Genomic DNA, 57,671 nt, shown 5'->3' on the forward strand with positions numbered 1-57,671 from the left:
GTCCGCGCCGCGTAGTCGGCGACCTTCAGCAGCCACGGAAGGGCGCTGTCGCGGTCGAGAACCACCTGCGTCCGCTTCCGCCAGGCCAGGAGGAACACCGAGGAGGTGAGGTCCTCGGCGTCGCTCGCCGACGCCGTACGCCGGAACAGGAAGTTGTAGACCGCCCGGGCGTGCCGGTCGAACAGCAGCCCGAACGCCTCGGTGTCGCCCGCGCCGGCCAGGTCCCAGAGGTCGCGGTCGTTCAGCATCTCCGAACGGAGCGTCATGTGAGGTACATGTCCGTCCCCCCGCGTGTGGTTGCCGTCCAGCGTGCCGCGGGCATTCACCTGCTCAGTCCGTACGCCCGGATCACCGTCTGCCGCACGCTGGCACCGGCCGAGTCGCGCCCGGTCGCCCGCAGCGACACGAACGCGGCGCTCTGCGGGTGGGCGATGTCAGCCAGCCAGCGATCGGTGCCCGCGTCGGTCAGCTCGAGCGGTGTCCACGTCCTTCCGTCGTCGAAGGACGCCTCGAGCCGCACGTCGCTGACCGGAGTGTCGGGGTCGGCCCGCTGGGCCCGGACGTCCAGCCGGAACGGCTTTCCGGCGGGTGCCCGGTCGCGCAGGTTGAACGCGCCTCCCACCCGGATGCCGAGGACGCCCGGCCTGGCGAAGTTCTCGAACGGTCCGGCGGTGAACTTCCAGGTCGTGTTCACCCGGGTCGCGAGCGCCGACCAGTCGACGGTGCGAGTGGCTCTGCTCGTCACCGTGAACTCCGCGCGATCCGCCGGGATGTCGAATCGGCCGCCGTCAGGGCTGTCACTCGTCCCGACCACGGTGCCGTTGCGGCGTAGCGTCGTCTGCATGGCGATACCGCTGCCGTCGGAGAAGAACGCGTGCCCGTCCTCCGCCGGCGAGAACGGCGTGAGGTTCAGGAAGAGCCCGCTGCCGTAGAAGAACGGCGTGGCCACCGGCCCGATGGCCGCGACGTTCCAGTCTTCGCGGTACTTCGTTCCAGCCTGGTATTTACTGAGCGGTCCGGCGATCTCCCCACCGCCGTCGCCCTCCAGCGAACGATCCCACACCAGGTCGGGGCCGGTGGAGTAGAACGCGAGCCGTCTGCTGGGCATCGTGACGGGGTAGCGGTTGAGCCGACCGTCCCAGATGTCGGTGAACGGGATGCTGGCGAACGTCGCCTCCCGGGAGCCCGCCACCGCCTGGCTGTGGAGCCGCAGGTTCACCGCCGCGAGGTCGCCGTCGTGCACAGTGAACGTCGGCGGGTCCGGGATCTGCCCGGACATGTCCTCGAAGAGGTGGTAGTCGCGGGGTATCCCGTTCGCGCCGGATCCGCCGTCGTCGAGCGGCTCGCCGAGGGTGGCGAGATAGCCGAAGGTGTACGGATGGCCGGTCACCTTCGCGGTCGGTGTCGCGTACAGCGGGGTGTTGCCGACGTTGGGATCGTTGCCGCCCCAGACCCGGAAGCCCAGGATGCCGTTGTCGACCCAGGTCGCCTGGTAGCCCGTGGGCTTGGCGGCCGGGTTGTCCACGACGGCACGTACCCGACGCCCCTTCCGCGCGTCGAGGGTCACCGCGGTGTCCTTGTCCAGCACGAGGTCCGGCCGGGTCGCGAGCGTCGCCGGCGTCGGCTCGGCAGCCGCCCTTCCCGGTGCTGCCTTGGGTGGAGCGCCGTCGAAGATGGACGTTGCCAGGTCGTAACGCCCCTTCGGCAGGCGCAGTGTCACGGGCTCACCAGGCAGGTGGACGAGCCGTGGCGGGCCGGCCGCGACGTTGGTCAGGCCGGCTACCGTGTCCACCGGTTCACCGGACCGGTTCACCGCGTCGACGGTCAGGTCGTAGGACTCGACCTCCTTGGTGATCCCGATCGGTGTGCTGACGACGGTCTCGCCGCCGCGGGCGGTGACCCTGCCGGAGTAGTGCCCGTCGGGACCGCCCAGCGTGGTGTCACCCGTGACCGTCACCTGTGCGGAGCCCCTCGCCGGGAGGGTCACGGTTCTCGGCGTCACCGTGAACATGCCGTCGGGGGCGGGTTGGCCGTCCGGGCCGGTACCTGTCGCGGCGAGGTCGAGGGTCACGGCCGCGTCGCCGGTGTTGGCGTACGTCAGCGTCGTCGTGACCGGTTCGTCGCCGTCGTGGGGCCAGCGGGCGATCCCCATGCTGAGGGCCGCCGGGGTCGCCAGCACGTTCTGTCGTACGGCAGCCGCGACGTCGAGCCGGCCCGCACCTTGCGCGAAGACGCCCAACGTGGGGTGCGGCCCGGCCGTACCCATCAGGACCGAACGCAGTTCGTCGGCCTTCCAGCTGGGATGCTGCTGGGCGAGGATCGCCGCGGCGCCGGCGACGTGCGGCGCCGCCATCGACGTGCCGGACAGCGTGGTGTAGCGCTCGTCGACGACGTCGCCCAACTCGGTGCCCGCCGCGCGGGCGGCCACGATGTCCTGACCGGGCGCGGTGAGCTCCGGCTTGATCGCACCGTCGCCCGGCCGTGGGCCGACGTTGGAGAACCCGCTCAGCTCGTCCTGTTTCGTGACGCTGCCGACCGCCAACGCCGCGTCCGCGACGGCCGGCGCGGACACCACGTCCTCGGCCTCCGCACACGAGTTGCCGCTCGGGTGGTTGCCCGCCGCGATGGCGAACAGCGCGCCCGACTGTTCGGTCAGGGTGTTGACCGACTGCGACATCGGGTCGGACCCGTCGGTCGGGCAACCGCCAAGGCTCAGGTTGACGACCCGGGCGCCCTGCGCGACCGCCCACTCCATGCCCGCGATGATCGCGGAGTCGGTGCCGTAACCACCGTCGTCGAGGACCTTGCCGACGAGCAGGTCGGCGTCCGGTGCGACACCCGTGTACCTGTCGCCGGACGCCGTGCCGCTGCCGGTGATGATGGACGCCACGTGGGTGCCGTGGCCGTTGCCGTCGTGCGTACTCCCCGTCTCGGTGAAGTCCTCGGCCGCCACCACGGCGCCGGCGAGATCGGGGTGGTCGGCGTCGATGCCGGTGTCGAGGACGGCGACCTTCACGCCCTCGCCGGTGAAGCCGGCCTGCCACGCCGCGGGCGCGCCGACCTGCGGGACGCTCTCGTCCAGGGACGCCCTGACGCGGCCGTCCAGCCACACCTTCTCGATGCCGGGATCGAACGTCCGCGTCGCCGCCTGGCCACGGGTGAGTTCGGCCCAGAGCGCGCCCGTCTTCTCCGCCCGGACCGCGGTGCTCTGCACGCTGGGCAGCTCCCGGGTGACTGTGGCGTCGGCCGCGGCAAGAGCGGACCTCGTGTCGGCCTTGGAGCGCGCCGTGGTGCCGTGGGACACGATCAGGGGGAGGTCCTGGCGTACGCCGTCCGCGTAGCCGTGACTGATGAGGGTGTCGACATCGAACAACCTGGGGTCGAGCTTCCCGGACGCGATCAACGCCGCGGCGTCCGCGGGCACGACACTGAGGCCGCCGGCGGCCGACCTGCGTTCGACGAACGGCACACCCTCGCGGCCGGGAGCCGGCCGGATGTCCATGCCGCGCCGCCCGTCGCGGCTGGTGGAGACCACCACCTTGTCGCCGGTGACCAACGTGACGACGACCGTGCGTTCGCCCCTGGCCGGGCCCGCCGCGCTGCTCGCCGTTCCGGCAGAACCGGCGGCCGAAACTGCGGCCGGACCGGCCGCCAGACCCGTGACCGCGAGCACGAGCGCGAGCAGCAGTGCGTGCCATCGATGGCGTCGCATCGAGAGTCCCCCTTCGTCGGGCAGTACGCGCGTACACCTCTCATGTGTCCGCGGACATCCGACAGGTTCCCGCGTAAGTCACGGCAGGTGGGGTAGGCGCGAGGGCGGGGTCTCTCGAGGACCTCGACACGGTCCGGCACGGCGAGGGAAGGGGACGGGTATGGGTGGGCTGCTGCGGTCAGTTCTGCGGGGTGCCGCGGCGGGTGCGGCGGGTACGACCGCGCTCAACGCCGTCACCTATCTCGACATGGCCGCGCGCGGCAGGGCGGCGAGCCACACCCCGGAGGACACCGTGGAGATCCTGTCCATGAAGACGCATGTCCCGGTGCCCGGTCAGGGGGAACGACGGCACAACCGGGTCGCCGGGCTGGCCCCACTGACCGGCCTCGTCGCCGGTGTTGCGACGGGTGCGCTGCTCGGCGGGCTCCGCGGGCTCGGCTGGCGGCCCAGCCCGGTCGTGGGCGCGGTCGGCGCGATGGTCGTGGCGATGCTCGCCGGGAACGCCCCGATGGCCGCCCTCGGTGTCACCGACCCGCGAGGTTGGGCGGCCAGGGACTGGGCGGCGGACCTCATCCCGCATCTCGCCTACGGTGCGGTGACCTCGCAGGTGCTCGACGGCCTCGACCGCCCGACACAGGACCATCGGGGCGCGGCTCGGGTGCTCGACCTGCTGGACGGCAGGGTGCACCACCACCCGCTCACGCGGGATCTCGCTTCGCAGCGCACCCGCGTGCTGCGTTCATTGGTTCGCTCGTTCCCATCGCTCAGGCGTAGGGGTCGGTGATCCCGCCAGGGCACGTCAGCCGTTCGAGGTCCCACCCGGCGAGCCTGGCGCCGGCCTGGTAGACCGTCTCGTAGAAGTCGAGGACGTTGCCCATCGGATTGTCAGCGGTGCGTACGTCGTCATAGCGCAGCACGGCGAGTGGACTCCCACGCTGCTCCAGCCACTGCGCCGACGGCGGGCGGAGGGGTTGGTCGGCGAGGCCCTCGGGTGCCGGGGCGACGTAGGAATAGAACGCCGGCTCCGGAAACGCGTCGTCGCCGAACCAGAATCCCGCACTGATGACTTCGCGGGAGTACGCCTCACGGGTGACGGGATCGGTTTCCGGTGACTGTTCGACAACTCGGTCGGAGAATCTCGTCACGGCGATGTCGAACGTGTGCCAGAAATGATGGACTGGGCTGATCTTGCCCGAGAATCCCGAAGAGAACTTCTCGAGGAGAAGATTGACCTGACTCAGCACCTGCCAATAGCGGTTGACCCAGACCGGGTCGTACGTCGCGTGCGCGGTGTCGGAGCCGAAGGGGTGTCCATCGCCGGGAATGTCGAAGGGGTGCGGATGGTCGATCGTGACCTTCACCCCGATCGCGTCCAACGCCTCGAACGTGCGGTCGTAGAAGGACGCGACCGAATGGCCGAGCAGGGAGAAAGCCGCTGACCCGCCTTCGATCGACTGCGCAACCAGTCGGTGGTCGACAAAGTCGAAGTCGACGGTGAAGACCGGGTTTCCGTCGACCAGACCCATGGGCCGGGTGGTGATGCCCCGGCCGGTGAGATGGTAGGGGACATTCCACCAGTGGTTGCGCCTTACGCCGGCTGCGAGGCGAACCTTGCCGACGATCTGAGCGAACCGGTGCAACGTCTCTTTGCTGTCTTTCCAGTCCGCTAACGGGATCGAAGGGAAGAGTTGCATATGAATCACCGTGCCCCGTGGTCGACGCCTGCTGTTTTCGATCCTTACACCCGCACGGCACTGGTGCCCACTCCGCGAATGTCAAGGGACCAGAGGTCCATTCGGTCGCCGCATTTCGATCCAGATCGTTCCATGCGTTCGACGCAACTTCGACCCACGATTGTGTGCGGCGTAAATCTGTCCACCATTCCCGCCCGGCGTGGCCACGTTATGTGGACACTGGGGACTGAGATGTCTCCGGGCCGCCCGGCGTGATCGGCGATGTTTCCTTCGGGGTCAGGACTTCCGGAGGACGGCGATCGAGGTAGCTGGCACCCGGGGAATGTCACGACAAGGCCCGCGGAGCGGCCAACAGGACCTGCGGCCATCGCGGGTCGTTGATGGCCTCGTGCGGGCCCAGGGGGTGGATTGTGGCCGAGCGGCATGAAGATGACGCGCGGAAGCCGATCCTGACCGACCGGCGCAACTGGGTACGGTCGCTGGCGATGGCCGGCGTGGTCCTTGTCGGGCTGTCCGCGGTGACGGAGACGCTCACGCGGGGAGGTGCGCGCCCGCTGGTGGTCGTGCTGGGTGGCCTCGCGCTGCTGGCGCTCGCCGCCGCCGCCCTGGGGTGGATCTTCGGCGTGAGTGACACCTCCGCCGAAGCCGACGACGACCCCGATGACCTCTTCAACCCCACCCGGCCGCGGACGGACCAGTCCGACGAGGACGACGACGCCGAAGCCGAAGACGACGCCGATGCGGACGAGCCCGTTGCCGACGACACCGAAGCGCGCGAACGTAGGACCCGCCTGCGCGAGTCGCGCACCGAACTCCGGGCACGAGGTGACCAACGCGGGCAACGAGCGCAGCGCCCCGCGGCTCGCCGCGACGAAACGGTGGACCAGGCACCCGCCCGGCCGCTCGCCGAAGGCACCCTCGACGGCGACGCGCGCCGACTCTCCGAACTCCTGGACGCGGACCTCGGTCCGACACCGACCCGCTACACCTCACGCGGCCACGCGCCGTACGTACGACGCCCGGCCGCCGACGGTCGGCTGGCCTCGCTGCTGAACCCCGACCGTCCTCCGTACGCGTTCGTCGTGGTCGTCGGTCACGAGAAGGCGGGCAAGTCCCGCACCGTGGTGGAGGCGATCCGAAAGACGATGGGGACGAAGGACCCGATGGTGGTCATCCCGGAGAACGGCGAGGCCCTGGCCGAACTGCTCCGCCCGGAGCCGCCGGTGGCGCCCGAGCGCCAGCCGTGGGTGTTGTGGCTGGACGATCTCACCGCCGCGGACCTCGCCCACCTGTCCGCGGACACGATCGAAAAGGCCACCCGCAACGCCGTCCTGGTGGCCACGATGACGAAGGAACGCTGGGACCAGATCCACGCCGGACGCGGCGACGTCGCGGCGGTCGCCAGGTCGGCGCTGAGCAAGGCGACGAAGATCCCGTTGCAGTACCAGCTCACTCCTCCGGAGCGGGCCGAGGCCGCGCAGCTCTATCCGCAGGAGCGGATCACGGCGAGCATCGGCGAGGCGCTCGTCGGTGGTGAGCAACTGGTCGAGCGGTTCCGCTCGGGCCGGGAGACCGACCCGGCCGGCTACGCGATCGTCCAGGCGGCGATCGACGCACGGCGGGCCGGACTGAAGCGGCCCGTCACCGAATCGGAACTGCGGGGGCTCTACCCGCTCTACCTCCGGCGGATCCGGATCGACCTCGACCCCACCTCAGCACTGTTCGCGCAGGGCATGGCGTGGGCGACCGAACCCATCGCCTCGGAGGTGTCGCTGTTGCGGGCCGCCGAGCAGCCGGGCAGTTCGCCGGCTCCGGGTGTCGAGGGCGCGGGCCAGGGCGGCGGTGCCGGCCGACCCGCCGCGGGCCGGCAGTCGATGCCGGGCCGGTCAGGACGTACGCCGGCGGCAGCGGGATCCGCGGGCCGCTCGGGTCGTGCGGCACCTGCGCAACCGGCACGTACGGCATCCTCCCGAGCCCAGAGGAACGGCCTGGTCGGCTTCGAGGTGCTCGACTACCTGGTCGCGGTCGAGGAGGGCGCCAACGGGCACGAGGGCCGGCCGGTCTTCGACCCGATGTGGCAGGAACTCCTCGCGGCCGTCCCCACCGACGACGCGTTCGACATCGGCATCAACGCCAGCCTGCGGGGAAACCTCCAGGCGGCCGAACCGGCGTTCCGGAAGGTCCTTGACTCCGGCCATGCCGACCTCGCTCCGCGGGCGGCCAACGACCTCGGGTTGCTCCTGCGGGAGCAGGGCGACCTGTCTGGAGCGCGGTCGGCGTTCCAGCGGGCCGTGGACTCCGGTCACGCGGACGTGGTGCCGCGGGCGGCGAACAACCTGGGTTCGCTGATGCGGGACCAGGGCGACATGACGGGGGCGAAGGTCGCCTTCCAGCGGGCCGTGGACTCCGGCCACGCCGACGTGATGCCGCGGGCGGCGAACAACCTGGGCTCGTTGTTGCGGGACCAGGGTGACGTGATGGGCGCGCGGTCGGCGTTCGAGAAGGCGATCGACGCCGGCTCGGCCGACACCGCCGCCGTCGCCGCGGTCAACCTGGGTTCACTCCTGCGGGAGCAGGGCGACCTGGCCGGCGCGCGGTCGGCGTTCCAGCGGGCCGTCGACTCGGGTCAACCCGACGTGGTGCCGGTGGCGGCGGTCAACCTCGGTGTCCTGCTGAAGGACCAGGGGGACGTGTCGGGTGCGCGGTCCGCGTTCCAGCGGGCCGTCGACTCCGGGCATCCCGACGTGGTGCCGGTGGCGGCGGTCAACCTCGGTGTCCTCATGCGCGACCAGGGCGACGCGGCGGGTGCGCGGTCGGCGTTCCAGCGGGCCGTCGACTCGGAGCGCACCGACGTGGTCCCCGTTGCCGCCTTGAACCTCGGAGTCCTCCTCGCCGAGCAGGGCGACGTCGCCGGCGCCGAGATGGCGTACGAACTCGCCGTCAACTCCGGTCATGCCGACGTCGTACCGATGGCCGCGTTCTACCGCGGTTCACTGTTGAAGGAGCACGGCGACGCCGACGGTGCCCGGGCGGCGTACGAGGTGGCCGCCGACTCCGGTCACGCCGACGTCGCTCCGATGGCGGCGAACAACCTCGGTGCGCTGCTCGCCGCGCAGGACGACCTGACGGGTGCGCGAGCGGCCTACCAGCGCGCGGTCGACTCCGGCCACGCCGACGTCGCTCCGATGGCGGCGAACAACCTTGGCGCGCTGCTCGCCCAGCACGGGGACCTGGCCGCGGCGCAGGCGGCCTACCAGGTGGCCGCCGGGTCGGGGCACACGAGTGCCGCGCCTGTCGCGGCCGTCAACCTGGGCATGTTGCTGGAGGAACAGGGCGACGCCGTGGGAGCCCGGGAGGCCTACCAGCGGGCCGTGGACTCCGGCCACACCGATGTCGTGCAGTCGGCGGCGGTCAACCTCGGCGTCCTGCTCCGCGACCAGGGTGACCTGGCGGGAGCGCGCTCGGCATTCCACCTGGCGATCGAATCGGGTTATGTCGACCTCGCCCCGGTGGCGGCCGGCAGCCGGCGGGTCCTGCTCACCGAGCAGGGCGGCACCGTCAGTGCGCAGGCCGCGTACCAGCTCGCCGTCGACGTCGGGCACTCGCAGATCGCCGGCATCGACGGGGAAAGGCCAGGCAACGTGACGCGCTCACGCGCGCGTGTCCCTGAGCAGTCCGGCAACGGCTCACGCACCGGCGCCGGCTCGCGGCGCGCCCGACGTGACTGATCCAGTGGTGGTCCAGGCGCCCCCAGCGGGGCAGGCCGAATAGCACCCGACGGACTTCCTGGCGGCAGGCAAGGCGCGGCCATTGGTCCCGAACGATTCGTCCGACCCCGTGGAGAGACTGGAGGCAGCGGTCGGTCGTCCCGGTCGTCGAAAGGCGCCGGCGCGATGATCATTGTCGGTGTCTCCTGCGCGTTATCGGATATGTGCCGAGAATCTCGACTCGGACCAAGGAGGTGAGAGGCGTGACTGAGCCGATCAAGGACGATGTCGTGGACCTGCTCACCCGGCAACACAACGAGATCAGGAGCCTGTTCATCAAGGTCACCCAGGCGGGAGGCAAGGAGAAGCGCGAGTTCTTCGCAGATCTCGTCTGGCTGCTTGCCGTGCATGAGGCTACCGAGGGAGAGGTCGTCCACCCGATCGCGCGCAAGGAGATCGACGATGGGGACGAGGTGATCGAGCACCGCGTGGAGGAGGAGCAGGACGCCAAAGAGGCGCTCGCCGAGCTGCACGACCTCGGCGTCGACCATCCTGAGTTCAGGGCCAAGCTCCTGGCGCTGGCCGAGGCGATCGCCGCACACGCGAAGTACGAAGAGGACGAGGAGTTCCGCTTCCTCCGCGAGCGGGTGCCACCCGGCCTACTGCAGGAGATGGCCGGGGCCGTTGAGGCCGCCCAGGCCACGGTGCCGAACAGGGAGCGGGTTGAGGCCGACAATTCGACCGACGCCACACCGGCCGACGCACCGCTGGCGATCTTCGAGCACGTCCACGACGCCGTCCGCGAGTGGCGGCTCCGCGACCGATGACGACGTGGCCGGCGGGTCCCCACCAAGGGGGTTGAGGTCCCACTCAGTACCGCCCTGCCCGGGATCGACGGGACCTTGGGCACCCGACGGCCGTGGTCGTTCGCCCCTGCTGTCTGACATGAGGACGGCGTGTGCTGGCTGTCGAGAGATCCGCCTGAGAGGAGACGGTCATGAACGAGCGCATGTGGGAACGCATCGGAGCAGCCAGCGGGTTGTTGTCCGCGGCCCTGCTGGCGGCAGCGGTGCTGGTACTGCCGTCGACGGGTGGGGTCGGCTCGACCGCGGCGATGATCCGGTACTTCGCCGACTACAGCGTCCAGGTGCGGGTGTCGCTGCTGCTGGTCCTGCTGGCCATGGTCGTGTTCCTGTGGTTCGTCGGACACCTGCGGCACGTCCTGCAACGGGCAGAAGGTGGCGCGGAAGCGTTCTCGCCCGTGGTGCTGGGTGCTGGTGTCGCGCTGTCCGCCGTGGGACTGCTGAGTGTGGTGCCGGGCGGAGCGCTCGCCTATCTGGCGCAGGGGCCGCAGAGCATGATGGCTGGCGACGTTGCGCGCTCGCTGATCGGCGCGCGCATGTTCTCCGGCGCGGCGCTGGAGTTGCTGATCGCGCTCTTCACCGGAGCCGCAGGACTCGCCATGGTGCGCCGGGAGCTGGCAGGGAGGTGGCTCGGCTGGTTCGGCCTGGCCGTCGCCGTGATCGGGCTGATTGCCGGCGTGGCAACCGCGATGACGATCACCGTTTCGACCTTTGCCACGGTGATGAGCTTGCTCACCTTTGCGACTTTCGTTCTGTGGCTCGCTACGGCGTCCGTGGTCATGGTCGTCCGTCCCGAGGTCGAACGCACGCCGGCCGAGCGCTCCGTCTTCGCCCACTGACGAAACCGGATCAGCGGCGTCGGCGGGGCACGATTCGGCGCGGAAAGGCCGACTGAACCGGTCCCGGCGTGGAAAGGAACTCGGTGTGAAGGCTCTCGTTGCGGTGACTGCGTTGGCCATCGGTGCTGGGGTGACCGGTGCCGTCATCGTTCGGCGGCGGCGCCGCAGAAACCTGCAGCCGTCCCAGGTCGGATGAGGTCCCGAGGACGTCCCGGAAACGCCCGCGCAGCTGGATCGGACGGCGGTCTGCCGGGGGAGCGGCACGACACGGCGGCGTCGATCGCCGAGAGCCACTCCGCGGTGGTCGCGTTCATCGGGGATCGTGCGTACAAGGTCAAGAAGCCGGTGAACCTCGGCTTCCTCGACTACACCACCGTCGCCGCGCGGGAGGTGGCGTGTCGCCGGGAGCTGAATCTCAACCGGCGGCTGGCGCCCGATGTCTACCTCGACCTCTGGGAGGTCCAGGACAGTAGGGGCAGGACCCGCGACTGGGTCGTCGTGATGCGCCGCATGCCCGCGGATCGACGGCTCTCCACGCTGGTCCGTCAGGGAGAGGACGTGGAAACCGACCTCAGGACGTTGGCGCGGCTGCTCGCGGCGTTCCACGCCGGCGCCGAGACCGGACCGGCGGTGGCTGCCGCCGGTCTGCCAGGCGCACTACGAAAGCGTTGGAGCGACAACCTCACCGAGAGCGCTCTCTTCGCGGGGAGCGTCCTCGACAAGGAGCAGTTCGACGAGATCGGCGACCTTGCGCTCTCCTACGTCGACGGGCGGGCGCACCTGCTCGACGAACGGGCGAGTGCCGGGTACGTCGTCGACGGTCACGGCGACCTGCTGGCCGATGACATCTTCTGTCTTCCCGACGGGCCGCGTGTGCTCGACTGCCTGGAGTTCGACGACGCGCTCCGCAACGTCGACGGCATCGACGACGCCGCCTTCCTGGCAATGGATCTCGAACGACTGGGTGCCGCGGACCTCGCGCAGCGGTTCCTCGGGTGGTACGGCGAGTTCTCCGGAACGGTGGCGCCGCCTTCGCTGGTGCACCACTACATCGCGTACCGCGCGTTCGTCCGTGCCAAGGTCGCCTGCCTGCGGTATCGGCAGGGTGTGCCGGAGGAACGGGCGAACGCGCGGCAGTTGGCCGGCATGGCGTGGCAGCATCTGCGGACTGCGCGGGTCCGGCTCGTGCTGGTCGGCGGTCTGCCGGGCACCGGCAAGTCGACCGTGGCCGCCGGTCTCGCCGACCAGCTGGGGGCGACGTTGCTGCGGAGCGACGAGATCCGCCGGGAAGTACCCGGAGCCGCCGCGCTCGACCCGCACGCGGGTTACGGCCGCGGGTTGTACGAAAGTAAACACGTGCACGCCACCTATCGGCAGCTGCTGGCCCGCGCCCGGACGCTGGTCGAGCACGGCGAAACCGTCATCGTCGACGCCACCTGGAGCGACCCGGACGAACGCCGGGCGGCGCGGACGCTCGGGCGGGAAACGTCCACCACGCTCGTGGAGCTGCGATGTGTGGCGCCCGCCGAGGTCACCAGGCCGCGCATCGCTTCGCGGGTCGGTGACGCGTCGGACGCGACGATCGAGATTGCCGGGCAACTGGAGCAGAACTTCGCGGACTGGCCCGAATCCCTCCCGATCGACACCGCGCGGTCCGCCGACGACGCGGTGGCGGCGGCATGGGGAATCCTGAAGGAGTAGGTCGTCAGGAGGTGTCATGCAGTCCGGCCATCGCAGTGTCCCGCACACGGCCGACAGCCGGTTCGAGGCGTGGGCGCCGACGCGGGAGCTGTGCGTGGCCGAAGCCGTCACCGCGATGGTCGAGACGTTCGCCGACACCACGTCGGCGAGCCCGACCGACGTCGCCACCTTCGAGGTCGCCGAGGACGGCGACGAAGACCTCCTCGTCGAAGTGCTCAGTGAAGTCATCTACCTCATGGAGACCGCCGACGTCCTCCCCCTTCGGGCCACCGTCGAGCCAGCGGAAGAGGAGGGCTACGACGTGCGGTTCGCGGTCACCGGACTCGACCAGACCGAACTGGTCGGCGCCGTGCCGAAGGCGGTTTCCCTGCACGGGCTGCGATTCGACGAGAACGCCGACGGCTGGACGTGCGCCGTCACCCTCGACGTCTGAGCCGATCCGGTGAGGTGGCCGGTTCCTCCTTCGTCGTGACCGCGGCGGTGACCTCGACCTCCAGGACCGCTTCGGGACGGAAGAGCCGGCTCACCTCGACCGTCGTACTGGCCGGTGGTGGCGTGCCCGGGAAGAGCCGGCGGCGTACGGCACCGTAGGCGGGAAGGTCGTCCATGTCCGTCATGTACGTACGGATGTGCAGGACGTCGGCGAACGTCGCGCCGTGCGCGGCGAGGATCTCGCGGATGAGTTCGAAGATGCGTTCGGCCTGGGCAACGGGGTCGCCTGGCGCGACCACTTCGCCGGCGTCGTCGACGGCGACCTGCCCGGCCAGCATGAGCAACGCGCCCCCGTCGATGTCCAGCCGGGCGACATGCGCATAGGGGCCGACGGGTTCGGCGACGGTGGCGGGATTGTCGAGAGTGACCTGCACGGTGGGCTCCTTCAGTTGTTCGTACGGGCAGTCATTCGTACGCGCGGAGAACGGCCAGCTGAACCGCGCTCAGACGATGCTGGCGAGGTCGGCACTCCGGTCCCGTGCCCGTGAGCTGCCCCGTCGCTGCCGCGTCGGCACTGCCCACGGCATCGACGGCAGCCGCGTCGGCCAGCATGGTCAGAACGAGTGCCATGCCTTCCACAGTAGGCACGCCGTTCCCATGCGACCACCGAATGTCCTGCATGGCTGCCATCGCGACACCGCATGGCTTGCGCCTAGCATGAACGCCATGCAGATCGAGTCCCTCGAGGTGCTGCGTACCGTCGCCCGCCACGGTTCGATCACCTCCGCCGCCAGGGAACTGCGCTTCACCCAGTCCGCGGTCTCCCGGCAGATAGTCGTGCTCGAGCAGGAGTTCGGTGCCCAGGTCTTCGACCGGCTGCCGCGTGGCGTGGCACTCACCGAGGAGGGGGTGTGCCTGCTCGCTCATGCCGAGGCCGTCCTGGACCGGCTCGACGCCGCCCGGCGTGACCTGGAAGCGCTGCGTGGGTTGGGTTCCGGCCGGATCAGGGTCGGCGCGTTTCCCACCGCGGTCGCGGCACTCGTCCCGCGGGCGCTGGGGGCGTTCCGCGAGACCCATCCGAAGGTGTCACTGGCGCTCCTCGAAGGTCGGACGCCAGACCTGCTCGAACGACTGAGCGCCGGTGACGCGGACATCGCGGTGGTCAGCGCGGCACCCGACCAGCCACTCGACACGGGACGGTACGACCTGCGCCACCTGCTCGACGAGCACCTCCTGGTGGCCGTGAGTCGTACGCATCCGTTGGCGCATCGTCGGGTCGTACGCCTTGCGGAGTTGGCCGATGACTCCTTCATCCCAGGTTCGGCCACCGACGAGGACACCCTGCTGCGCGCGAGCCTGCCACCGGACTTCCACCCGCGTACCGGCATCGTCGCCGCCGACTGGACCGGCAAGCTGGGCTGCGTTGCCGCCGGCCTTGGCGTCGCGCTCATCCCCGCGCTCGCCCGCCGGGCGGTCCCCGCCGACATCGCGCTGCTCCGGCTGAAGAGTGCCGACTCGTCCGTACGCCGGGTGTTCGCCGCGACCGTCGCCGGCCGGGCGAAGTCTGCCGCGGCCACCGAGTTCCTCACTCACCTCGGACATGCCGCGAGTGACATCTGACCCGGAGCCTTCGTCAGGCCACGGCGTCAGGCCACGGCGTCAGGGGACGGCGTCAGGGGACGGCGGAGGGTCACCGACGGCTCCGGCGGTCATCCCTTGACGACGCCGATGGGGAGCAGGCGGGCGACCGGACGGGCGAGACCCGCGCCGGTCGCGGCCTCGATCACCGCGTCGATGTCCTTGTACGCCTCGGGTGTCTCCTCGGCGAGGCCGCGCCACGAGGCCCCGCGCACCGCGATGCCCTGCGCCTCCAGGCGGTGCCGCAGCTCCTCGCCGCGGATTCCCCTGGCGGCCTGGTGCCGGCTCAGCATCCGCCCCGCGCCGTGACACGTCGACGCGAACGCCGGGCCGCCCTCGACACCGGTCAGGACGTACGACGCCGTCCCCATCGACCCCGGAATCAACACCGGCTGCCCGGCGCCGCTGATGTCCCGCAGGTCCGCCGGGAGGTCGGGATGCCCTGGCGGCAGTGCCCTCGTCGCCCCCTTGCGGTGCACGCAGAGCCGGCGCGGTTCGCCCGCCACGTCGTGCGTCTCGATCTTCGCCAGGTTGTGCGAGATGTCGTAGACGAGATCGAGGCCGCAGCCGGTGATCCGGTCGAAGACCCGACGCGTCGCCTCACCCAGCAGTTGCCGGTTCGCCCTTGCGTAGTTGGCCGCGGCCGCCATCGCACCGAGGTACACCCGGCCTTCGGGCGACTCCACCGGTACGCATGCCAGCTGCCGGTCCGGCACCCGGATGCCGTAGCCCGGCATGGCCTTCTCCATCGTGCGGACATGATCGGAGCAGATCTGGTGCCCGAGTCCACGGGAACCGCAGTGGATCATCACGCAGACCTGGCCGGTACGAAGTCCGTAGGCCGTGGCGACCGGCTCGTCGAGCACCGCGTCGACGACCTGCACCTCGAGGAAGTGGTTACCCGAGCCGAGGCTGCCCACCTGGTGCAAGCCGCGATTGACAGCGCGTTCGCTCACCTGGGCAGGGTCCGCGTCATCCACCGCACCGCGGTCCTCGCAGCGGTCGAGGTCGCGGGCGACGCCATGCCCCTGCTCGACGGCATACCGGGAGCCACCCCGCATGACCTTCTCCAGCTGGTCCTTGCCGCCAAGCTTCCACACCGCTCCGCTGCCCATGCCGCGTGGAGTCGCATGCCCGAGACCGTCCATCACCGCGTCAAGGTGAGGTTGCAGCTCGGCGCGGTCGAGATCGGCGGCATAGAGGCGTACGCCGCAGGAGATGTCGAAACCGACGCCACCCGGCGACACGACGCCACCCCGGTCGATGTCCGTCGCGGCCACTCCGCCGATCGGAAATCCGTAACCCCAGTGCATGTCCGGCATGGCGTACGACGCCTCGACGATGCCCGGCAGCGTTGCCACATTGGCGACCTGCTGGAGCGCCTGGTCACCGCCGGCCTCTGGCAACAGGGCGCGGGACGCGTACACGATGCCCGGCACCCGCATGTCGTCGACGGGATCGATCCGGAACCGGAACGCCGTCTCCTCGACAAGCTTCATCGTCGTCGCTCTCCCTCGCTCTCCTCCGCCGCCGCCACATTCTGTTTGACCGCGAGGAAACTGTCGGGGGTGACGGAGATGGAATCGATGTCTGCGCGGACCAGGATCCGGGCGAACTCGGGGTCGTCACTGGGCCGCTGCCCGCACAGGCCGACCTTGCACTCCTGCCCGACCATCCGAGTACGCCGGTGCGCCACGGTGACGAGGTGCTGGATGCTGCGTACCACGGCGGGATTGCGTTCGTCGAAAAGTCCAGCCAGTTCGGCGGAATCCCGGTCGACACCGAGGGTGAGCTGGGTGAGGTCGTTGCTGCCGATCGAGAATCCGTCGAAGCGTTCGGCGAACTCCTCGGCGAGGATGATGTTGGACGGGATCTCCGCCATCACATAGACCCGCAGGCCATTGCGTCCGCGACGCAGGCCGTACTCCCTCATGGTCTTCAGCACGTGGTCGGCCTCGTCGGTCGTACGACAGAACGGGATCATGACGACGACGTTGGTGAGTCCGATCTGGTCACGCACCCTGGCGATGGCCCGGCACTCCAGTGCGAACCCTGCCTGGTATCCCTCGCTGTAGTAGCGGCTCGCACCCCGCCAGCCCAGCATGGGGTTCTCCTCGGCGGGCTCGAACCGTTGCCCACCGATGAGCCGGGCGTACTCGTTGGTCTTGAAGTCACTCATCCGGACGATCACCGGATCGGGCCAGCGGGACGCGGCGATGTGCGCGATGCCGGCCGAGAGGCGATCGACGAAGTACTCCGTCCGGTCGCGATAGCCTCGCGTCAGCTGGAGGATGCGCTCCCGGGACTTCTCGTCCACCTTGTCCGGGTGGACCAGTGCCATGGGGTGCACCTTGACGTGGTTGTTGACGATGAACTCCATCCGGGCGAGGCCCACTCCGTCGGCGGGAAGGCGCCACCAACGAAATGCCGCCGCCGGGTTGGCGAGGTTGAGCATCACCTTGGTGCGCGTCGCCGGGATGGCGGCGAGGTCGAGATCACGCGCCTCGTACGCACAGATCCCCGCATAGACGTAGCCCTGCTCGCCTTCCGCGCACGACACCGTGACGTCCCGGCCGTCGGCCAGCGTCCCGGTCGCGTCGCCTGCCCCCACGATCGCGGGGACGCCGAGCTCACGGCTGACGATCGCGGCGTGCGACGTACGCCCGCCGTGGTCGGTGACGATCGCGGCCGCCCGCTTCATGATGGGCTCCCAGTCCGGGTCGGTGAGGCCGGTGACCAGGACGGATCCGTCGACGAACCGGTCGATCTCCGCCGGGCTCGCGAGGTTGCAGACGCGGCCGGCAGCGATGGCGTCCCCGACCGCCAGGCCGGTGACCAGGCGTTCGGTGGTGCGGGTGAGGGTGTACGACCGCAGCAGTGCGGCCTCGCGACGGGCCTGGACCGTCTCGGGCCTGGCCTGGACGAGGAACAGCTCGCCGGTACGGCCGTCCTTGGCCCATTCCATGTCCATGGGTCCGCCGTAGTGCTTCTCGACCGCGGCGGCCCACCGGGCCAGGGTGAGGATCTCGTCGTCGTCGAGGACGAGACCGGACCGCTCCGTCTCACTGGTGTCGACGGACCGGGTGTGTACCGCCTGCCCGTCGTCGGCATAGACGACCTTGGTCTCCTTGCCGCCACATGTCCTGGACAGGATCGGACGGAGATCGGGCCGGTCGAGGAGCGGGGTGAACACCACGTACTCGTCCGGGTCCACCTGGCCGGCGACGACCGCCTCGCCGAGTCCCCACGAGGCGTTGATCAGCACGACCCTGGGGAATCCGGTTTCGGTGTCGAGGGAGAACATCACCCCCGCTCCCGCGAGATCCGAACGGACCATCGCCTGTACGCCGATCGACAGCGCCACGCTCAGGTGGTCGAAGCCGAAGTCTTCGCGATAGTGGATCGCCCGGTCGGTGAACAGCGAGGCGAAGCACCGCCGGCAGGCGGCGAGCAGGTCCCGCTCGCCGCTCACGTGGAGGAAACTCTCCTGCTGCCCGGCGAAGCTGGCCTCGGGGATGTCCTCGGCGGTGGCGCTGCTGCGCACGGCGACATCGGGCTCGGCGTGGCCGAGGTGTTCGGACAGCCTGCGGTAGGCGTCCCGGACGGCGTCGGTGAGATCCGCTGGAAGGTCGGTCTCGACGAACAACTCGCGGATGGCAGCACCGACCGTGGCGAGGTCCGCGCCCGCATGGAGAAGGTCGAGTTGCGCCGCCACCTGGTCCCGGAGACCCGTGGTGTCCACGAACTCCCAGTACGCCTGTGCGGTGGTCGCGAACCCCTCCGGTACCCGGACGCCGGCACCTGAGAGGTGACGCGTCAACTCGCCGAGTGAGGCGTTCTTCCCGCCCACGACGGCGAGGTCGCCGCGATCCACCTCGGCGAACCACGCGACGTGCCGATCGACGGACATGACCTGTCACCACCTTCCACCGCGCGGATCCCGGCACACCACGAGCCGCACCACCCCCGGTGTGCCCGCCAGGAGGATCGGCCGGAGCGCGTTACTCGGGCGTTCGCGCCGACGGCAGGAGCTGGTGTGCCCGGCGGGCGGCCTTCGCGGCGGTCTCGCCGGGTGGTTCAGGTGGCGGGACGTGTTCGAGACCGCTGGCAAGCGCACTGACGGCATCGGTGAGTGCCCGCACGTCGCGCTCCAACCGCTCCAACCGGTCGTCGGTCTGGCCGGCCGTCCGGACGTGCTCGGACCCGGCCTCGTCGCCAGCAGCGGACGCCTCCCCGCCACGTGCAGGTCTGACGCCACGTGCAGGTCTGACGCCACGTGCAGGTCTGAACAGTGTCGCGAGCTGATCCGGCATCTGGGCGAACGCCGTCTCGAGCAGGCCCGGCGAGAACATCTCACCCAGGCCGGAGGAGACGGTGGACGCCACGTCGGGTACCTCCGCGGTCGAGATCCTGGCCTCCTGCGCGAACCGGGCAGTGCACTCGCCGGCGGCGATCCTGATCGGGACCCTGCTCGGGGCCCACCCGTCGTAGAAGACGCCACGCAGCACCTCGGGGAGCTGTGCGGCCAGGTGCGCCGCCCCCTCCACGGGAAGCCGGTCCCGCACCGTGTGCAGCCAGGCCCGGACGACCCGAAATGTGAAGTCCAGGTCTTGGGTGCCGAGATGTCGGGCGATGGTCGCCAGCCATTCGTGGGCCGTGCGTTCCGCGTGTTCCAAGGCGTGTGGCCGCAACGTCATCGCCCCCTGGAGATCCCTGGTGTACGTACCGTCTCGTTTCAGCCGTCTCGTTTCAGCATCTGCAGGCGGTCCGCCCGGATCCAGGGCCGAACGACCCGAGCGAACGTCTCACGTCCGGCACTACACAACTGCCACGCGAATCGGTTCGCTGTGAGAGACCACGAGTACCGAGTCCACCTGGGGGCGATGACTGTGACAAGCATCATGCGGCGCGAACCCGGCCGCTTCGGAGATCTGTTCGACTGGTTCGGGGAGGAACTGCTTCCGACACCCCTGCTCGGCCCGTTGGCGGGGCGACACCTCATCCGGGTGGAGGAATACCTCGAGGCCGGAAAATATGTTCTCCGCGTCGAATTGCCCGGAATAGACCCGGACAAGGATGTCGAGATCACGGTCTCGGGCGGAATGCTCACCGTGCAGGCGGAACGGCGCGAGGAAAAGAAGGAGGCGCACCGGTCGGAATTCAGGTACGGCTCCTTCCGGCGCAGCGTGACACTGCCCGCCGGCGCCGACGAGGACGACGTTCAGGCCTCGTACGCCAACGGCATTCTCGAAGTCAGGGTCGGGGTGAAGGAGCCCGAGCGGGCCGAGGTGCGACGCATTCCGATCGCCCGGCAGGGCTGAGCCGACTGGCCGCCCGACACCGCTGACACCTCGACCACCTGTCCTGCGGGACGATCCACCACGCACGAAGGAGTCACGATGACCACCGCACGCGACATCATGCACGCCGGCGTCACCTGCGTCGGCGAGAACGAAACCCTGCAGCACGCCGCCCAGACGATGCGCGACCAGGACATCGGCGCACTGCCGATCTGCGGCGACGACGATCGGCTGCACGGAATCATCACCGATCGCGACATCGTGGTGAAATGCCTCGCGGCCGGCGGCGATCCGGCGACCATGACCGCCGGCGAGCTGGCACAGGGCACGCCGTACACGGTTGACGTGAGCGCCGACGTCGACCAGGTGCTGCAGACGATGGAGGAGCACCGGATCCATCGGGTTCCCGTCCTCGAGGAGCACCGCGTCGTCGGCATGATCGCAGAGGCCGACCTCGCCCGGCACCTGCCGGAGCAGCGGGTCGGTGAGTTCGTCGAACTGGTCTGCGCAGAGATGACCGGGCCCAGCCGAGCGAGCTGACGCGCCGTCCAGATCGCGGCGGCGCCTGGGCTGCCTTTACTCGGCGGCCGGTGCCGCCGCCCTCACCCTGCGTCCGCGGCGGCTCTCCCCGTGACCTCGTCCACGCTCTCGGCGGCATCAGGTGGGATCACGAAGACCGGACACTTCGCGTGACGTACGCAGTAGGTGCTGACGGAGCCGAGGAGGGCCGTGAGGACCGCGCCGCGGCCGTGGCTGCCGACGACCAGTGCGGACGCCCCGGCGGACAGGGCGCACAGTGCGCGGCCAGGCTCGCCGTGGATGACGGAGGTGCGGACCGCCACGCCATGGCTCCGCGGGTCGGCCTGCCGCAGCGCCTCCGCGATCATGTCGTGGTGTTCTTCGGCCACCAGGTCGACTTCCTCGCGTGGTGTCGGGACGGTGAGGAAGGGGGAAGGGGGAGCGACACTGCAGACCGCCACCGCGTGCACGGTGGCGCCGGCGCCGCTCGCGAACTGGACGGCCCAGGCGACCGCCAGCCGGGCGGCGGGCGAGCCGTCGACTCCTACGACGACCGTGGCGCCGTGCTCCTCAACCATGGTGACCAGGCCTTTCCTGAGGGGACCGCTCCGGTGCTGACATCGCACGTCGATCGGTCTGCGTGGTGGCGGTCTGCGTGGCGTCGGTCTGGGTAGCGTCGGACTGCTCGGCCAGCAAGGTGACGAGGTCGTCGGAGGTCAGGATCCCGACGATCTTCTCCTGCTCCGTCACGAGGACCGCGTCGCCGGTGCTGTAGGCGATCTCGACGGCTGCCTGCCGGACCGGTTGGTCCGCCGCGACCCGCGGGGGTGGTTTCCGGGCGACCGCAGCAGCCGAAGGGGGCCCGTCGAGGACCGGCCAGCCGGCCAGGTGCCACACGACGTCGGTTTCGTACAACAACCCCACGCACTGTCCGCTCTCCATCACCGGTGCGTGGTGGACGCCCGCACCCACCATCAGCTGCAGGGCGGCGTCGGCGCCCGACGCGGCGTCGATGCCGAGGACGTGCGGCCTCATCACGTCACCGACCAGCCGGTCGCCGACGCTGCCGTAGGCGGTCGACCGCGCCGCGGCGGCGGGCGGGACACCTGGTTCGGGAACGCTGGTGGGGAGGATGGCGACCGCACAGGCGGCGTGTCGCATGCACCGGGCCATCGTCGACGTGTGCAGCGGGTCGCGGCCATGGGTCCGGCCGAGTACCAGGAAGGCCGCCCGGCGTGACCGTTCCAGGAGGACGTCGGCCGGGTCGCCGGGCACCACCCACTGCGACACGCGCTCTCGCAGCCTGCGCCGGGTCGGAGGGAGCGCCACGTCCACCGCTGCTGCCAGGAGGACTGCCGGATCAGGCATCCCCTCACCCTGGTCCCGGATGGGCGTTGCCAGGACGGCCTCCACCTGCAGGTCGCGGCGCTCGGCTTCGGTCGCGGCCCACCGGAGTGCGCCGACGCTGGCCGCCGAACCGTCCACGCCGACGATGATCGGTTTGTGGTTCACTGTGCCTCTCCCTGTCTGTGCGCCACGACGATGACGGGGCACCTGGCGTGGTGCAGCAGCGCCTGGCTGGTGGAACCCAGCAGCATCCCGGTGAAGCCACCACGGCCGCGGGTGCCCACGACGACCAGGCTCGCCCGCTCGGAGAGGTCGACGAGCACGCCGGCGGGGTGGCCCGTGGCCACTCGTTCCTCGACGGGTAGGTCGGGGTACTCACGACGCCAGCCGGTGAGAGCCCGGCCCGTCAGCGTGAGATCGGCGGGTGTCCTGGCGAGCATCCTGCGCAGTCGCGCCGCCGGTCCGTGGCGGCTGACATGCACGACCATGAGCCGGCCGCCCCGCAGGGCTGCCTCCTTCGTACCGACCTCGACCGCGGCGGCGGACTGCGGCGATCCGTCCACGCCGACGACCACCAACCCCTCGGCGCGGTCCGGCGACGGCGTACCCCGTACGACCACCACGGGGGCGTGTGACTTGGCGACGAGTTCGACGGTGGGTGAACCGGCGACCGCGTCCGCGAGAGCGCCGACGCCGGACGTGCCGACGACGACGTACGCGGCGTGCCGACTTGCCGTCAGCAGCAGCGGCAACGCCATTTCCGTCACCACCTCCGTGCTGACGTCGAGGGCCGGTGCCACCGACCGGGCGACCTTCTCGGCCTCGGCGAGAACAAGTTCGGCATGGGCATGCATGGCCGCCTCCTGACCCTCCTGCCACAGGACGGTCGGAACGTTCAGCATCGGCCACGCGAAGGCGTGCACGATCCGTAGGGTCACATGGCGGAAGGCCGCTTCCCTGGCGGCCCAGGTGACGGCGTCCAGCGCCGCCTCGGACCCGTCCGCGCCCACCACGACGGGTCTCGAGTCAACCGTCACCATCGGTGGTCCCCTCGTCAGAGTCCGCGGCCTATGACAAACGCGGCGTTCCGGCACGAACTCGTTGCTCACCGCGGAGCCGACCTTCCGTGGGTTCCTACCCCAGGAGGACTTTGTGGATGTCTCGGATCGAGACCATTCCGACCACTGAGTCCTGCACCCGCAGGGGTATATGACGTACGTCGGCGTCACGCATGAGCTCGGCCACCCGCCGGATGGTGTCGGTCGGGCTCCCCCAGACGACGCTGATGCCGATCACGTCGGCGGCCCACACCTCGTCCGGGTCCCCGCCCGCGGCGAGGGCGTGCACGACGTCACGCTCGGAGATGACACCGAGCGGTGTCCGTCCGCTCATCACCACGAGGGCGCCGACCTCGGCGTCCGCCAGCGTCACCGCGGTGGTCCGCAGCGAGTCGTGTTCGTCCACGGTGGCCACCGGGGAGCTCATGATCTGTTCCACCGGGTCGCTGGGACCCGGGGCGGCCGGTGCCGCCTCCGGCTCCGGGAGCGGCCGCTCACGGGAGGTCTGCGCCGGGATGATGTGGGTGTCGGAACCGGGGTAGAGCAGGGACTCGTGCCCGTCGTCCCACCCCACCAGGAAGTGCTCGGCCTCCGCCCCGCTCAGGACTTCCCGCACGGTGCCGAGCCGCGGCGGCCGGTCCAGCGTGCCGGTCCGGACCTCGATGCGATCGCCTACCACTGCGTGCATGATCGACCTGCCCTCCTGGAGGATGTTGCCCCACCTTCACTGTCGGGTGCCCTCCGGAGGCAGCCGTAGGGCCGAAGGTCCTTCGGGCCGGCCGGACGTGCGAGGCTAGGTGCCGTGACAAGCGACCGGAATGTGCACGAGGGCGATCCGACCGCCGGCAGGGGCGAGCGGAATGTGCTCGGCGAGGCGCTGGAACCGTGCGGCACCGATCCGGTGACCGGGTTCTACCGGGACGGGACCTGCCGTACCGGACCGGACGATCTCGGCAGCCACACGGTGTGTGCCGTGATGACGGCGGAGTTCCTGAGCCATCAGCGCGCGGTCGGCAACGACCTGACCACGCCGCGGCCGGCATTCGCCTTTCCCGGGCTCGTCCCCGGTGACCGATGGTGCGTGGTGGCGGCCCGCTGGCTGCAGGCGTACGAGGATGGCGTCGCCGCGCCCGTGGTCCTTGCCGCCACGCACGAGCGGGCCACTGACATCGTGCCGCTGGACACCCTCCGGGCGCACGCGGTCGACGTACCGGCCGATCCGAGCTCACTCACCTGAGTCCGTGGCCGGCGCCGGGGTCGGCGTCGGCGTCGACTGGCCGAGCAAGCCCTCGTAGATGTCGGCGACCACCTCGTCGATGGACTCGCGGTGGGTCTCGACGTCGAGAAGGGGTACGCGTTCTCCTGCCTGGGCGAGCATCTGGGCGATCGGGACCTGCGCGGCGTCGAACGCGTACTCGTGCCGGCCGCCCTCACTGCCCACCAGTGACGCACCGTCGAGCGCCGGGGCGCCGACCCCGTCCGGCGTCTGCAGCACCAACCGGCGGCGGTCGCCCAACGTCGCTCGCAGCTCGGTGAACGCACCGTCGAACGTGACCGAGCCCTGGTGCAGCATGACGACGCGGGACGCGAGCTGTTCCAGGTCCGGCATGTCGTGGCTCGTCACCAGAACCGTCAGATCCCTGCTGGCGTTGAGGTCGACGATGCTCGCCAACATCCGGCGCTTGGCCAGGACGTCGAGACCGAGAGTCGGCTCGTCCAGCAGCAGCAGGGCAGGTTCGTGCAGCAGGGCGAGTCCGAGGTCGGCGCGCATGCGCTGTCCGAGGCTCAGCTCGCGCGCCAACGTCTGAAAGAACGGCTCGAGGCCCAGCAGTTCCTTCACATAGCCGAGCATCCGGTCATAACGCTCTCGCGGGATGTCCCAGACGACCCGCTTCCACTCGAAGGCGGCCGCCACCGGGTGGTCCCACCACAGATCCGTGCGCTGGCCGAAGACCACCCCGATCTTGCGTACGTAGGGCACCCGCTGCCGGACCGGGTCCATGCCGAAGACCCGGACCGTGCCGGCGTCGGGGGAGAGTAGTCCGGAGAGAAGCTTGATGGTGGTGCTCTTGCCGGCGCCGTTGGCACCTGCGTACGCCACGATCTCCCCACGGTGGATCGAGAGGTCGATGCCGTCGAGCGCGGTGATGATCTCGGTCCGGGGACGGAGCAGGTTGGTCAGGGCGTCGCGCAGGCGTTCGGAGCGTTGGCGTTGCTCGTAGCGCTTGTGGACGCCGGTCAGCTCAACGACGGTGTCCGAACGGGGAGTAACGCTTCGAACCGACACGGCCATAGTGACGGAGTCCTTTCCGGAAGACGAGAACGGCGACGGCGAAGAACACCGGCGCGGCCACGAGAGTGACGAGCGCGCCGGGAAACAGCGGCGCGACCCCGGTGATCGCCCGCGCTGGTACCCAGGCGACGAAGCCCACCGGCATGGCGGTGAGCAGGCCGCCAAGGAGCACCCGCGGCACGTTGTCGAGCGGCAACGTGCCGAGCGAGCCCACCATGGCGTCGGTGGACATGGTGATCTCCTCCGCCGACCTGGGTGCCCAGAAAGCCAGGCTTCCCCAGCTCAGCTGCACCGAGAGAACGATCACCGCCGACGCCAGGAGGTTTCCGGCGAGCAGCAGCAGCCACAGCGGCGTGACGACGACCGCCAGCTGGGTGGACGACCACGCCAGCAGGGCGCCGGCGACCACGAGCACGATCGGCTGGGAGTACGGCATGAAGCCCTCGGTGAGGATCAACCGCCACAACGGCTGCGGCTGCACGAGCATGTGGTCGAGCTGCCCGCGTCCGATCCGCCGGCTGATCATCTTGACGTTGTAGCCGAACAACGTGTCCAGTACGCCGCCCACGACCATCGCGTAACCCAGCATGAAGATGATCTGTGCCTTCGACCAGTGGCCGATGCCGTGGAAGCGTTCGGCGAGCAGCAGCGTCGTCATGATGCCCGCCAGCCGGGCGACCAGGTCGGACACCAGCCACATGAGGGCGTCGCGGGTACTTCGGGACAGCCACAGCAGGTCCATCCGGGCGAAGAGTCCCCACAACCGCAGGAGCTGGCGTACTGCGTAGAGGACGCCCGAGCGGCGGGTTCCGGGGCTCTGGTCGCCGCCTCGCGGATCGGCGTTCCGGGGTGGAATCTCAACCGCCATAGCCGACCAGCCTCTCCCTGTTCCGCCACCAGACCCGTCCCGCCACCAGCCACAGCACCAGGACCCATCCGGCCTGGACAGGCATCAGCAGCAGCGGGTCGCCGGTGCCGGTGTAGATCCGCAGCGGCGCCGACACCATCGACGCGAACGGCAACCAGTCGAAGACCTTCCCCCACCGCCACGGAAGGATCGCGAGCGGAAGAACGGCGCCGGCGAGAAGGCCGAAGAGCGCCATCCGCAGCATGCCGACGAGCCAGGTGTTCAGTCCGTACGCCACCGTCACCGCGCCGAGGATCACGTCCATCGCGAGCGCGATCGCGACGGACAACACCAGACTGGGCACGAACGCCACCCCGCCGAGCCACGATGCCGGCGCCGGATCCACGCCGAGCAGCGGCGACAACGCCAGGATGGGGAGCGTGACGGCGCAGATCCCGAAGAGCCAGCTGCCGAGGAGCTGCGCGACGAGCTGCCCGACGAGACTCATCGGGTGGAGCAGCCGGCTCGCGATCGTGCCCTCCCACAGCCAGAGGTCCAGATCGGACTTCGCCATCAGCTGCTGGGCGAACATCTCGGCGACCAGCGTGTAGGTCAGCAGGGCCGGCAGGGTGAAGCCACCCACGACCTCGCCGGGGTCGACCAGGGTCCGCCAGATCGCCAGCAGGACGAGCACCCGTGCGATCCGCAGGCCGGCGTCGGCGAACATCAGCCAGCTGTCACCGACCGCCTCTGTGGCGTACATCCCGATCGTTCTGGTGTACGCACGGACCACACGGAGCCGGTTGGCGCCCGTCACAGTGCTCGCGGTGGCGCTCATCGCGGCGAGGAAGGTCGGAGCCGAGGCGGCGGGGCTGCCACAGGCCGCCAAGCGCGTCGGTGCCGGAAGGTTGAGGGTGGATCGTCGGAGCGCACCGGAGAAGCGTGCACCACCCGCGCTCCGCGCAGCGACCCATTTCCCACGCAACCCGCTGCCCTCGTCGCTCTCGCGCTCAAGGCCAGATTGGGCGACCTTGTGCACATCCGGTGGGGACAGCCTCAGCGACGACCGCGACGGTGACGTGAAGGGCAAGCGTCACCCCATCAGACAAATGGTCAGACCACAGTTGACCAGACCTCATGTGGCCCTCTCTGCGGGACAGTTCGGGCCAGTTGCGGGCATCGGCAGGTCGTTCGCGTGCACATCGTGTTTACGCCATATCCGGCGCCACCTAGCATCCTCCGGCGTCGCCGTTCACGACCGAGAACGCGCGCGGCCCCCGCCCAGGACGAGCAAACACTCAGGACGAGCAAGGGATTTCGCATGAGCGCATCGAGCCATTCCCGCAGTCCCCACTCCGGCCGTGCCGCGCTGCCCGGCCGTGCCGCACTCTCACGCCGCGCCCTGCTGCTGTCCGGTGCGGCCGTCACGGTGGCTGGCGCGGCGGCGTCGATGGCGGCCCGGCCGGCGCCCGCGGCGGCGGCAACCGCGGCGGCGACCGCAGGATCGTCCACTACGGCGACCGCGACGGAGCGCGCATCGGCCGGCGCAGTGGCGGCCGCGGCCGACGAGTTCACGCAGATGCGCGAGCAGTGGCGTTCGCTGTGGGTGGCCGCCGACTACGACCCCACCGATCCGAACATCGCTCCCGTCCTTGCCCGCATCGCCGAGGAAGGGCAGACCTACTGGTCCACGATGGACCGATCCGCCGAACGGACCTACCTCTGGGAAGACGCCCAACTCGAGGTGCAGATCTCGTTCGCGATCTCGGTGTCGTTCTACCGGCTACGCCAGATGGCGCTGGCCTGGGCCACACCTGGCACCGATCTCACCGGCAACGCCGACCTGCTCGCCGACATCATCGCCGCGTTCGACTGGATGGTCGCGCACTACTACCGTGAGGACGGCGAGATCATCGGCAACTGGTACGAGTGGCAGATCAGCGGGCCGCAGGCGTTCAACGACGCCGTGGTGTTGACCTACGCCGAGCTCACGCCCGAGCAGGTGGCGGCCTACACCCGCGCGGTCGCCAACTTCACGCCCGAGCCCTTCGCCACCGCGGCCAACCGCGCGCTGTCGGCCAATGTCGTCGTCGGCTGGGGCGCACTGGCCGGCAACGCCGATGCGGTCACCAAGGGCACCGAAGGCCTCGTACCGGTCTTCGAGTACGCCACGAGCGGTGACGGTTTCTACCGGGACGGTTCGTTCCTCCAGCACCGCACGTATCCGTACGTCGGTGCCTACGGCGCCTCCATCCTCGACGCCCTCGTCCCCTTGCTGGGAACGGTCGCCAACACGGCATGGCAGGTCGACGCCCCGATCGTGTACGCCTGGATCCGCGACACGTTCGATCCGGTCATCTGGCGCGGCGCCCTGCTGGACAGCGTGAGCGGCCGGACGATCTCCCGCTACAACGAGCACGAGCACTACCACGGCCACTACGTCCTCGAAGCCGCGATCGGGCTCGCCGCGAGCGCGCCTGACGACCAACGCGACTGGCTGCGTTCAGTGCTCAAGGAGTGGTTGCTGAGCGACACGTTCGACGACCCGACGCCGCAGCGCAACATCCCGATCGTGCTGACGGCCAAGGCGCTCATCGACGACGACACGACGAAACGCCGTGGAGAACTCCTGCTCAGCAAGGTGTTCCACCATCAGGACCGGATCGTCCACCGGCGTCCCGGCTGGCTTCTCGGCATCGCGATGAACTCCACCCGGATCGCGCGGTTCGAGTCGATCAACTCCGAGAACTTCAAGGCCTGGATGACCGCCGACGGCGCGACGTTCCTGCATGCCGATGATTCCGGCCGCTACGTCGACGCGTACTGGCCGACAATCGATCCGTACCGCATTCCTGGTACGACCGTCGACGTCCGGCCACGCACGCTCGGCGAAGGACGCAACGCCGTCGGCCCCAACCCGTGGGCGGGCGGAGCGTTCCTCGACAACCGGTTCACCGCGGGCGGCATGCATCTTACGGCCCAGGGCGGCACGCTGACGGTACGCAAGTCGTGGATGTGCTTCGACGACGAGGTGGTCGCACTCGGTGCTGGCATCACCGCCACCGACGGACGCAGGGCCGAGACCATCGTCGAGAACCGCCGCCTCGGCGACACCGGCGACGAGAAGGTGCGCGCCAACGGCGACCAGATCGTCAAGTCGCTCGGAGACTCCGCGACCGTCAAGAACGCCCGCTGGCTGCACGTGGAGGACACCGGCGGGTACGTGTTCCCGAAGCCGGTCGCCCTGCAGGTGCTCCGCGAGGCGCGGACGGGCAAGTGGTCCGACATCACCCATCATCCCGTGTGGGCCAAGGATGATCCGATCACGGCGAACTACCTCACCGCCTTGTTGGACCACGGTGTCGACCCGGCCGACGACAGCTATGCGTACGTCCTGCTGCCGACGGCGGGCGCAGGCGAGACGGCGCGCTACAGCGAGCGCCCCGAGACGGCGATCGTCGCCAACAGTTCGGCCGTCCAGGCCGCGCGACGGCTGGACGCCGGCGTGCTGTGCGCGAACTTCTGGCAACCGGGCGAGGCGTCCCTCGTCTCGACGACCGGCGGTGTGTCCGTCGTCGTCGAGGAAGGAGACAGCGAGCTCGCCCTGGCGGTCGCCGACCCCACCCACCTCGCGACGACCCTGACCCTGGGCGTGGCGGTCACCGCGACCGATGTCGTGTCCGCTGACGACGGGCTGACCGTCACGTCACTCGACCCGCTCACCGTCGAGGTCGACCTGACCGGTGCGGGCGGTGCCAGTCGTACGCTCCGGGTCGCGTACGCACCGCTCACGGTGGCTGACGTCCGCGCTCGGCTGAACGAGTTGCGGGACCGCGGCGAGGCGGAGGGTGCCTACGCCTCGCTGGAGGGCCAGCTGACGACGATCGAGGCGGCGGTCGAGGACGGCAAGCCGTCTCGCGAACTCGTCGATGCGTTCCGCAGAACCGTCGCCGGACACCGGGGCGATGGCATCAATGAATCCGCGACCGGGATCCTCGATGACCTCGCCCAGCGCCTCATCGCCCGGCTGTCGTAGCGGCCGAGTCTGCTGGCAGTGCGCCGGAGCAGGTCGAGGAACACATCAGCCTTGATCTGCGCCAACGTCCGAACATCCCCGGCTCGTTTGATCCGCCGGGCGTGGGTCGCCGGCACAGCCGAAGCCAACACCGAGAAATCCACACCCCCGCAATCGAACATACCGACGATTCTACCAGATGTTGATCACGTCCGGATTCGCGAAAGCACGTTGTTTCCAAGGCGATCCGCGAGAATCAGCGCCATCTCGCCCGTGCGGCGCTGCTGCAAACCCGCGGCACATACGCGGCATCGCGGGCGGGTTACTTCCACGCCCGTGGCCGGTTGTCGTACGTTGAGGCCGCGGACGAAGGGCAGGCGGGCTCACATGACGGAACGCGTCGACGGTGTGACGGCGACCCGATGGCGTCGGCGGCTGTCCAGCCGAGACATGACCGAGGCGCATCGGAGCGCGACACCACTGGAGTTGCTGTTCGATCTCTGTTTCGTCGTCGCCGTCGCCCAGGCTGCCGCGCACCTGCACCACGCCGTCTCCGCGGGCCATGTGGCGGGCGGCGTCCTCGGCTACCTGACGGTGTTCTTCGCGATCTGGTGGGCATGGGTCAACTTCACCTGGTTCGCCTCCGCCTACGACAACGACGACGTGCCGTACCGGCTGGCGACGATGGTCGAGATCGCGGGCACCCTGGTGATCGCGGCCGGGGTTCCGCGGGCGTTCGACTCCCGCGACTTCGGGATCATCGTGCTCGGCTACGCGATCATGCGGATCGCCCTGGTCGCCCAGTGGCTGCGAGCGGCGTTCGCCAACCCGGCCGGCCGGGCCACCGCGATTCGTTTCGTCATCGGGCTCACGGTCTGCATGCTCGGGTGGACCGTGCTGTTCATCGAGGGGAGTTGGCCCCTGTGGGGCTGGGGAATCCTGGTCGTCGCGGAAGTGTGCGTGCCCGTCTGGGCCGAACGTGCCGGGCGGACGGCGTGGCATCGGTACCACATCGCCGAGCGGTATGGACTGTTCACGATCATCGTGCTCGGCGAGTCGGTCCTCGCCGCGACGATCGCCGTGCAGACGGCGCTCGACGAGAACCGTGCCAGCGCGGCGTTGTACGAGGTCGTGCTGGGCGGTCTGCTGATCGTCTTCGCGATGTGGTGGCTGTACTTCGCCAAGCCCGCGGCCCGGTTCCTCGACACGAACCGGGCAGCCTTCGTGTGGAGCTACGGTCATTACCTGATCTTCGCCGCGGCGGCCGCCGTCGGCGCCGGCCTGTCCGTGGTCATCGACCAGCAGACCGATCATGGCGAGCTGGGCCGGACCGGCGCGGGAGCTGCCGTGACGGTTCCGGTGGCGGTCTACCTGCTCACGCTGTGGTTCCTGCACGTACGACCGCATGGGGTCCGCGCTGCCCGCACGGTGCTGTACCCGGTCACCGCCGTCCTGGTGCTGGCGACCACGTGGACGGGGGTCCCGGTGCTGCTGAGCGGCCTGCTTCTGACCGGCCTTGCCGCGGTGACCTTCGTGATCGCCACCCGAGATAATTCCTCCGGGGACAGACTCGAGGACCAGCCTGCTGGGAGATGACATTGGTGAACGATTACGTCCACGGCTATTCGGCAGTGGAGGGCACGCGCCTCGGTGACCAGGCGGCGACACTGACCGAGCTTCTGCACGCCGACACCCGATTTCCTCCCGGCAGCAGGGTGTTGGAGGCGGGCTGCGGCGTCGGTGCGCAGACCGTCATCCTGGCCGGCAACAGCCCGCAGGCGGACATCACGTCCGTCGACATCTCCGATGAATCGCTGGCAGCGGCGAAGCAGCGGGTCGACGAAGCGGGCCTGGGCAATGTGGAGTTCCGGCAGGCGGACATCTTCGACCTCCCTTTTCCAGACGATCATTTCGACCACATCTTCGTGTGCTTCGTCCTCGAGCATCTGCCGAATCCGACCGAGGCGTTGGCCGCACTCGCGCGCGTGCTCAAGCCCGGAGGCTCGATCACCGTCATCGAAGGTGACCATGGATCCACCTACTTTCACCCCGACAGCGAGCCAGCGCGCCGAGCCGTCCAGTGCCTGGTCGATCTCCAGCGGCAGGCCGGTGGCGACGCCCTGATCGGTCGACGGCTGTATCCGCTCCTGGTCCGGTCCGGCTATCGCGACGTTCACGTCTCACCCCGGATGGTGTACGTCGATGCCAGCAGGCCTGCCCTGGTTGACGGCTTCACGCGGAAGACCTTCACCGCCATGGTCGAAGGGGTCGGAGAGCAGGCCGTCGGACAGGGAATGATGAACGAGGCGGACTGGGCGGCCGGTATCAGGGATCTGTATCGCACGCCGAAGACGACGGGACTTTCTGCTACACGTTCTTCAAGGCTGTCGGACGGGGATGACCAGATGATCGGCCCTGCCGCACCCGGCCCGAAATGCGATGGTCTATTTGCGCCCCGGGAAACAACACCTGTTCAATGATTTGTCGGGTACAGTTTCACGTATCCGGAATTGACGACATCCCCGAGCCTGAGGTTGCCAGCCACCCGGCTACCAAAAGGGGATGCCATGAACGTCATGTATCGCAACCGCGACAATTCCAACGATCCGAGCGCGGACAGGCCGTCGGACAGCCCGATGCCCGCAGGGTACGGGTTGTCGCCGACCAGCGAGTCTCCGGCTGCCCGCCGCCCCGCGAATCTGCCCTGGATGGTCAGCGTCGGTGCGGCAACCGTGGTCTTCGTCGCGCTGACCGTGTTCATGCTGCAGAACACCGGCACCGCCGAATTCTCCTTCCTGTGGATGCGGGGTTCTGCTCCGGTAGCGATCGTGGCGTTGATCGCCGTCGCGGGCGGACTACTGCTCGCCCAGTTCGGCCGCCTTGTCGGTCACCACAGGTGACGCTCCGACCAGTCCACGAGCCGATCACACGGGACGGTCGCCGAGGCCAGGAGCCGGGGGTCAGGTCACCTGGGCACGCCGCACCTCGTCCAGCGCGCTTTAGGATGAAGAAGGCGTGGTGAGGAGCCAGCAGAACCACGCCGGTGTGGATTATGACGAGAGTCGCGGTTCGCGAGGAAGGCAACCTGCGCACGGACCTGCCCGGTTTTGTGGGTCGCCGCGAGGCGACGGCGCAGGTGCGGCGAAAGCTGTCCGAGGCGCGCGTGCTCACTCTGACAGGTGTCGGAGGGGTCGGAAAGACCCGTCTGGCCCGGCACGTGGCGTGGGAGTCCCGACGCGCGTTCCACGACGGGGTGTGGCTGGTCGACCTGGCCAAGCTGGATGATCCCTTACTCCTGGACCATGTGGTGGCGGCCACCCTCGGCCTGCAGGAAACCGCGATCCGCGAACCACAGCGGGCATTGGTCGAGTACCTCCAGGACAGGCAACTTCTCCTTGTTCTGGACAATTGCGAGCACGTGTTGGACGCGAGCGCGCGCCTGGTGGCGGAGCTCCTGCGGACCGCGCCGGACATCCGCGTACTGGCCACCAGCCGGGAGCCGTTGAGGATCGTCGGCGAGCACGTCTGGCCGGTCATTCCCTTGTCCGTACCGCCCCAGGACGCCCTCGACCCGGGTGCCGGGCATGACCGCCGGTACGAAGCGATCGACCTGTTCTGGCAGCGGGCGGAGTCGGTCCTGCCAGGCGTCGCGAAGGACCGGTCGAACGACAGGGCCGTCGCTCGCATATGCCACCTTCTGGAGGGGCTCCCGCTGGCGATCGAGCTGGCTGCGGCACAGCTGCGGAGGATGTCGATCGGCCAGCTGCTCGCCCAGCTCGATGATCGTTACCGCGTACTCGCCGACGACCACACGACATCGAGACACGCCACGCTCGATGCCGCGATGGGCTGGAGCTACGAGCTGTGCTCACCGCCGGAGCGGGTTCTGTGGGCACGATTGTCCGTGTTCGCCGGCGGCTTCGATCTCGGTGCTGCCGCCATGGTCTGCACCGACGCCAGTCTGCCGGCCGACGACCTGCTCTCCGTCCTCGGCGGACTCTCGGACAAGTCCATCCTCACACTGGACCAGGACGCTCCTGAGGCGCGCTACCGGATGCTGGAGACGATTCGTGAGTACGGCAGGAGCCGGCTTGGCGATGGCGAGAGCGACACGCTACGGCGCCGGCATCGGGACCACTACCTGGACCTCGCGGAACGGGTGGAGTCGGCGTGGTTCGGCGAGGCCCAGCTCGATCTGGCCAGGAACCTGCGGAGTGAGTACGCCAACCTCACCGTCGCGTTGGAGTACTGCCTGTCCGAGCACGGGGAGAACCGCTCGGGGCTGCGGTTGGCCGGCGCCCTGTGGCCCTACTGGATTCCCTGCGGATTCCTCCTCGACGGTAGGTCATGGCTCGACCGGGCCCTCCAGCTCGACACGACATCGTGTCGGGAGCGCGCACAGGCGTTGTGGGCCTGCGGTTATGTCGCCACCAGGCAGGGCGACATCGCCACCGCGCTGGACATGCTCGACAGCTGTCGGGCTCTCGGGCGGGAGCTCGGCGAGGAGGACATCGCGGCCCATGCCAACAGCGCCGCGGGGCTGACGTTGCAGTTCGCCGACGATCTGCCCAGCGCCGTCGCGCGCCTGGAGGAGGCCATCGCGTACTACCGGACCGAGCATGCCAGGCCGGACACCCCGCTGATCCTCGCGCTCTTCTTCCTTGCGTACGCGATGTGCCTGCGCGGGAACACCGAGCGGGCGGTCGCGCTCTGCGAGGAAGGCGGGAGGATCTGCCGCACCCACGACGAGCGCTGGGCACTGTCATGGACGCTGTGGGGACTCGGCCTCGCCCACTGGATCGCGGGGAACATCGAGGACGCCATCGCCCAGCTGCGTGAGTCACTGCTGATCAAACACGCGTTCCACGACCTTGCGGGCACGTTGTTGAGCGCCGAGTGCCTGGCGTGGACGCTGGCGACTCCCGGGGACACCGCGATGGCGGTTCGCGCGGCCCGACTGCTCGGCGCGGTACATGCGCGCTGGAAGCCGATCGGTACGTTTCTGTACGGGCACAAGGCGTTCCTGGACTGGCGCGAGCGATGTGAGGCGCGGCTGCGTGCGCTTCTCGGCGATCAGCCCTACGAAAACGAGTACCGGCGCGGATCGCTCCTCACCGTCGACGCGGTCGTCTCCTGCGCCACCGGTGAGAAGAAGAGAGGCGCACGGGCCGCACATGACCAGGATGACCAGAAAACCCTGAGCAGTCGGGAACGAGATGTCGCGAAGCTCGTCGCCGATGGCCTTTCGAACCGGGAGATCGCCGCGCAGTTGGTGATCGCGGAGCGGACCGCCGAGAGCCACATCGACCACATCTTCACCAAACTCGGCTTCACCTCCCGCACGCAGATCGCGGCGTGGGTCGGCCAGGACAGTTCATTCGAGCCGAACGCCGCCGATGACACTGGACGCTAGGTTCCAGAAGCGCCCGGAAGGGTGCGGAGAGTACGCAGCGGTGACATCACCGCGACGGCCACACCCGTGAGCATGCCGACGCTCGCGACGACCATCGTCGACCGGAGCCCCAGCGCACCCCCGGCGACGCCGCCGAGCAGAGCGCCGACCGGTTGGGCGCCGAAGACGAGGAACCGCCAGGTGGCGTTGATGCGCGTCAGCATCTCGGGCGCGACGAGGGACTGGCGGATCGTTCGCTGGTTCACGGCGTAGAGCGGCGGCCCACCTCCCGCAAAGACCTGCCCGATCAGGACGATGCCCAGCACGAGGGGGAGCGGACCCGTCGCCGTCGCGAGGACGAGGCCTGCCGTCGAGGCGATGAGCCCGCCGGCGATGAACGTCGGCCCGTGGCCCAGCCGCCCGGTGACTGGACCGGCCACGAACGCCCCCAGCACCGCGGCCCCTCCGCTGACGGCGATGGCGATCCCGACGACGCCGGGTGCAAGGCCGAGCTGACGGGTGAGATACAGGACGAGCATGACGCTCTGCATCTGGCCGGCGAGTGCACCGATCGTCGCCGACAGGACGATGGCGCGCAGGATGGGGTCGGCGACGGTGGCGCGCAGGCCCTGTGCCACCAGCGACCACAGGCGCTGTCTCGAAGGGTTGTTCGTGGTGGTCGCCTCGCCAGCGAGCGGCCTGCTCGTTTCAGCGCCCGACGCCACCACCCCGGGCGTACGGATCCACATCGTGGTCAGTCCCGCGACCAGGAACGAGAACGCGTCGGCGGCGATCGCGATCGGAGCCGTGAGCAGCTGCACGAGTGCCCCTCCCGTCGCCGCCCCGATGGTCTGGACGATCGAGGCGCTCTGCACCGTGGCACTGTTCGCCTCCAGCAGGTGCGCGCGCCCCACCAGCAGCGGAACGAACGACATCGCGGCGAGGGTGGCGAAGAGTGTCCCCACACCGGCCAGCATGGCCACGGCGTACAGGTGCCACATCGCCAACATGCCCAGCACGGCCAGCACCGGGATGCAGGCGAGGAGCAGGGCACGCGCCAGGTCGGCGAGGACGAGCACCCGGCGGTAGGGCATCCGGTCGACCCACACGCCGGCAGGCAGGCCGAGCACGAGATGCGGAAGGAAGGTGGCGGCGCCCAGGAGTCCCATCTGAAGGGGCGAGGCGTCGAGCACGACCACGGCCGTCAGCGGCAGTGCGACCGTGCTGATGCTCGATCCCCACCCCGAGATCGTGTCGGCGGTGAAGAGCTTCAGGAAGTCGGGATAGCGCGCCAGGGCGTTCCACTGCCTGAGCACTACGGAAGGTCCCCTTCCACCGACGTCGAGCCTGGGGCGTCGAGCCAGCCGAGCCTAGCCACCTGCCAGGCGAGCTGCATGCGCGTTTGTGCGTGCGTACGCCGCATCAGGTCGTGGATCCGCCGCTGTACGGTCCGCTGGCTGATCCTGAGCTGGGTCGCGATCGCCTTGTCGGTGACGCCGGCGACCAGCAGTGAGAGCAGGTACCGCTCGTCCTCGGCGTCCGGGTCGCCCGGCCGGCTCTCGGTGAGCCGGACCGGCGACCCGCGGTCCCAGTAACTTTCGAACAACGCGAGCAACGCCGCCAGCAGGCTGCTCTCGCGGACGAGTGCCGCCGTCGGCTCCCCAGGACCGTCGGCGACCGGGACCAGCGGGCAGATCGCGATCGACCGGTCGGCGATCACCAGGCGTACGGGCAGGTCCGCGGTCGCGCGTGCGACCTCTCCGTGCCGGATGCCCTCGGCGACGTTCTCGAGCATGCCGGGTTCCTCGAGCAGGGCGCGTTCGTAGAGCACGCGGTAGCGGACGCCGGCAGCGAGCGCGTCGAACTCCTCGGTGTTGTCGTTCGACGTCATGGCGACATGGCCGGCCTTGCAGAACCACACGAGCTCCTCCCGCGCACCCAGCTGCAGGTTGCGCAGTTGCTGGCGGATCGCCGGTGCGCCGGTCAGGACCTCGACGAGCTGCCCGGCGTCGCGGCGGCGGGCGCTGCTGCGGTACTCCTCGGTGAGCTGGGCGACCGCACTGCGGGCCCACTCCAGCGACTCCTGACCCTTGAGCAGCAGCGGGCCGAAGCCGACGTCCGGCGGGGTCGGCGCGAAGCGTGGTGTGGGGCCGGACATCCGGCTGACCAGGCCCTTCGCGTGCAGGGACTCGAGGATCCGGAGTGTCTCGCCGGCCTCGAGGCCGTGCCGCTTCGCGATGCGGCCCGGCTCGGTCTCGAACGACGTGACCAGCAGGCGGTAGACGCGCTCCTCCTCCGTGCTGACGCCGGCGGCTTCGAGCATGCGGACCTCCCATGACGGGTCGTGCGGCGATTCGGTCGTACGCATGCACAGCCTCGACCATCCGGCCGGCTTGTCCAAGACGCGACATGTCGCAAGTCCGGCAGCCCGGCACCGGTGACAGCGGCCTGTGCCTGGCCCGACGCTGTGCGGTGGCGGAGTCCTTGCGTTCCGGTGGCGGAGCCCTGCGTCCCGCCGATCCGGAACGGCTGGAGGGGCGGATCGATGCGTACGAGGACCATCGCCGGGAGGGCACGCACCAGCAGCGCGGCACTCGCCGGCTGCGCGGCGCTTGCCGTCGCCGCGTCGTTGATGGCCGTCGTTCCGGCGGCGGCGGGTACGCCCGGCGTCCGGTCGGCCGGACCAGGCGTGGCGACGGCAGGGGCGTCGCCGACGTCCGTCCATGCCGGCGTGGGCAGGACCCGGTCCATCACGCTCGTCACCGGCGACCGGGTGGATGTCGACCAGGTTCAAGGTGGGCGGCAGGCGGTGACCGTCGTCCCAGGCGAGGGTCGGGCGGAGGTGTCGTTCAGCCAGGTCGAGGTCGACGACGAGCTGCAGGTGATCCCGCTCGACGTCGTTCCCTATCTCGCGTCGGGTCAGCTCGACCGGGCGCTGTTCAACATCACAGAACTGCTGGAGCAGGGCTACGACGACGCGCATCGGTCGAGCGTCCCGCTGATCCTCACCTACCGAAAGGGCGTCGATCCTGGCCACGCGCGCACGGCCGCTCCGCTCGCCGCGGCCGACGTCGGCCCCCGGCTCGAGAGCATCAACGGGCAGGCGGTCGCGGCCGACAAGCAGGACGCCGAACGGTTCTGGGCGTCGGTGGACGACGACCGGCCGGCCTCGGCCCCGGACGCAGAGATGGCGGGCGCGCCCAAGCTCGCCGGTGGGATCGCCCGCATCCGGCTGGACCGCCAGGTGCACGCCACGCTCGACCGGAGCGTCGCCCAGATTGGCGCCCCCGAGGCGTGGGCCGCCGGCTACGACGGACAGGGCGTCGCGGTGGCCGTACTCGACACCGGCGTCGACACGACGCATCCCGACCTCGCCGGCGTCGTGACCGAGACCCGCAACTTCACCACAAGCCCGTCGACGGCCGATGCGGTCGGCCACGGAACGCACGTCGCCTCGACGGTCGCGGGCAGTGGGGCGGCGTCCGGCGGTGCCCGGACCGGTGTGGCGAGGGGCGCGACGGTCATGGCCGGCAAGGTGCTCGGCGACAACGGGACGGGCCAGCAGTCGTGGGTCCTCGACGGCATGGAGTGGGCGGCGAACTCGGGTGCCCGCGTGGTCAACATGAGCCTCGGCGCCGGCCCGACCGACGGGACGGATCCGATCAGCGAGGCGGTCGACACGCTGACCGCGCAGACGGGGACGCTGTTCGTGGTGTCGGCCGGCAACGACGGAAAAGACGGGAAGTTCACGGTGGGTACGCCGGGAGCCGCGACCTCCGCACTCACCGTGGGCGCGGTCGACCGGGACGAGTCGCTGGCGGAGTTCTCCAGCCGCGGACCTCGTCTCGGCGACTTCGCCGTGAAGCCGGACATCACCGCGCCGGGTGTCGGCATCGTCGCGGCCCGCGCGGGCGGCACGAGCATGGGCAGCCCGGTCGACGCTTCGTACACCGCGGCCTCAGGAACCTCGATGGCCGCACCGCACGTCGCCGGCGCCGCCGCGATCCTGGCGCAGCGCCACCCCGACTGGTCGGCCGACCGACTCAAGGACGCCCTGGTCAGCACCGCGAAACCTGCCGACCTCACCGTCTTCGAGCAGGGCGGTGGGCGGGTGGACGTGGCACGCGCGATCGAGCAGGGCGTCTACGCCACGGGCACGCTGGACCTCGGCGTGATGGCCGACGAGGCCGGAGCGGGATCGGCGGAGGCTGCGGAGTTCTCCCGCCCGGTCACCTACACCAACCTGGGCGCGGAGCCGGTGTCGCTGGACCTGGATCTGGACCTGCGCGACGCGGCCGGCGATCCGCCCGCCGATGACGCCGTACGACTGGACGCGTCGAACGTGGAGGTGCCGCCCCACGCGACCGCGACGGTGACGGTCACGGTCGACCCGACCCGGCTCGGGCGCGGCATCTTCGGCGGCCACCTCACCGGGCGTACCGCGGACGGGCAGGTCGTCGTCCACACCTCGCTCGGCCTGGTGAAGGAGGCACCCCGGCACACGGTGACGATCCGCGGGGTCGGGCGTGACGGCGAGCCCGTCACCGTCAACCCGATCTCGTTGTTCGGTGCGGACTCCCGCTTCGACGTCGTGAGCTACATCCCGGCAGGGAGCAGCCGAACCGTCGAGCTCGCGGAGGGGTCGTACCACCTGCACGGGATGGTCACCGAGGGATCGGCGCCGGACACGGAGGTCTCGGAGATCATCGACCCGGCGTTCGAGGTCACCGGTGACACGGACGTGACGCTGGACGCCCGGGACGCGAACCCGATGACGATCTGGACGCCGAAACCCGCTGTGCAGGAAGGGATCCTGAGCTTCCACTCGCATCGTGAGTTCGCGGGAAGGCGGATCACCAACGCGGTGATGAAGTTCCCGGGCATCCGGCATCTCAACGTCACACCGACCGCGCCGGTCGCCGAGGGGACGTTCGAGTTCGGATCGCGCTGGCAGCTGGTGGCACCGCTCCTCGATGCCCGGGTGGTCGGCCACGTGCCCGAGGTGCCGGTCGAAATGTTCTACCTCAGCACGTCTCCGGCGTTGGAGGGCGTACGCACCCTCCCCGTGGTCGACGTCGGCGCGGGAGCACCGGAGGACTACGCCGGCCGCGACGTCAGGGACCGGATCGCGCTCATCGCAGCGACCGGCACGAACTACACCCAGCTCGCCCGCGATGCGGCGGCCGCAGGCGCTGCGATGGCGGTGATCAGCGTCCGCGACGGTGCCAAGCCGTGGAGCCGGTGGAACCCCACCATCAGCGACCGGCTGCCCACCATGGCGGTCCTGGTCTCCCATGCGGCCGGCGCCCAACTCCGTGGCCTGGCGGAGGCAGGAACGACGACAGACAAGGGGAAGCTGACGCTGGAGCTGCGCGGTACGCCGGCCAGCCCGTACCTCTACGACATCCAGCAGGTCTCACTCGGTCGCGTCCCGGAACACATCATCCACCGGGTGAACGACGAGAACACCGCGACCGTCGTCACCTCCTACCGCGAACCCGGTGGAGCCCCGTGGTCGAAGGAGCAGCGGTTCGGCTGGCGGCCGTGGCAGGACTCGGCGCTCAACCAGTACCAACGCCTCGTGCGTACCCCCATGGTCCGGCGCGAGATCGTCAGCTCCGGGGACACGTGGTGGCAGCAGCGGGTGAAGTACCACGCGTCCGGCGAGTCCATCAACCCGTTGCAGGGCGGGATGACACAGCCGCCGCGGCGGTACGAGGCCGGGCAGGAGGCGCACGAGGAGTGGTACGCCCCGGTGATCCGCCCGGCGATCCCGCGCGACGTCCCCGGTCTCACGTCGTACCGCGAAGGTGACACGCTGCGGATCCGCGTGCCGGAGTTCGCCGACGCGCAGCGCGGACACTACGGCTTCGCGGAGGGTGGCTTCGGTGTGCCGTCCGACGTCGGGGAGGCGCGGCTCTTCCGCGACGGTGCGCTCATCGCCGAGCAGGACTGGGCGTGGGGCGACTTCCCGGCCGGCGGCGCCGAGGGCCCCGGGACGTACCGGCTCGATCTGAGCGTCGGCCGTCCGTCGCCGGAATGGGTGTTCTCGCCGACGACCGAGACGTCCTGGACGTTCGCGTCACGCCCACCGGCTGCGGGTGAGCGGGAGCTGCTCGGACTGCTGCAGGTCGACTACCGCGTCGACACTGACCTGCGCAACCGTGCTCTGGCCGACCGGGCGGTGTCGCTCGACCTCACTGTGCGACACCAGGACGGCTGGACGGGCGCACCCGTGCACGGGCTGGCCGCGTGGGTTTCGTACGACGACGGCGCGAGCTGGTCCGAGGTCCGGCCGGTGTACGACACCGGTCATGGGCAGTTCCGCGGGGTCGTGCGGCACCCGCGACTGGGCGAGACGAACGGCTTTGTGACGTTGCGGGTCCGGGCCGAGGATGCCAGCGGCAATTCCGTCGTCCAGACCGTCGAGCACGCCTACGCGCTGCGCTGAGCGCCTGTCTAGACCTTCGATGCCTGAGCCGGGACGGATGTGTCGGGATGCGCGGCTTGTGCGAACTGCTCATGCTGTTCGGAAAGGACGTCCTGGGCCTCGTAACTGCGGAGCCCATTCCCGAGCGCGATGAACGTCGGTGCCCATTCGCCGACGAAGATCCCCCAGCGGTCGGCGCGGTCCATTCCAGCCTTCTCTTTTTGCATCGAAACCGCCCAGGTGGCGACGGCCAACGCGATGCTTGCGAGTCCGGCCAAGTACATGTGATCGGACTTGATGCCTAGATCGTGAATCTTCCGAAGCATGGCTCCCCCATTGTTCTGGCTGCTGCCGTTGCGCAGCCCTTCCTTGCTACCACGCGTCTGGCTGAGTTTCTAACAGCAGAGCAGGCGCTACTTGACGTAAAGTGTCAAGTAGTCTGGTAGCGTCTGTACCACGGCGCGAGCGGACATCAGGGGTGTGGTGGTGAGAGCGTCGACTGCGGAGCACGTGCAGCTGCGCGACGACCTGATCCGGGTGGTCACGAGCCGGCTGCTCGATCCGTTGAGCGTGCTGCTGCAGTCCGACTCCGCAGTCGAGTCGATACGTCGGCAGATGCGCGGGGACGCCGAGATGTGGGCGGCCCAGCTGCTTGGTCCCGACGACACATGCGCACGGCAGCTCGCTGTCCGCCTCGTCGCGGCGCTCTATCCCGGCGACACGCCTTTCGATCCGCCGGAGGAGTGGTGGCAGACCCCGCTCGGGCGCGCCGTCGCGCGGCGGGTCGGCCATCCGGGTGCCGCCCAGGTGTCGTACGCCGTCGCCGGAGCGATGCTCGGCATCACCCGGCAGGGGGTTCATGACCTGGTGAAGCGGAGCAAGTTGCGGCGCCACCCGGACGGCGGAGTGACGACAGCTTCGGTCCGCACCCGCCTCGTCGAACTCCGCCGGACCGCCCCGACTCAGGACCCAGGAGGTACGCATGGCCGCCCCACCCGAGGTGAGCGAAGCGATCGTGGACTCGGGACCCGTTCCCCTGGCCGTCCGTGACCACGGTGGCGACGGTCCACCCGTACTCCTGATCCATGGCGCCGGTGGAAACCTCCTTGCGTGGGAGGGATTCGCGCCGCAACTCACCGAGACGCATCGGGTCGTGGCGCTCGACCTGCGCGGCCATGGCCGGCCCGGCGACGGACCGTGGAGCTGGGCCGAGGTCCTCGACGACCTCGAGGTGGTGATCGAACGCCTCGCCCTGGACGCCCCCGCCGTCGTCGGGCACTCCATGGGCGGAATGCTCGCCGCCATGTGGGCCCGCCGACACCCCGACTGCCCGGCGGTGGTCAGCCTCGACGGTCACCGGTCGGCCGAGACGTACGCCCGGAACTACGCGGGAATGCCGCCAGAGCAGGTCATCCAGGATCTCGCCGCGCTGAAGAAACTCTTCGACACGCAGGCCCGGCAGATGGCGCAGCCCCTGACCGAGGCGATGGTCGACATGCTCCTCGAGCAGCAACGCGCCGCCGCTCTCGCCATCGGTGCCGACCCTGACCGGGCGGCCGCAACAATGAAACGCGGACTCCGCGTCGACGACGACGGCAACACCTGGTGGCGACCCTCGGCGGCGACCAGCGCGACCTTGAGGGACCTGCCGGAGTTCAAGGACTGTCTGCCCGTGTTCGCCGAGGTGACGAGTCCGTTCCTGGTGGTACTGGCCACGAGGATCCTTCCCGGAGTGCCGCCGCAGCTCGCGCCGTTGCTCGACGCGTTGCGGACCGGCCTCCGACGCGACCTCGGCGCGCTGGCTGCCCGGAACCCGCAGCTCCGCGTCCAGGAGTTCGACGCCAGCCACGGCATGGTGTTCGAGGAACCCGCAGCCGTCGCCGCGGTGGTCGGCGAGTTCCTCCAGGCGTACGCACCGGCCGCCGATCCGGCTGGCAAACCGGTGGAGGTCGGCGACGGCCAGGGTTAGCGTGCGGTCCCATGGAGCAGACCCGGAACCAGAGCCAGCCCGAGTCGAAGGACCAGCCTCAGTGGCACGAGTCCGCGCCGGTCGCCCGCGCCTTCGACCTGGACTCGCTCGTCGCCGCGGTCGCGGCGGAGGGTCGGCAGGTCGACCTGGCCGGTGTCGTACTGAAGTCCGGGTGGGAGAACGTCGTCCTGGAGACCGTCGACGGGTGGATCCTGCGGTTCCCGCGCGACGACGAGCTGCCGTTCGAGCGGGAGCTCGCCATCCTCGATCGCGTCTGTGGTCGGCTGCCGGCCAAGACCCCGAAGGTGGAGTGGACCGGTAGACACACCCGGTTCGCCGCCTATCGCACACTCACCGGCGCGTCCTTCGACGCCGAGGCCTACCTCGCCGCGTCCGCACACCAGCGGGACGCACTCGCCGGCTCCCTGGCGCGGTTCCTGGCGGCGATGCACTCCTTCTTCAGTTCGGCCACCGTCGCGGAGCTGGGTATTCCTCGTCCAGCCGAGACCTCGGACCCCGATCCGTACATGCTCATCGTGAACGGACTGGCGGAGATTCCCGCCGAGGCACGGCCAGCCGTCGAGAGACTGCTCGCGGACCACACGGCGACCTGGGGGAACGGCGCGGTTCCGGGCCCGGATGTCGTGCTCCACAACGACTTCCACGTCGGCAACCTGGTCCTGGACGGACCGGTCGGCGAGGTCACCGGCGTCTGGGACTTCTCCTGCGTCCAGATCGGGGTCCCGAGTTTCGACCTGCGCTATTTCGAGGACGGCCCCGCGGACCTGCTGCGCCGCCTGGCCGCGGAGTACGAAACTCTGTCCGGCCACCGCATCGACCTCCGAGCTGCCACCCTCGCCTCCCGCGTCGAGACCGTGTGTGACGCGCTGGAGACCGGTACGACCGACACCCTGCCCGCGGTCGTCGCTCGCTGGCAGTAACCCGGCGCATGTTCAGCGCGACCGCTGGCCTGTCGACGCCGCTCGGCGGGGTGCGGTTCAGCTCGGCTACAGGCCCGTTTTACAACCTTTCCGGATGTGGCATCGCTGTGGCCACAAGTACGGGAGGAGTGGACGGTGGCGGATCGAACCGCGGAGTTCAGCGCGTATGTCGCAGCACGGCAACATGCGCTCGTGCGTACGGCGTTTCTGCTGACGGGGGACCATCACACTGCCGAGGACCTGGCGCAGACCGCGCTGGCCCGGACGTACCTCGCCTGGGAGCGAATTCGCGACAAGGGCTCGCTGGATGCGTACGTCCGGCGCGTCATGGTCAACGAGCACACCACCTGGTGGCGACGCGCATGGCGCCGCCGCGAGCGAAGTACTGACAACGTGCCAGAGGAGGAAGCGTGGAGTCCGCCCGACATGGGCGAACGGGCCGAGGTCTGGACATTGGTGTGCAGCCTGCCGCCACGGCAGCGGGCGGCCGTCGTCCTGCGCTACTACGAGGACCTCAGCGAGGCGGAGACGGCGCAGGCACTGGGCTGTTCGGTCGGCACCGTGAAGAGCCAGACCAGTCGCGCGATCGCCACGCTGCGCGAACGACTTGCCGGTGACGAGCCCCGATCCACGTCCTACCTGACCGCAGAGGGGGGCAGCTGATGCCCGACATGCAGGCACGTGTGCGCTGCACCCTCGACGGTGAGTGTGAGCTCGCCACCGAGGTCCACCCGGCCCCGACCGGCGGCGGAACAGCGTAAGGATGGCGCGGTTGGGCGGCGCGACCGCTCAGGCGTGGTCGGCGTCGAGCGGGACCTCGCCCGGCTGGACGAGCCCGAGCCTGACCACCTGGGGTGGCAGAACCGCGTCGAGCAGCCAGTCGGCGGCGATCCGGGCGCGGTTCGCTGGAATGGCCGCCAGGTGATAGCCGCGGGTCACCGTCTTGGCCGTCGGGCCCGACAGCGGCACGTGGAAGGGGTTGGCGGCGGCGGCGAAACCGCCGAGATCCACCGCGAATCCGAGGTCATGATGCCGGTACGGCCGCATCCGCCCCGTACCGAACGACGCGGCGACGTTCTCCGCGACCTGCTTACCCTGTCGTTGGGCGTGCTGCGCGGTCATCGGGGTGACCTGACCGGGCCGGGTGAGATCCGGTACGGCCGCGGCGTCACCGCAGGCGAAGACCTCGGGCCGGTCAGGGAGCGAGAGGTACTCGTCGACGCAGAGCCGCCCCTTCTCCGTCGGCAGGCCGAGGCCTGCGATCAACGGATCCGGGCGTACGCCCACACACCACACCAACGACCGGGTGGGAACGAACTCGCCGGTCGACAGCTCGACCCCCTCCGCGGTGGCACTCGACACCGACGTGCCGGTGTGGATCTCGACGCCACGGCCGCGGAGCACGCGTTCCGCGGTCGCTGAGAGCCGCTGGTCGAGTTCGGGCAGCACCCGGTCGGCGATGTCGATGAGCAACCACCGCAGCGGCTCGGCGGCCAGGCCGGTCCGTTGGTCGGCGGCCCTGCGGGTGAACAGCTGGCAGGCGGCCGCGACCTCGGTACCGGTGTAGCCGGCGCCGACGACCACAAACGTGCAACGTGCGGACCGCTCGGCCGGGTCGTCGCTCGCGTCGGCCAACTCGATCTGGGCGATCAGGTGGTCGCGCAGGAACAACGCCTCGGCGACAGTGCGGAACCCGTGCGCATACTCGCACACCCCCGGAACGGGGAGCAGCTTGTTCACGCTGCCGGGAGTGAGGATGAGCCGGTCGTAGCCGGTCGTGTGGTCGCGTTGATCGGGGTCGACATAGCTCACCGACCGGCGGTCGAGGTCGATGGCGCTAACCTCCCCGGGGAGCAGTCGTACGCCGCGAAGGCTCGTAGCCAGCGGCACCGTCACGGCCCGCGGATCGAGGATGCCGGCGGCCACCTCGGGAAGCAGCGGAAGATAGCTGAAGTAGTCGGTCGGGTTGATGACCACGATCTCGGCGCGGCCTTTGGCGAGCCGGTGGAGCCGACGGGCCGCATGGAAGCCCGCGAACCCGGCACCGACGATGACGATCCGCGGGCGCGTCGAGAGATCGCGAATGGTCGACCGTACGTCCGCGGACTCCACCATTCATGACCCCTCGCCTGTGCTGGACTGAGGTCACGTGCCCGTGCCCGTCCATCGCTAAACCGGCTCTGCGCAGATGGGGGTGTAGTGCCTGAGGAGCGATGCTGACGCACCTCAAAGTGCCTTTTGTAAGCTCTCTCTTACTCACTCATGATGGTGTTACGCACTACTAGTGAGGTGAGAAGGAAGATGGTTGAGCAGCCAACTCAATCCGAGGGATCGCAGGTCGTCATCGAGGTGTGGTCTGACCTGGGCTGCCCGTGGTGCTATGTCGGAAAGCACCGACTCCAGGCTGCGATCGCGCAGCGTCCGGACGCGGATCGGTTCGAGATCGTCATGCGGTCGTTCGAGTTGGACCCGGGCGCGCCGCACGAGCCGGAGGAGAACGAAAAGAGCTTCCTCCGTGCCACGGCGGAACCGCCGTCGACGTCCTCCGGGCCGAGCACCAGATGCAGACCCTCGCACGCCAGGAGCGCCGCTGCGGCTCAGACTGCCGACGCGCTGACCGATGTCTTGCCTCGCCCGACTCCGGTCAGTTCGCTGGCGGCCCGGTTGCTGGCGATCTCACTGTGGTGGGCGGCGGCCCAACCAGCCATCGCCGTCACCGCATCCAACAGGGACCGCCCCAGATGGGTCAGCTCGTACTCCACTCGCGGCGGGACCTCGGCGTATGCGGTCCGCGTGATCAGTCCATCTCGCTCGACGTGCTTGAGGGTCTGGGTCAGCATCCGCTGGGAGATGCCCGGGATGCTCACCTGCAAGTCGGAGTAGCGCAGCGGGCCGGTGCTCAGGGTGCAGATGACCAACATTGTCCACTTGTCACCGATGCGATCGAGCACCTCACGGATGAAGGCGCTGTCCTCTGGCCACGCCTGGCACGGACCACTGATCTGTCGCGCTGACGCCATCCCTCTCGCCTCTCATCTGGTGTGCAACCGCACTACCAGTATGTAACACCCAGTCGGCGACCACACACCACTCCACACACCACTCCACACACCACTCCACACACCACTCCACGACAACGACTCGCTCTGGTCGAGCACTGGAGCGCGCTCTCACGCCACTACTGAAGGGAACACCCAGCCATGTCGTACCTGCTTCACATTGACTCCTCCGCGCTCGGCGAGGCCTCGGTCTCGCGCCAGGTCGCCCAGTCCTTCCTCGAAGGCTGGGACGGCACGGTTGTCCACCGCGACCTCGCCGCAGCACCCGTGCCCCATCTCAGTGCTGCCGGCATCACCGCCCGCGTCACCGATCCCGTCCATCACACCGACGAGCAGGCTGCCGCAGCCGCATTGCAGGACGAGCTCATCGAGGAGTTCCTCGGCGCCAGGGCCTACCTGTTCACGGTACCGATGTACAACTTGTCGATGCCGTCGGTGTTCAAGGCCTGGCTCGACCAGATCATCGTCTTCGGTCGCACATTCAGGCCGTCCCCGGCTGCCGGACGTCCGGCGGTGCTGATCTCCGCCCGAGGTGGCAGCTACGGTCCCGGCGCGCCCAACCACGGCTTCGACTACGTCGTGCCCACCACTGAGGCGGTGCTCGGACGAGAGGAACTGCTGGGACTCGATGTCGCCACCGTGGTCCCAGAGCTGACCATGGCCCCCCACATACCGTCCCTGGCGGAGCTTCTCCCGATGCACGAGGCATCCATGGCCGACGCCCACGACCGTGCTCGTGAGCTCGCCGCGACGATCGCCACCGCGGCCGCCGCCTGAAATCCCCAACGGTCACGGACCACAACACCCGCGACAGCGCTGCGCAGCTATACGCCGTGACGGGACGCTCGACAAGCTGGCGCCGCCGTGGGTCACCACCCGTGGCTCGGTCGCCTCCGCGACCCAGCGGGCGAGTGTGTCGTAGCGGCCGGGACCTACGTCGCCGGGGTGTACGTACTCACGGTGAACACCGCGCCCTGCGGGTCCCGGAGCGTGGCGATCCGAGTGACTCCGGCGTCCGAGGGCGGCACCACGATCTCGCCGCCCAGCTTGGCCGCCGCCTCGACGGTGGCGTCGGTGTCGGCGGAGGCGAAGGTGACCGCCCAGTGTGGCGCCGCACTGGCGTCGTCGCCCGACAGCGGCAGCAGCCAGCCGATCGCGTCGGAGAATCCCTCCGGTGCTCCGCCCTCGGAGTGGCGTCGTCGCAGGCCGGGGTCGAAGGTCTCGAGGAACTCCGCATATCCGGGCCGGCGCCACATGACTGTCTCGCCGAAGCCGAAGCCGAAGTCGACCGGGGTGGCCTCCCAGCCGAACACCTGGCCGTAGAACGCCGCCGCCTCGTCGAGGTCGTGGGTATGGAGGTCGCTCCAGTTCCACGTGTTGGGCGCATTGACCACCTGCGCTCCCTGGTGTCTGCCGGCCTGCCACAGGCAGAACGACGCTCCGCCCGGATCGAGGCACATCGCCATCCGCCCCGCGTCACTCACGTCGAACGGCTCGCCGATGACCTGCCCACCGGCCGCGGTCACCCTGCCGGCGGTGTCGTCGGCACTGTCGACCCAGACGTAGGTGTTCCACATCGGTGTCGTGGCGGCCCCATCGGGTTGGGATCCGACCGCGGCGACATCCCGGCCACCCAGCCGGGCCGCGAAGTAGCGTCCGGGCGCGTCCGCCGGCACCTGGTCCTCGAGCTCCCATCCGAACACGCCGGAATAGAACGCCACCGCCGCCTCCGGGTCGGGCTGGGACGTGTCGATCCAGCAGGGGACCCCGGGCGGAAAGCCGGTGCGTTCGAGCATCGGAGGCGCTCCACTTCGCTTGGTTCGGTCGTACGGACAAGAACCGTACGACCGACCGGGGACAACGGCGCCACCCACCGCACGCTCGTCAGGGCCTGAGTCCTGCAGCGTCACCGGACCTGTCCGACGATGCTGGGGGCGGAAGGGTCCTATCCTTCGCACAGGTCCGGCCCTCTCCACCGCCGCGGGACGGACCGCTGCCCCCGACGATGGGAGACCCGAGCATGCTGCGTCCCCAGGACGGTCCCACCCGTGACCGCAGGCGCCTCGATGGCCTGTGGCATTTCGTCCGCGATGTGGACGGTGTCGGCCGCGACCAGGGTTGGTGGCGACAACCCCTCCAGGGACCGCGCGACATGCCGGTGCCGGCGAGCTACAACGACATCACCACCGACCGCGCACTCCGCGACCACGTGGGTGACGTGTGGTACCAGACCACGGCGCGGGTGCCGCGTGGGTGGGCCGGCCAGCGCGTCGCGCTCCGCTTCGATTCGGCCACTCATCGCGCGGTTGTCTGGGTCGGTGACACCCAGGTCGCCGCGCACGAGGGTGGCTACACACCGTTCGAGGCGGACATCACCCAGCTGATCACCGCGGGCGCGGAGATCCGTATCACGGTCGTTGTCAACAACGAGTTGACATGGCAGTCCATCCCGCCGGGCGTCGTCGAGGACACGCCGGACGGTCCGCGGCAGATCTACTACCACGACTTCTTCAACTACGCGGGACTCCACCGCTCGGTCTGGCTGTACTCCACCCCACGCACGCACCTCAGCGATCTCCTGGTCATGACCGGAATCGACGGCACGACCGGCACGGTCGACTACGACCTCGACGTCGCCATCGACCACTCCGGGGGAGAGTCGGCCCGCGCCGATCGTCACGGGGTACGCGTGGTCCTGCGCGACGCCGCCGGCACGGAGGTCGCCCGTGCCCTCGGAACGGCCGGCCAACTCACCGTGCCCGACGTCCGCCCATGGGCACCGGGCGACGGGTATCTCTACGACCTGGTTGCCGAGATCGTCGACAGCGAGCGCGGCGACGAGGTGGTGGACTCGTACACGCTCCCCGTCGGGATTCGTACGGTGGAGGTACGTGGCACGGAGTTCCTCATCAATGGCGAGCCGTTCTACTTCACCGGCTTCGGCAAACACGAGGACGCGGCCATTCGCGGCAAGGGGCACGACGACGTTCTCCTCGCCCATGACGTCGAGCTGCTGGACTGGATCGGCGCCAACTCCTTCCGTACGTCGCATTATCCGTACGCCGAAGAGGTTCTCGACCTCGCCGACCGGCGCGGAATCGTTGTCATCGACGAGACCGCGGCGGTGGGCCTGAACACCGGGATCGGTGGGGGAGTCTTCGGAGGCCGGCGCTACGAGACGTTCTCCGCCGATACCATCAACGACGCGACCCGCGAGGTGCACGCGCAGGCGATCCGCGAGTTGATCGCCCGGGACCGGAACCACCCGTGCGTGGTCATGTGGAGCATCGCGAACGAACCGGAGTCGCACACCGAGGTCGCCCGGGCCTACTTCGAGCCGCTGTTCGCGCTCACCCGTGAGATCGATCCCAGCAGGCCGGTCAGTTTCGCCAATGTCGGGATGGCACCGCACGGGAAGTGTCTGGTCAGCCAGTACGCCGACGTGCTCATGCTCAACCGCTACTACGGCTGGTACGTACACTCCGGTGACCTGGCAGCGGCCGAACGGGCGTGGCAGGCCGAGCTCGAAGCATGGGCGGGTGACGGCAAACCGATCATCATCACCGAGTACGGCGCCGACACGCTGAGCGGCCTGCACGCGGTGGTGCCGCAACCGTGGAGCGAGGAGTACCAGGTCGAGTACCTCGAGATGAACCATCGGGTCTTCGACCGGATCCCGGCCGTCGTCGGCGAGCAGGTATGGAACTTCGCCGACTTCGCCACCAAGTCGGGGATCATCCGGGTCGACGGCAACAAGAAGGGCGTCTTCACCCGCGACCGTCGACCGAAGTCGGCAGCCTTCGCGCTCCGGCGCCGCTGGCAGGCAATGCGACCTTGACGGCGGACGCACGGACACCCGCTTTGTTGCGGCGCCACGACTGTGCGGTCGGCGGACTGCACGTCACCGGCCTCATGGAGCCGTTGCCGGCAACGGCTCGCACGTGGTCGCGTCGGCGGTCGCTTCGTCGCCCGCTCCGTCGCTCGCCCGGTCCGTGCCGTCGTTCGCAAGGTCCGTGCCGTCGCTCGCCCGGTCCGTACGCAGGACGGCGATGGTGAGGACGGCGAGCCCGAGGAAGGCCAGGCCTCCGACGAGTCCGACTACGTTGAGACCGGCGGTGAACGCCGTCTGGGCGGCGACCAACAGTTCCTGCCCCGGGGCGCCCGCCAGCTGGTGGGCAGCGGCCGTCGCAGCGGTGATGCCCTCCAGTGCGGTGGTTGCCACCTCGGCAGGCGCCGAGGCGGGCATGGTGTCGGCCAGCGCACCGCGGAAGACGACGGCACCGAGGGAACCGAGCGACGCCACGCCCAGCGCGATCCCGAACTCCCCGCTGGTCTCCGACACAGACGACACGGCGCCGGCCTTCTCCGGAGAGGTCGAGGCCAGAACGAGGTTCATCGTCAGGGCCATGGGCAGGGCGATTCCCGCAGAGGCGAGGACGAGTCCGGTCACCACCAGAACAAGCCCACCGGCCCCTGTGATCTGGGTGAGTACCAGGAGCCCGAAGCCGCTGACCGCCAGTCCGGCCGCGACGACGTAAGTCGGCCTGAACCTGTCCGCGAGCTTCGGCGCCACCATGAAGCCCGCGACCATCGCGATGCTCCCCGGGATCTGCCACAGGCCGGCCGTCAGCGGCGTGAACTCCTCGACCACCTGCAGGTACAACGCCGTCTGCAGCGAGACACCCGCCATGACGATGCCGCTGAACACCATGATCGCCATCGCGGTGCTGAACGACCGGCTGCCGAACAGTCGCAGGTCGAGCAGCGGCTCGGCGAGGCGGCGCTGCCGGCGTACGAACGCAACGCCGAACGCGAGACCCACGATGAGCGCGGCGCCGGCAACGGGGTTCCAGCCGTCCCGGGCCAGCGTCTTCAGGCCGTGAATCGCCGGCAGGATCGCGGCGAGGGACAGCGCGACGCTGCTGAGGTCGAGGCGACCGGCCGCGCGGTCGCGGTACTCCGGGAGCAGGATCGGGCCGGCGACCAGCAGCACCAGCATGCACGGGACCCCGATCAGGAACGCCGATCCCCACCAGAAGTGCGCCAGCAGTGCGCCGCCGACCAGCGGGCCGACGAGCATGCCGCCCATGAAGCAGCTGAACCACACGCCGATCGCCACGCCCATCTGCTTCGGATCGTGGAACATGTTCCGGATCAGCGCCAAGGTCGAGGGCGTGAGCGTCGCCCCGGCGATCCCGAGAAGTGCGCGGGCGGCGATCAGCATCTCAGGAGTCGTGGCGTACGCAGCGACCACCGAGGCCACGCCGAACGCCGCCGCGCCGATCAGCAGCAGCTTCCGCCGCCCCACCCGGTCGCCCAGGTTGCCCATCGTCACCAGGAACCCGGCCAGCAGGAACGAGTAGATGTCGAGGATCCACAGCTGCTGGGTAGTCGAGGCGCCCAGGTCGGCGCTCAGCCGCGGCAGGGCGAGATAGAGGACGCTGACGTCGATCGACAGCAGGAGGGTGGGCAGGGCGAGAACCGCCAGCCCGATCCACTCCTTCCGGGACGCGCCGCGGATGTCGCTCGTGGGATGTTCGGTCGTCGCCACGCCGTTATGGGTGCCCTTGGTGGCTGTCGCCTCGCTCATCGGGAGTTCCTCTCACAGGGTTGCCTGTCCCTATGGACCCGCGCCGCGAGCAAAACTCATCGCTCCCCCGGGGCCGGCTAGAGCGGGCCGACGGCGGTGACGCGCACCACCGCCTCGCCGGCCTCGTCGGACGCCGCGAGGTCGACCTCGGCGCTGATGCCCCAGTCGTGGTCTGCGTCCGGGTCGTCGAAGATCTGCCGGCAGAACCACCGGTCGGCACCCATGTCGATCATCAGCAGAGCCGGCCCGCGCGCGTCGGGGCCGGTGCCGAGCCGGTCGTACTCGTCGAAGTACGCCTCCATCGCCGACGCCCACGCGTCGGCGTTCCACCCGGCGTCGGCATCGAGTTCGCCGAGGGCGTCGTAACGGCGCAGAGCCGCCAGCTCGACCCGGCGGAACAACGCGTTGCGCACCAGGACCCGGAACGCCCGCGTGTTGCCGGTCAGCGTCTCCGGCCGCGCGGCGACCTCGGCCGCCGGGTCGTCGGTGGGGTTCTGCAACCGTTCCCATTCGTCGAGCAGGCTGGAGTCGATCTGGCGTACCAGCTCGCCCAACCACTCGGTGAGGTCCAGAAGCTCCTCGGTCCGGGCGTCCTCCGGCACGGTCTGCCGCAGCGCCTTGTACGCATCGGCGAGGTAGCGCAGCACCAGGCCCTCGGACCGCGCGAGGCTGTAGTAGCTGATGTACTCCGTGAACGTCATCGCCTGCTCGTACATGTCGCGCGCCACGGACTTCGGCGACAGCTCGTGGTCGGCCACCCAGGGATGGCCGCTCCGGTACATCTCGTACGCCGCTTCGAGCACGTCTGCGAGCGGCTGCGGGTAGGTGACGTCCTCGAGCAGCTCCATCCGTTCGTCGTAGTCGAGACCGTCGGCCTTCATCTGCGCCACCGCCTCGCCGCGCGCCTTGGACCGTTGCGCGGAAAGGACCTGCCGCGGATCGTCAAGCGTCGACTCGAGCACCGACAGCACGTCGAGGGCGTACGAAGGAGACTCCGTGTCGAGCAGCTCGATCGCCGCGAGCGCGAACGGCGACAACGGCTGGTTGAGCGCGAAGTCCAGCGGCAGGTCGACCGTCAGCCGCACCGCCCGCCCCTCGGCGTCGCGCTGATCCAGGCGTTCGACCACGCCTCCGGCCAGCAGCGCGCGGTAGATCGCGATGGCCCGGCTGATGTGCCGGCGCCGCGCCGACGGCTCCTCGTGGTTGTCGGTGAGCAGGTGCCGCATCGCGTCGAACGCGTCCCCGGGCCGCGCGATCACGTTGAGCAGCATGGAGTGGCTCACCACGAAGCTGGACGTGAGCGGCTCCGGTGCGGCCGCGACCAGCCGTTCGTAGGTAGGCTTCCCCCAGCCGATCGTGCCCTCCGGCGGCTTCTTGCGTACGACGCGTCGCCGCTTCTTCGGATCGTCGCCGGCCTTGGCGAGCGCCTTCTCGTTCTCCACGACGTGCTCGGGTGCCTGGACGACGACGGTCCCGAGCGTGTCGTAACCAGCCCGACCGGCGCGCCCCGCGATCTGGTGGAACTCGCGCGCCTTGAGCAACCGCACCTTGGTCCCGTCGTACTTCGACAGACCCGTGAACACGACCGTACGAATGGGCACGTTGATGCCCACGCCCAACGTGTCCGTCCCGCAGATGACCTTCAGAAGCCCTGCCTGGGCAAGGGTTTCGACCAGTCGGCGGTACTTCGGCAGCATCCCCGCGTGGTGGACGCCGATGCCGTGACGGACGAGCCGCGAGAGGGTACGCCCGAAGCCGGCGGCGAAGCGGAAGTTGCCGATCAGCTCGGCGATCCGGTCCTTCTCCTGCCGCGTGCAGACGTTGAGGCTCGTCAACGCCTGCGCCCTGTCCATGGCCGCCGCCTGGGTGAAGTGCACGACGTAGACCGGGGCCTGGTGGGTGGTGAGCAGCTCCTGGAGCGTCTCGTGCAGCGGGGTCGTGACGTACGAATAGACCAACGGCACCGGCCGCTCGGTCCCGGCCACGACGGCGGTCGCCCGCCCGGTTCGCCGGGTGAGGTCGGCCTCGAAGCGGCTGACGTCGCCGAGCGTCGCCGACATGAGGACGAACTGCGCCTGCGGCAACTCGAGCAGCGGCACCTGCCAGGCCCAGCCGCGATCGGGTTCGGCGTAGAAGTGGAACTCGTCCATCACCACCTGACCGACGTCGCCGTGGTGCCCTTCGCGCAGGGCGAGGTTGGCGAGGATCTCGGCCGTACAGCAGATGATCGGCGCTTCGGCGTTGACGGCGGCGTCGCCGGTCATCATGCCGACGCGCTCAGGCCCGAACATCGCGCACAACGCGAAGAATTTCTCCGAGACGAGCGCCTTGATCGGTGCCGTGTAGAACGTCCGCCGCCCGGTGGCCAACGCCGCGAGGTGTGCGCCTGCCGCGACCAGGCTCTTGCCCGAGCCGGTGGGCGTGCTCAGGATCACGTTGGCGCCCGAGACGATCTCGATCAGCGCCTCCTCCTGGTGCGGATAGAGGCTGAGTCCCTGACCCGCCGCCCACCCGGCGAACGCGTCGAAGAGGGAGTCGGCGTCGGGTTCGGCGAGGCCGGAAAGGGCGTCGGGAAGCGCGATGGTCGAAGTCATGGCCACTCCATCGTGCCGTAACCATGCGCGGCTCCACCCGTTGCCTATGCGTGACGAATCCGGCAAAGCCGGATCATCCACGACACTTCCTACGAGGGGATGGCCATGGACCAGGTGACCCTGGGAGGACGACCGCCCGGCCGGGGTGCGGGCAAGTCGGGTACGACACTCGGCGCGGTCGTCGTCGTCCTGGTCCTCCTCGTCGTCGCCGCCCTCGGCTACGGCACGTGGAGCTGGGCGGCGGGGCCCCGAGCGAACGAAGGTCCGTTGGAGTCGCGGGCGTTCGAGGACGGGTGTGCGTGGCCGCGGGAGTACTTCCCCCGCGCCGCCGCCTACACCGGCGAGGCGCCTCATCCGGTGCAGATCCTGATCGAGGAACACGCGGCGAGCGGTGACTACTACACCGGGATGGTGCTCCTTGCGCCGAATGCGGCGGAGCGGCTGCCCGGCTATCTCAACCCGCGCGAGACGGCGGAGGTCCAGCTGCTCGCGTGCCTCGACCAGACCGGGCAGGGCCGGCAGGTGCGTACCTGCCGCTTCGCCGAGCCGTCCGCGACGGTCCCGGTGTACGAAGCGACCTACGACATCACCGTCTACGAGGCCCGCACCGGCGCCAAGGTCGGGACCGCCGTGATCCCCGCGGCCACCACCGCCAGTTGCCCGATGCTGCTCAGCTACGACTCCGACGACGAGCCGAAGATCTTCACCAAGCCCAGCGCGCGCCAGGTCGACGACGCGCTGGCGTCGTTCACCCGCGCCTACTGAGGTCAGGCGACTGGCTGTGCGGCACTTCCCGTACGTACCGAGCGCAGCGCGCCAGCCCAGCTGAGCACCTCGTCCAGCATGGTCTTCATCGAGGCCTCGTGGCGCGGATCGGGCTGGAACTCGGTGAAATTCACGAAGTCGGTGAAGAGCGACAGCGAGACCTGAGGTCCCACGTCGGCCACCTTGAGGTGTGCCATCACCTGCCGGATCTGTTCGATGGCACGGATTCCGCCATCGGCGCCGTAGCCGACGAACCCCGCCGCCTTGTGATGCCACTCGGCGTAGACGAAGTCGAAGGCGGTCTTCAGTGCCCCCGGCATCGAGTGGTTGTACTCCGGCGTGACGAAGATGTACGCATCGCACGCACCGACCGCGGCCGCCCAGCGCTTGGTGTGCGGATGGGCGTACTCTCCCACCGCCGCCGGGACCGACTCGTCCAGGTGCGACAGCCCGTAGTCGGCCAGGTCGACGATCTCGTACTCCGCGCCGCCGTGCTTGGTCGCGAGGTCGTGGACCCAACGGGCCACCGTGTCACCGTTGCGGCCGGGGCGCGTGCTTCCGATGATGATTCCCACTCTGGTCATGAGTCCTGACCGTACGAGCAGAGCAGAAGACGCCCCATGCGTAGAAGTCTTCGGACCATACGTCAGCGTCTCCGGCCGGCGGCAGCGGAAGGACGCCGGATAGGCTGGCGGTCATGGACGTCCTCAGTCACGTGATCACCGCCATGCGGACTGGGCAGCCGCGATCGTTCCTCGTCGAGTGCCGGGCGCCGTGGGGTAGGTCGTACCAAGCCGTCCCCGGCGCGGGTTTCCACGTGATCCTCCAGGGCTCGGCCTGGCTGCTCCCCGAAGATGGCGATCCGGTCGCGCTCGGGGTCGGCGACGTGGTGTTCATGCCGCAGGGGATCACTCATGCGATGGCCGACAGTCCCACCACGCCGACGGTGCCGACGCACCCGGACGA

The 57,671-nt window shown here is 69.5% G+C and carries 48 protein-coding genes and 1 pseudogene (2 of these 49 cut by a window edge); 25 read left to right on the plus strand and 24 right to left on the minus strand.

Features of this window, described 5'->3' with window-relative positions:
- Together ABN028_RS01010 and ABN028_RS01015 are read right to left on the minus strand one after the other, a co-directional pair.
- Positions 1 to 266: the beginning of an RNA polymerase sigma factor gene (locus ABN028_RS01010; protein WP_349329536.1), read on the minus strand. It extends 310 nt beyond the left edge of the window; only the first 266 of its 576 coding nucleotides appear in the window; its start codon is at positions 264 to 266; the stop codon falls past the left edge of the window.
- A 56-nt stretch (positions 267 to 322) separates the two neighbouring features.
- Complete coding sequence (locus tag ABN028_RS01015) at positions 323 to 3,712, minus strand: S8 family peptidase (RefSeq protein ID WP_349695250.1); 3,390 nt, start codon at positions 3,710 to 3,712, stop codon at positions 323 to 325.
- A gap of 160 nt (positions 3,713 to 3,872) precedes the next feature.
- Between ABN028_RS01015 and ABN028_RS01020 the strand changes: the two genes are divergently transcribed.
- On the plus strand, positions 3,873 to 4,496 hold the full coding sequence (locus ABN028_RS01020) for a hypothetical protein (protein ID WP_349695251.1): 624 nt from the start codon (positions 3,873 to 3,875) through the stop codon (positions 4,494 to 4,496).
- Here the strand turns inward: ABN028_RS01020 and ABN028_RS01025 are convergent.
- Positions 4,477 to 5,406 carry a DUF5996 family protein gene (locus tag ABN028_RS01025; RefSeq protein WP_349695252.1) on the minus strand — a complete coding sequence of 310 codons (930 nt, stop codon included), beginning with the start codon at positions 5,404 to 5,406 and terminating at the stop codon, positions 4,477 to 4,479. The two genes, ABN028_RS01020 and ABN028_RS01025, sit on opposite strands and share 20 nt — an antisense overlap.
- A gap of 410 nt (positions 5,407 to 5,816) precedes the next feature.
- On the opposite strand from ABN028_RS01025, the gene ABN028_RS01030 reads away from it, so the two are divergent.
- The 5 genes from ABN028_RS01030 (at position 5,817) to ABN028_RS01050 (ending at position 12,949) form a co-directional block, all read left to right on the plus strand.
- Entirely contained in the window at positions 5,817 to 9,134 is a 3,318-nt protein-coding gene (locus tag ABN028_RS01030) for a tetratricopeptide repeat protein (RefSeq protein WP_349695253.1), read from the plus strand.
- Positions 9,135 to 9,376: 242 nt separating this feature from the next.
- Entirely contained in the window at positions 9,377 to 9,940 is a 564-nt protein-coding gene (locus ABN028_RS01035; RefSeq protein WP_349329531.1) for a hemerythrin domain-containing protein, read from the plus strand.
- A 170-nt stretch (positions 9,941 to 10,110) separates the two neighbouring features.
- The gene (locus ABN028_RS01040) at positions 10,111 to 10,815 is read left to right on the plus strand and encodes a hypothetical protein (protein WP_349695254.1); all 705 of its coding nucleotides are present in this window, start codon (positions 10,111 to 10,113) and stop codon (positions 10,813 to 10,815) included.
- Between the two features lie 192 nt (positions 10,816 to 11,007).
- Positions 11,008 to 12,516, plus strand: coding sequence for a bifunctional aminoglycoside phosphotransferase/ATP-binding protein (locus ABN028_RS01045; RefSeq protein ID WP_349695255.1), 1,509 nt, complete (start codon positions 11,008 to 11,010; stop codon positions 12,514 to 12,516).
- 16 nt (positions 12,517 to 12,532) lie between these two features.
- A complete protein-coding gene (locus tag ABN028_RS01050; RefSeq protein WP_349329527.1) occupies positions 12,533 to 12,949 on the plus strand; it encodes an archease in 417 nt (138 codons plus the stop codon).
- Here the strand turns inward: ABN028_RS01050 and ABN028_RS01055 are convergent.
- The gene (locus ABN028_RS01055; RefSeq protein WP_349329525.1) at positions 12,933 to 13,382 is read right to left on the minus strand and encodes a RidA family protein; all 450 of its coding nucleotides are present in this window, start codon (positions 13,380 to 13,382) and stop codon (positions 12,933 to 12,935) included. The two genes, ABN028_RS01050 and ABN028_RS01055, sit on opposite strands and share 17 nt — an antisense overlap.
- Before the next feature lie 31 nt (positions 13,383 to 13,413).
- Positions 13,414 to 13,578 (minus strand): hypothetical protein, encoded by a 165-nt coding sequence (locus tag ABN028_RS01060; protein WP_349329524.1) that lies wholly within the window; start codon positions 13,576 to 13,578, stop codon positions 13,414 to 13,416.
- A 96-nt stretch (positions 13,579 to 13,674) separates the two neighbouring features.
- On the opposite strand from ABN028_RS01060, the gene ABN028_RS01065 reads away from it, so the two are divergent.
- On the plus strand, positions 13,675 to 14,568 hold the full coding sequence (locus tag ABN028_RS01065; protein ID WP_349329523.1) for a LysR family transcriptional regulator: 894 nt from the start codon (positions 13,675 to 13,677) through the stop codon (positions 14,566 to 14,568).
- Between the two features lie 89 nt (positions 14,569 to 14,657).
- Here ABN028_RS01065 and ABN028_RS01070 read toward each other — a convergent pair whose 3' ends face one another.
- From ABN028_RS01070 to ABN028_RS01080, 3 genes are all read right to left on the minus strand, one after another.
- Entirely contained in the window at positions 14,658 to 16,085 is a 1,428-nt protein-coding gene (locus ABN028_RS01070) for an RtcB family protein (protein ID WP_349695256.1), read from the minus strand.
- Entirely contained in the window at positions 16,082 to 18,496 is a 2,415-nt protein-coding gene (ppsA, locus tag ABN028_RS01075) for a phosphoenolpyruvate synthase (RefSeq protein ID WP_349695257.1), read from the minus strand. The genes ABN028_RS01070 and ppsA overlap by 4 nt, the downstream gene beginning before the upstream one ends.
- A gap of 91 nt (positions 18,497 to 18,587) precedes the next feature.
- Positions 18,588 to 19,283, minus strand: coding sequence for a DUF2267 domain-containing protein (locus ABN028_RS01080; RefSeq protein ID WP_349695258.1), 696 nt, complete (start codon positions 19,281 to 19,283; stop codon positions 18,588 to 18,590).
- A gap of 186 nt (positions 19,284 to 19,469) precedes the next feature.
- On the opposite strand from ABN028_RS01080, the gene ABN028_RS01085 reads away from it, so the two are divergent.
- Both ABN028_RS01085 and ABN028_RS01090 read left to right on the plus strand, forming a co-directional pair.
- Positions 19,470 to 19,907: an Hsp20/alpha crystallin family protein gene (locus ABN028_RS01085; RefSeq protein WP_349695259.1), complete on the plus strand. Its 438-nt coding sequence runs from the start codon at positions 19,470 to 19,472 to the stop codon at positions 19,905 to 19,907.
- Positions 19,908 to 19,985: 78 nt separating this feature from the next.
- Entirely contained in the window at positions 19,986 to 20,426 is a 441-nt protein-coding gene (locus ABN028_RS01090) for a CBS domain-containing protein (RefSeq protein WP_349329518.1), read from the plus strand.
- 62 nt (positions 20,427 to 20,488) lie between these two features.
- Here the strand turns inward: ABN028_RS01090 and ABN028_RS01095 are convergent, their stop codons facing one another.
- The 4 genes from ABN028_RS01095 to ABN028_RS01110 all read right to left on the minus strand — a co-directional run bounded on the left by ABN028_RS01095 (position 20,489) and on the right by ABN028_RS01110 (position 23,498).
- Positions 20,489 to 20,983, minus strand: a complete 495-nt coding sequence (locus tag ABN028_RS01095) for a universal stress protein (RefSeq protein ID WP_349329517.1) — start codon at positions 20,981 to 20,983, stop codon at positions 20,489 to 20,491.
- On the minus strand, positions 20,976 to 21,917 hold the full coding sequence (locus ABN028_RS01100; RefSeq protein WP_349695260.1) for a CBS domain-containing protein: 942 nt from the start codon (positions 21,915 to 21,917) through the stop codon (positions 20,976 to 20,978). The genes ABN028_RS01095 and ABN028_RS01100 overlap by 8 nt, the downstream gene beginning before the upstream one ends.
- Positions 21,914 to 22,792, minus strand: coding sequence for a universal stress protein (locus ABN028_RS01105; RefSeq protein WP_349695261.1), 879 nt, complete (start codon positions 22,790 to 22,792; stop codon positions 21,914 to 21,916). The genes ABN028_RS01100 and ABN028_RS01105 overlap by 4 nt, the downstream gene beginning before the upstream one ends.
- Positions 22,793 to 22,886: 94 nt before the next feature.
- The gene (locus ABN028_RS01110; protein WP_349329514.1) at positions 22,887 to 23,498 is read right to left on the minus strand and encodes a CBS domain-containing protein; all 612 of its coding nucleotides are present in this window, start codon (positions 23,496 to 23,498) and stop codon (positions 22,887 to 22,889) included.
- A 114-nt stretch (positions 23,499 to 23,612) separates the two neighbouring features.
- Between ABN028_RS01110 and ABN028_RS01115 the strand changes: the two genes are divergently transcribed.
- Positions 23,613 to 24,047, plus strand: a complete 435-nt coding sequence (locus ABN028_RS01115) for a DUF2237 family protein (RefSeq protein ID WP_349329513.1) — start codon at positions 23,613 to 23,615, stop codon at positions 24,045 to 24,047.
- Here the strand turns inward: ABN028_RS01115 and ABN028_RS01120 are convergent.
- From ABN028_RS01120 to ABN028_RS01130, 3 genes are read right to left on the minus strand one after another with little or no spacing between them, the layout of a single operon-like run.
- On the minus strand, positions 24,036 to 25,103 hold the full coding sequence (locus ABN028_RS01120; protein WP_349695262.1) for an ABC transporter ATP-binding protein: 1,068 nt from the start codon (positions 25,101 to 25,103) through the stop codon (positions 24,036 to 24,038). The two genes, ABN028_RS01115 and ABN028_RS01120, sit on opposite strands and share 12 nt — an antisense overlap.
- On the minus strand, positions 25,054 to 25,971 hold the full coding sequence (locus ABN028_RS01125) for an ABC-2 family transporter protein (protein ID WP_349695263.1): 918 nt from the start codon (positions 25,969 to 25,971) through the stop codon (positions 25,054 to 25,056). The genes ABN028_RS01120 and ABN028_RS01125 overlap by 50 nt, the downstream gene beginning before the upstream one ends.
- On the minus strand, positions 25,961 to 26,788 hold the full coding sequence (locus tag ABN028_RS01130; RefSeq protein ID WP_349695264.1) for an ABC-2 family transporter protein: 828 nt from the start codon (positions 26,786 to 26,788) through the stop codon (positions 25,961 to 25,963). Before ABN028_RS01130 ends, ABN028_RS01125 begins: the two co-directional genes overlap by 11 nt.
- Before the next feature lie 483 nt (positions 26,789 to 27,271).
- On the opposite strand from ABN028_RS01130, the gene ABN028_RS01135 reads away from it, so the two are divergent.
- From ABN028_RS01135 to ABN028_RS01155, 5 genes are all read left to right on the plus strand, one after another.
- Positions 27,272 to 29,986, plus strand: a complete 2,715-nt coding sequence (locus tag ABN028_RS01135; RefSeq protein ID WP_349695265.1) for a polysaccharide lyase 8 family protein — start codon at positions 27,272 to 27,274, stop codon at positions 29,984 to 29,986.
- 366 nt (positions 29,987 to 30,352) lie between these two features.
- Positions 30,353 to 31,561 carry a low temperature requirement protein A gene (locus tag ABN028_RS01140; RefSeq protein ID WP_349695266.1) on the plus strand — a complete coding sequence of 403 codons (1,209 nt, stop codon included), beginning with the start codon at positions 30,353 to 30,355 and terminating at the stop codon, positions 31,559 to 31,561.
- A gap of 119 nt (positions 31,562 to 31,680) precedes the next feature.
- Complete coding sequence (locus ABN028_RS01145; protein WP_349695267.1) at positions 31,681 to 32,445, plus strand: class I SAM-dependent methyltransferase; 765 nt, start codon at positions 31,681 to 31,683, stop codon at positions 32,443 to 32,445.
- 87 nt (positions 32,446 to 32,532) lie between these two features.
- Entirely contained in the window at positions 32,533 to 32,865 is a 333-nt protein-coding gene (locus ABN028_RS01150) for a LapA family protein (RefSeq protein ID WP_349695268.1), read from the plus strand.
- Positions 32,866 to 33,017: 152 nt separating this feature from the next.
- On the plus strand, positions 33,018 to 35,378 hold the full coding sequence (locus ABN028_RS01155) for an ATP-binding protein (protein ID WP_349695269.1): 2,361 nt from the start codon (positions 33,018 to 33,020) through the stop codon (positions 35,376 to 35,378).
- Here the strand turns inward: ABN028_RS01155 and ABN028_RS01160 are convergent.
- Positions 35,375 to 36,673 (minus strand): MFS transporter, encoded by a 1,299-nt coding sequence (locus tag ABN028_RS01160; protein ID WP_349695270.1) that lies wholly within the window; start codon positions 36,671 to 36,673, stop codon positions 35,375 to 35,377. The two genes, ABN028_RS01155 and ABN028_RS01160, sit on opposite strands and share 4 nt — an antisense overlap.
- Positions 36,673 to 37,725, minus strand: a complete 1,053-nt coding sequence (locus ABN028_RS01165; protein ID WP_349695271.1) for a helix-turn-helix domain-containing protein — start codon at positions 37,723 to 37,725, stop codon at positions 36,673 to 36,675. The genes ABN028_RS01160 and ABN028_RS01165 overlap by 1 nt, the downstream gene beginning before the upstream one ends.
- 177 nt (positions 37,726 to 37,902) lie before the next feature.
- On the opposite strand from ABN028_RS01165, the gene ABN028_RS01170 reads away from it, so the two are divergent.
- The gene (locus ABN028_RS01170; RefSeq protein ID WP_349695272.1) at positions 37,903 to 41,808 is read left to right on the plus strand and encodes a S8 family serine peptidase; all 3,906 of its coding nucleotides are present in this window, start codon (positions 37,903 to 37,905) and stop codon (positions 41,806 to 41,808) included.
- A gap of 8 nt (positions 41,809 to 41,816) precedes the next feature.
- Here ABN028_RS01170 and ABN028_RS01175 read toward each other — a convergent pair whose 3' ends face one another.
- On the minus strand, positions 41,817 to 42,113 hold the full coding sequence (locus tag ABN028_RS01175) for a hypothetical protein (protein WP_349329016.1): 297 nt from the start codon (positions 42,111 to 42,113) through the stop codon (positions 41,817 to 41,819).
- Positions 42,114 to 42,273: 160 nt separating this feature from the next.
- Here ABN028_RS01175 and ABN028_RS01180 point away from each other — a divergent pair, with 160 nt between their 5' ends.
- The 4 genes from ABN028_RS01180 (at position 42,274) to ABN028_RS01195 (ending at position 45,360) form a co-directional block, all read left to right on the plus strand.
- Positions 42,274 to 42,837, plus strand: coding sequence for a hypothetical protein (locus tag ABN028_RS01180; protein ID WP_349695273.1), 564 nt, complete (start codon positions 42,274 to 42,276; stop codon positions 42,835 to 42,837).
- Positions 42,770 to 43,756 (plus strand): alpha/beta fold hydrolase, encoded by a 987-nt coding sequence (locus tag ABN028_RS01185; protein WP_349695274.1) that lies wholly within the window; start codon positions 42,770 to 42,772, stop codon positions 43,754 to 43,756. The genes ABN028_RS01180 and ABN028_RS01185 overlap by 68 nt, the downstream gene beginning before the upstream one ends.
- Positions 43,757 to 43,767: 11 nt before the next feature.
- Positions 43,768 to 44,697, plus strand: a complete 930-nt coding sequence (locus tag ABN028_RS01190) for a phosphotransferase family protein (protein ID WP_349695275.1) — start codon at positions 43,768 to 43,770, stop codon at positions 44,695 to 44,697.
- Positions 44,698 to 44,832: 135 nt separating this feature from the next.
- The gene (locus tag ABN028_RS01195; RefSeq protein ID WP_349695276.1) at positions 44,833 to 45,360 is read left to right on the plus strand and encodes a SigE family RNA polymerase sigma factor; all 528 of its coding nucleotides are present in this window, start codon (positions 44,833 to 44,835) and stop codon (positions 45,358 to 45,360) included.
- A 126-nt stretch (positions 45,361 to 45,486) separates the two neighbouring features.
- Here the strand turns inward: ABN028_RS01195 and ABN028_RS01200 are convergent, their stop codons facing one another.
- On the minus strand, positions 45,487 to 46,812 hold the full coding sequence (locus ABN028_RS01200; protein WP_349695277.1) for an NAD(P)/FAD-dependent oxidoreductase: 1,326 nt from the start codon (positions 46,810 to 46,812) through the stop codon (positions 45,487 to 45,489).
- A gap of 186 nt (positions 46,813 to 46,998) precedes the next feature.
- Between ABN028_RS01200 and ABN028_RS01205 the strand changes: the two are divergent.
- Positions 46,999 to 47,172, plus strand: a pseudogene (locus tag ABN028_RS01205) (DsbA family protein); the annotation flags it as partial.
- 122 nt (positions 47,173 to 47,294) lie between these two features.
- Here ABN028_RS01205 and ABN028_RS01210 read toward each other — a convergent pair.
- A complete protein-coding gene (locus tag ABN028_RS01210) occupies positions 47,295 to 47,648 on the minus strand; it encodes a winged helix-turn-helix transcriptional regulator (protein WP_349695278.1) in 354 nt (117 codons plus the stop codon).
- A gap of 249 nt (positions 47,649 to 47,897) precedes the next feature.
- Between ABN028_RS01210 and ABN028_RS01215 the strand changes: the two genes are divergently transcribed.
- Positions 47,898 to 48,533: an FMN-dependent NADH-azoreductase gene (locus ABN028_RS01215; protein ID WP_349329009.1), complete on the plus strand. Its 636-nt coding sequence runs from the start codon at positions 47,898 to 47,900 to the stop codon at positions 48,531 to 48,533.
- Positions 48,534 to 48,688: 155 nt separating this feature from the next.
- Here ABN028_RS01215 and ABN028_RS01220 read toward each other — a convergent pair whose 3' ends face one another.
- Positions 48,689 to 49,552 (minus strand): VOC family protein, encoded by an 864-nt coding sequence (locus ABN028_RS01220; RefSeq protein ID WP_349695279.1) that lies wholly within the window; start codon positions 49,550 to 49,552, stop codon positions 48,689 to 48,691.
- Between the two features lie 224 nt (positions 49,553 to 49,776).
- On the opposite strand from ABN028_RS01220, the gene uidA reads away from it, so the two are divergent.
- The gene (gene uidA / locus ABN028_RS01225; RefSeq protein ID WP_349695280.1) at positions 49,777 to 51,594 is read left to right on the plus strand and encodes a beta-glucuronidase; all 1,818 of its coding nucleotides are present in this window, start codon (positions 49,777 to 49,779) and stop codon (positions 51,592 to 51,594) included.
- Positions 51,595 to 51,666: 72 nt separating this feature from the next.
- Here uidA and ABN028_RS01230 read toward each other — a convergent pair whose 3' ends face one another.
- Positions 51,667 to 53,346, minus strand: a complete 1,680-nt coding sequence (locus ABN028_RS01230; protein WP_349329006.1) for an MFS transporter — start codon at positions 53,344 to 53,346, stop codon at positions 51,667 to 51,669.
- Between the two features lie 77 nt (positions 53,347 to 53,423).
- On the minus strand, positions 53,424 to 55,940 hold the full coding sequence (locus tag ABN028_RS01235; protein ID WP_349695281.1) for a DEAD/DEAH box helicase: 2,517 nt from the start codon (positions 55,938 to 55,940) through the stop codon (positions 53,424 to 53,426).
- Positions 55,941 to 56,045: 105 nt separating this feature from the next.
- Between ABN028_RS01235 and ABN028_RS01240 the strand changes: the two genes are divergently transcribed.
- On the plus strand, positions 56,046 to 56,705 hold the full coding sequence (locus ABN028_RS01240; RefSeq protein ID WP_349695282.1) for a hypothetical protein: 660 nt from the start codon (positions 56,046 to 56,048) through the stop codon (positions 56,703 to 56,705).
- A 2-nt stretch (positions 56,706 to 56,707) separates the two neighbouring features.
- On the opposite strand, the gene ABN028_RS01245 is transcribed toward ABN028_RS01240, so the two are convergent.
- A complete protein-coding gene (locus ABN028_RS01245) occupies positions 56,708 to 57,289 on the minus strand; it encodes an NADPH-dependent FMN reductase (RefSeq protein WP_349329003.1) in 582 nt (193 codons plus the stop codon).
- 113 nt (positions 57,290 to 57,402) lie between these two features.
- On the opposite strand from ABN028_RS01245, the gene ABN028_RS01250 reads away from it, so the two are divergent.
- Positions 57,403 to 57,671 carry the 5' portion of an AraC family transcriptional regulator gene (locus ABN028_RS01250; RefSeq protein ID WP_349695283.1) on the plus strand. It continues 727 nt past the right edge of the window, so only the first 269 of its 996 coding nucleotides appear in the window; it begins with the start codon at positions 57,403 to 57,405; its stop codon lies off the right edge, out of view.

It is taken from the genome of Actinopolymorpha sp. B17G11 (genome assembly GCF_040196095.1).
Lineage (GTDB): Bacteria > Actinomycetota > Actinomycetes > Propionibacteriales > Actinopolymorphaceae > Thermasporomyces.

Excerpts from the sequence above, each read along its gene's own strand:
- ABN028_RS01105 (WP_349695261.1), bottom strand. The coding sequence starts at position 22,792 with ATGGTGACGGTTGACTCGAGACCCGTCGTGGTGGGCGCGGACGGGTCC.
- ABN028_RS01135 (WP_349695265.1), top strand. The coding sequence starts at position 27,272 with ATGAGCGCATCGAGCCATTCCCGCAGTCCCCACTCCGGCCGTGCCGCG.
- ABN028_RS01080 (WP_349695258.1), bottom strand. The coding sequence starts at position 19,283 with ATGACGTTGCGGCCACACGCCTTGGAACACGCGGAACGCACGGCCCAC.
- ABN028_RS01130 (WP_349695264.1), bottom strand. The coding sequence starts at position 26,788 with ATGAGCGCCACCGCGAGCACTGTGACGGGCGCCAACCGGCTCCGTGTG.
- ABN028_RS01165 (WP_349695271.1), bottom strand. The coding sequence starts at position 37,725 with ATGCGTACGACCGAATCGCCGCACGACCCGTCATGGGAGGTCCGCATG.
- ABN028_RS01045 (WP_349695255.1), top strand. The coding sequence starts at position 11,008 with ATGAGGTCCCGAGGACGTCCCGGAAACGCCCGCGCAGCTGGATCGGAC.
- ABN028_RS01220 (WP_349695279.1), bottom strand. The coding sequence starts at position 49,552 with ATGCTCGAACGCACCGGCTTTCCGCCCGGGGTCCCCTGCTGGATCGAC.
- ABN028_RS01185 (WP_349695274.1), top strand. The coding sequence starts at position 42,770 with ATGGCCGCCCCACCCGAGGTGAGCGAAGCGATCGTGGACTCGGGACCC.
- ABN028_RS01085 (WP_349695259.1), top strand. The coding sequence starts at position 19,470 with ATGACTGTGACAAGCATCATGCGGCGCGAACCCGGCCGCTTCGGAGAT.
- ABN028_RS01155 (WP_349695269.1), top strand. The coding sequence starts at position 33,018 with ATGACGAGAGTCGCGGTTCGCGAGGAAGGCAACCTGCGCACGGACCTG.
- ABN028_RS01230 (WP_349329006.1), bottom strand. The coding sequence starts at position 53,346 with ATGAGCGAGGCGACAGCCACCAAGGGCACCCATAACGGCGTGGCGACG.
- ABN028_RS01065 (WP_349329523.1), top strand. The coding sequence starts at position 13,675 with ATGCAGATCGAGTCCCTCGAGGTGCTGCGTACCGTCGCCCGCCACGGT.
- ABN028_RS01040 (WP_349695254.1), top strand. The coding sequence starts at position 10,111 with ATGAACGAGCGCATGTGGGAACGCATCGGAGCAGCCAGCGGGTTGTTG.
- uidA (WP_349695280.1), top strand. The coding sequence starts at position 49,777 with ATGCTGCGTCCCCAGGACGGTCCCACCCGTGACCGCAGGCGCCTCGAT.
- ABN028_RS01060 (WP_349329524.1), bottom strand. The coding sequence starts at position 13,578 with ATGGCACTCGTTCTGACCATGCTGGCCGACGCGGCTGCCGTCGATGCC.
- ABN028_RS01120 (WP_349695262.1), bottom strand. The coding sequence starts at position 25,103 with ATGGCCGTGTCGGTTCGAAGCGTTACTCCCCGTTCGGACACCGTCGTT.
- ABN028_RS01200 (WP_349695277.1), bottom strand. The coding sequence starts at position 46,812 with ATGGTGGAGTCCGCGGACGTACGGTCGACCATTCGCGATCTCTCGACG.
- ABN028_RS01020 (WP_349695251.1), top strand. The coding sequence starts at position 3,873 with ATGGGTGGGCTGCTGCGGTCAGTTCTGCGGGGTGCCGCGGCGGGTGCG.
- ABN028_RS01235 (WP_349695281.1), bottom strand. The coding sequence starts at position 55,940 with ATGACTTCGACCATCGCGCTTCCCGACGCCCTTTCCGGCCTCGCCGAA.
- ABN028_RS01095 (WP_349329517.1), bottom strand. The coding sequence starts at position 20,983 with ATGGTTGAGGAGCACGGCGCCACGGTCGTCGTAGGAGTCGACGGCTCG.
- ABN028_RS01245 (WP_349329003.1), bottom strand. The coding sequence starts at position 57,289 with ATGACCAGAGTGGGAATCATCATCGGAAGCACGCGCCCCGGCCGCAAC.
- ABN028_RS01175 (WP_349329016.1), bottom strand. The coding sequence starts at position 42,113 with ATGCTTCGGAAGATTCACGATCTAGGCATCAAGTCCGATCACATGTAC.
- ABN028_RS01015 (WP_349695250.1), bottom strand. The coding sequence starts at position 3,712 with ATGCGACGCCATCGATGGCACGCACTGCTGCTCGCGCTCGTGCTCGCG.
- ABN028_RS01140 (WP_349695266.1), top strand. The coding sequence starts at position 30,353 with ATGACGGAACGCGTCGACGGTGTGACGGCGACCCGATGGCGTCGGCGG.
- ABN028_RS01090 (WP_349329518.1), top strand. The coding sequence starts at position 19,986 with ATGACCACCGCACGCGACATCATGCACGCCGGCGTCACCTGCGTCGGC.
- ABN028_RS01150 (WP_349695268.1), top strand. The coding sequence starts at position 32,533 with ATGAACGTCATGTATCGCAACCGCGACAATTCCAACGATCCGAGCGCG.
- ABN028_RS01190 (WP_349695275.1), top strand. The coding sequence starts at position 43,768 with ATGGAGCAGACCCGGAACCAGAGCCAGCCCGAGTCGAAGGACCAGCCT.
- ABN028_RS01050 (WP_349329527.1), top strand. The coding sequence starts at position 12,533 with ATGCAGTCCGGCCATCGCAGTGTCCCGCACACGGCCGACAGCCGGTTC.
- ABN028_RS01070 (WP_349695256.1), bottom strand. The coding sequence starts at position 16,085 with ATGAAGCTTGTCGAGGAGACGGCGTTCCGGTTCCGGATCGATCCCGTC.
- ABN028_RS01215 (WP_349329009.1), top strand. The coding sequence starts at position 47,898 with ATGTCGTACCTGCTTCACATTGACTCCTCCGCGCTCGGCGAGGCCTCG.
- ABN028_RS01110 (WP_349329514.1), bottom strand. The coding sequence starts at position 23,498 with ATGCACGCAGTGGTAGGCGATCGCATCGAGGTCCGGACCGGCACGCTG.
- ABN028_RS01025 (WP_349695252.1), bottom strand. The coding sequence starts at position 5,406 with ATGCAACTCTTCCCTTCGATCCCGTTAGCGGACTGGAAAGACAGCAAA.
- ppsA (WP_349695257.1), bottom strand. The coding sequence starts at position 18,496 with ATGTCCGTCGATCGGCACGTCGCGTGGTTCGCCGAGGTGGATCGCGGC.
- ABN028_RS01240 (WP_349695282.1), top strand. The coding sequence starts at position 56,046 with ATGGACCAGGTGACCCTGGGAGGACGACCGCCCGGCCGGGGTGCGGGC.
- ABN028_RS01170 (WP_349695272.1), top strand. The coding sequence starts at position 37,903 with ATGCGTACGAGGACCATCGCCGGGAGGGCACGCACCAGCAGCGCGGCA.
- ABN028_RS01125 (WP_349695263.1), bottom strand. The coding sequence starts at position 25,971 with ATGGCGGTTGAGATTCCACCCCGGAACGCCGATCCGCGAGGCGGCGAC.